The following is a 57671-nucleotide window of genomic DNA, read 5'->3' as shown; positions in this document are numbered from 1 at the left end:
TTGAATCTGAACCGATTACTGAAGGGGTTTATAGAACTTATTTTCTTTTGTTTTTGGGTTTGGTTTTTCTTCTGGTAGGGATTATTGTCCTATTTACTTTTTTCTTGAGAAATAGAATTAAATCCGAACGCCTACTGAGAAAACGATCAAAAGAAATTTCAGAACTTTTTGATCAGCAAAATTTATTATTGAAGGAGTTACGTGGATTCGTGTTTTTTCATGATAGCAAAGGCCAAATTATTCGAGTCAGCGATGAAGTAGGAGAGGTATTGGGGGTTTCAAAAGATCGTTTTATATCAGCTTTTAATGATAAAAAAGATCAAAAAGACGCAGGTAGAATTAGAGATTTGGTTAAAAAGGCACTTCATGATAAAGCCTCGTATATTGACTTTGAATATGACTATGTCAATAGAAATGGAAAAGTTATCTATTTACGAATTTTCGAAAAGTTAATCTTTGATAACGATGGAAAATTCACCGGAGGAATTGGAATTTGTACTGACATTACAAGAAATCATATTTCCAGGCAAGAATTGGTTCAAAGTGAAAAACGCTTAAGAACTTTAATTGAAAATATCCCGGATTTTATTTTCATATATGATAATCAGGGTATCATCATTGATTATCAAGTCCAACTAATAGATAATTTGGTAAAGCCGGGGTTCAATCTTTTGGGGAAAAAATTCACAGAATTAATTCCAAAAAATCAAATTGAGCATATTAAATCAGCTTTCAAAATTGCACGAAAGACTGGAATACTACAATCTGTAGACTTAAGAACAAGAGTCAATTCTGAGGAGAAATATTATGAAATAAAAATATTTCCTCTCGATGAAAACAAAATGATGTCTATATCCAGAGATATCACTAGTCAGCGGATATGGGAACAAGGGCTTTTGGATGCAATGAATTCAGCAGATCAGGCTAATCGAGCCAAATCAGATTTTTTGGCAAATATGAGTCATGAGATTAGAACTCCAATGAATGGTTTACTTGGTATTATTGACCTTCTGGAGCAAACGAAAATGGATGATACTCAAAATGAGTATCTGAAAATAATTAAAAACTCAGGGAATTCTCTTTTGAATATTATCCGTGATATTCTAGATTATTCAAAGATTGAATCTGGAAAAATTGAGATTCATAATTCGGTTTTTATTCCTAAAGATGAATTGGAAAAACAGGTTCAGATTTTATCCGGGCTTGCACAAAAGAAAAAAATAGAGGTTGTTCTTTCGTTTTCAGAAGGAACCGATATTGTATTGGAAGGCGATATTGAAAAAATCAAACAGGTCTTTTTGAATATTCTAGGAAATGCTTTGAAATTTACTCCGGGACAAGGGAAAGTGATAATTTCTGTATCCACTGAGGAAGTTTCCGAAGATCTTGTTTTTCTGAATGTATCTATAAAGGATACAGGTATTGGAATTCCTAAAGATTTGATTCCTCATCTCACAGACCCATTTTTTCAAGTTGATAGCTCAAAAACACGTTCTTTTCAGGGAACAGGTTTGGGACTTGCCATCTCCAAAAGAATTGTGGAATTGTTGGGGGGAGAGTTGAAAATAGTAAGCGAAGACCAAATAGGCTCAGAGTTTATTTTTAATGTTCTTTTAAAGATCTCAACAAATTCAGTTACTGACCACAGTTCAACCTTTGATCAAAATAGAAAAAGTTGGATTGGAATGGCAGGTGAATATCCCCTTAGAATTTTATTGGCAGAAGATAATGACTTGAATCTTCAATTGATGAATCTAATGTTGGAACAGTTGGGATATAATTTTGACATCGCAAAAAATGGAAAAGAAGCTGTCGACCTAGTGAATACCAATGACTATGATTTGATCTTAATGGATGTTCAAATGCCGATATTGAATGGTTTAGAGGCCTCAAAGTTGATTAAGTCCATGCCTTATTCTCATCATCCTTATATTATCGGGCTTTCTGCTAATGTTTTTGATGAAGATCGAAAGATGGCGTTTGAATCTGGAATGGATGATTACCTTACTAAACCGATTCGATTATTATCACTTGCAGAGAAACTAAAGTTGTTTTCGATCCGAATTCAACGGGACGAAAAGTAAAAAAGGGCTGATTTAAAAAATCAGCCCTTTGGTTTAAAGTAATGTGTTGATATCAAATGATTCCAGATAGTCTGCGACTCTTCTGACAAACATCCCTCCTAAAGACCCATCCACAACCCGGTGGTCATAGGAATGCGAAAGAAACATCTTATGCCGGATCGCAATCACGTCACCTGTAGGAGTCTCTACTACAGCAGGCTTTTTGACGATAGCTCCGACAGCCATAATAGCCACCTGAGGTTGGGGAATAATAGGAGTACCCATGATGTTACCAAATGATCCCACATTCGAGACTGTATAAGTTCCACCTGCAAGATCATCAGGACTAAGTTTATTTATTCTCGCTCGATTGGCTAAATCATTTACTTTCTTTGAAATCCCTACAAGGTTTAATTGATCCGCATTTCTGATGACAGGAACAATTAAATTTCCGGAAGGAAGTGCTACTGCCATCCCAACGTTTATATCTTTTTTACGAATAATTCGCTCGCCATCTACAGAGATATTAATCATAGGGAAATCCCGTATAGCTTTGGCTACTGCTTCAATGAAAAACGGGGTATAAGTGATTCCCTCACCATACTTTGCTTTGTATGCATCCTTGTTTTTATTTCGCCAAAGAACAATGTTCGTCATGTCTGCTTCCACAAATGAAGTCACATGAGCTGATATACGCTTGGATTCAACCATACGCTGTGCAATCATCTTGCGCATACGATCCATTTCGATGATTTCATCTGAAGCTGAAATACTAATCTGGACTTTTGGAGCAGAAATAGAAGGTGAAGCAATTGCAGCAGATTCAGAAACGTTTTTGCTTCTTTTATCCAAATAAGAAAGCATATCCTGTTTAGTGACGCGGCCTTCTTTTCCAGTTCCTGGAATCTTGGCTAGCTCACTTTTTGAAATATCTTCTGCTTTAGCGATGCTTTGCACAAGAGGAGAATAAAAGCGATCATCCTCTAAAGAATTGCTCTGGCCATCTGAATTTTCAATTATGGAATTAGTAAGCTCAGGAGCTACCTCCAAAATCTCTTCTTTTGGATCAGGTAATTGTGTAGGAGTTATTGCCTGTTCAGATACTTCACCACTAGTCTCAATAATTGCTATCGGAGCACCAACTGCCACAACATCACCTTCTTTGACAAGTATTTTTTTCAATACTCCTCCATGTATAGTTGGCACTTCCGTGTCTACTTTATCTGTTGCTACCTCTAAGACAGATTCGTCTTGTTCGATTACATCCCCTTCCTTCTTTAGCCAGGTGAGCACTGTACCTTCTGTGATACTTTCGCCCATTTTGGGCATCAGCATTTCTACACTTGCCATGATTTTGATTTTATAATTAAATTGGGTTTATATTCAATCTTTAAAATTAAATTTTATCAAATACTATCCCAAACCTTTCAGTTAAAATTTTATTTGCTATTTATTCGAAATACAAATTCTCAGTAAATTTAATACTGCCACTCCAGTCAATTGAATATTTAACGCTCGATCCTGCGTCAATTGAAGTTTTTTTGTTTCTATTTGGTCGCCATAGGCACATGCAATCCATACTGTTCCTACAGGTTTCTCATCTGATCCACCATCAGGACCGGCTATTCCACTACTCGATAGTCCGAAATCTGCATTAAACGTATCCCTAACTCCTGCTGCCATCTCCCTCACGGTCTCTTCACTGACTGCACCATATTGTGCCAGAGTCTCTTCTTTTACTCCAAGAAGCGCTGTTTTAAACTGATTGTGATAGGGGACGATTGCACCCTGGAAATAAGTGCTACTACCCGCAACACTGGTGATTAAATGGGATATATAGCCACCTGAGCAGCTTTCTGCTAAAGCTATGGTTTTCTTTTGATCCTTCAAAAGCTTTGCTATTGCAGTCTCCAATGTTTCTGAATCATAACCATAGACATACTTTTCTATTTTGGGCAAAACTAGTGTAATTTGGTCTTCCACTGCCTTTTCAAGTTCAGGCTTAGATGTTCCGAATCCAGTTAGTCGGAGCTTCACATGTCCAAGAGAGGGGAGATAAGCCAGTCGGATATTTTGAGGTAAAGCATTTTCCCAATCTGAAATTAAATCTGCTAACCAACTTTCCCCAATCCCTACAGTTTTTATGACTCTGTGAAAAATTACAGGCAATGGAAAGATTTTTGGCAACTGAGGCAAAACGAAGTCTTTCATGAGCTTTTTCATTTCATGAGGCACACCAGGCATGGACATCCAATAAGTACCATTACGTTCAAACCACATTCCTGGCGCAGTTCCTACTTCATTGGGAACATAAGTACAACAAGCCGGTAAATGTCCCTGAAGTATATTCAAAGGTGTCATTTCTCTACCTCTTCTTTGAAAAAAGTCAGAAACCGCTTTTACGGCTTCAGGAACTTCAATAATCGGACATGAAAAATATTCCGCAAGCAATGGCTTGGTCAGATCATCTCTGGTGGGGCCTAGTCCACCTGTGATTAGGATGAGATCTGCTCTTGATTCCGCCGCTGAAAATGCAGCGAGAATATCCTTTCTATCATCACCTATCGTTGTTTTGCGTACCACCTTTACACCCATCAAATCAAGCTCTTGACTTATCCAGTGACTGTTGGTATCGACGATTTGTCCATAGAGTAATTCATCTCCAATTGCTATAATTTCTGCTCTGACGACTTTCATTAATTGAGTATTATCGGACATTTGATTTTCTGAGAATTTTTGAAAAAATAGTAGGAAAAAAGCGCTTTAGATAAACAACATATGTTTCTTTTCCTCCTATGTAAACTTCCTCCTTTTTTGAATTCAAAGCTTTAAATATTGCTTTGGCACAATCTTCAGGACTCATGCCATTTGCCTGAGCATCGTCCATTTCATTGAGTGCGGATCCATCAGCAGTAAGTGCATTGATCGAAACATTGGTTTTAATAAATCCTGGACAAATCATCGTCACAGTGATGTTTTCCTTAAAAAGCTCCGCCCTTAAAGATTCAAAAAATCCATGAAGGGCGTGTTTTGATGCTGCATAACTAGATCTGAATTGTGTCCCAAACTTTCCTACAAGGGACGTGACTACTCCGAATTGACCGGATTTATTTTGGATGAAATGGGGGAGAAGCTCTTTTGTCAGTCCGACTGTTCCAAAAAAATTTACTTCCATCAATTTCCGGTCTACTTTCAGTGTTGTTTCGTGAATCAGAGATCGTTGACTGATTCCTCCATTATGGACCATGATATCTATCTTCCCAAACGCCTGGATCGCTTCCTTTGTTTTTGATGGAAAAGAATCCTGATCAATCAAGTCTAATGGCAATACATAGCATCGCTCTGGAAAAGCACAAGACTTTTTGACTTTTACTAATGCCTCTTCATTTCTGGCAGAAAGGATGACATTGTATCCTTTTGAATTGAATAATTTTGCAGCCCCTTCTCCGATTCCTGAGGATGCACCGGTGATCCAGATAGTTTGATTAGGCATTTTCTTTTTGGATTCTTTCGTAGTTTACAAATGAAAACGAATATTGATGGCGATCATCTTTTGGGTGAAATTCACGGAAAGTCTCCTTCCATTCCTCCCGATTAAATTGAGGGAAAAAGGTGTCACCTTCTGGAGAGACATCTACTTCGGTGAGCAGTAATTCATCCGCCAAGTCTATGGTTTGACTGTAAATCTCACCACCACCAATTACATAGAGTGTATCTATTTGTAGTTTGCTTGCAAAAATAAATGCCTCTTCTACAGTTTGAAAAACATAATGCCCCTCAGGTACGGTGTAATTTTTATTGCGGGTTACAATCAAATGGGTTCGGTTGGGAAGAGGGTTTCCAAGTGACTCAAAGGTTTTTCTCCCCATCAGGATGTAATGTCCTGAAGTAATTGATTTAAACCGTTTGAAATCAACTGGCAATCTCCACACTAATTCATTTTCTTTTCCTATGACGTTGTTTTTTGCCAAGGCAGCAATGAGTGAAATCTTCATTTTTTAATCTTATATGTCATGAAGATAACACCCCTGCCTGCTATAAAAAATAATTGAAGACAGAATTACTGTTGCTTCATACTCTGCATCATGTTTGGATAATCAGACATTTTGAAAGTCTTGGGCTGTGATGCTTGTATATCAATCACTTTCATCATTACCTCCGATCCATCTGTAGATGTGAAATCCATTTCCATAAAATTTCCTTTTGGCATATTGGCAAAATGGTCAGCGTATTTTTCCTGCATTTTGCTACTTGCAAATGGACTATTACTGCTCCAAAATGAATTTGATCCATTGATCAGATCTTCTGTAATCCAATAAGTACCCTGACCGTCTTCACTTTTTACAAAATATTCGTCACAGGTATAGCCAAGGATATCTTTGGTGTTGCCTGTTTTTTCAATTTTAAAATTTGACTCTTCTACCGAAACTGAAGTTTCATCTAGGACATCATCAAAATCCAATTTATAGGCAAAACTGTTTTTTGTCTCTTCGTTTTCCATTAAAAGGATGGAAGCTTTATTTTCCATGTCAAAGATCATGATGGTAATTGTATTTGGATTCTTTGGGTCTGAAATTTCCATACCTGTGTACTCCGAATTCTGACCTAAAAAAGATTTCATGGTTATAGGATCCATAGATTTACCTTTTTCATCCTTTGTCTCAAGTTCCATTGTCACGAATCCGGTGAACTCATAAGAATCCGCTGTAGGCACTTCTTCTCCTATTCCAGCTAAAATCTTGTTCATATCGAAATTGACTGGAGCCCCCTGAGCATCCTCACCATATAGCCCCGCCAATTGCTTTTCAAGTTGACGAGCCATCATTTTCTGGGCTTCCTCTTCGACCTTTTGTTCAATGGCATTTTCCATTCCTTGGGATGCCGCCTGCTTTAGTTTCTTGATAAATTGTGCCTCTGAGGTAGTTGAAAGCCCAAATAGTGTGGAAAAAAGCAATATTTTAATTCCAATAATCTTCATAGTGAATTGGTTTAAAAGTGAATTAAAAAACAATTCAAGTTCTATAAAATCAATTGAATATTGAAATAATTATGAATAAATCTTGAAACCTAAATGGTTTAAGTTAGGCTCCCTAATCGTTTGATTTATAGTTAAGCTCAGTTTGAGATTTAGTATTTAGAGAAGTATTGATTAAAAATTATACCCTCTCAAAAAATCACCAATCTTCATTCGCTTTTTGCCTTCCAATTGAAGCTCCAAAATTTCTAATACTCCATCTCCAGTTTGAAATTTTAAAAATGTCTTGCCATCAGAGCTGTAATTTCCAATTTCAACATTTGATAAATTTCCTTCAGCCACTGAAGTTTTAAAAACTTTGCAATTTTTCCCATCCAAACTGGTCCAGGCTGCCGGATAAGGAGAGAGTCCTCGTACCAAATTATGAATAGATTCTGCTGAATTCCCCCAAATGATTTCTCCGGTCTCTTTGAAGATTTTAGGAGCATGATGTATTGCTTTGGATTCATCCTGAGGAAGCGGAATCACCTTATTTTCAGCAATTGCTTCCACCGTTTTCAAGACTAGTTCTGCACCTTTTGACATCAATTTTTCATAAACCGAGCCCAGATCATCTTCAGGAAGAATGGCTACTTTTTCCTGAAAAATTATACTTCCGGTATCGATCTCATGCTTGAGGAAAAAAGTCGTCACACCCGTTTCTTTTTCGCCATTAATGATAGCCCAATTGATTGGGGCCGCACCTCGATAATCAGGTAGAAGGGAGGCATGTAGATTAAATGTGCCAATAGGAGGCATGTCCCAGACAGATTCAGGAAGCATACGAAAAGCCACCACTATTTGAAGGTCAGCATTCAAAGCTTTCAATTCAGCCTGGAATTCAGGAGATTTAAGATTTGTGGGTTGAAGTACCTTCAGACCTAGATTTTCGGCAGCTTCCTTGACAGGCGAAGGAATTAATTTCTGGCCTCTTCCTTTGGGTTTATCGGGTGCAGTGATCACTCCCACGACATTCCAGCCATTTTTTACTAAAATTTCAAGCGAAGGAACCGCAAACTCCGGAGTTCCCATATATACAATTCGTAAATCCTTTTTCATTTTAAAACTTATAACTCTTAATTGCTGCTTTTGATTACTTTCTTTTATAAAATAAATGCTTTCAATAATTGGTTAAAATAAATTGAAAATCAATTATTTATAGATTAGATATGTCTTTCTCAACGTTTTGTATTGGTCTAAGTCTGATTGCCAGGAAGCTTTAATTTCAGATTCAGTTTTTCCCTCTAAAATCATCTTTTTCAACTCATCAGTCCCTGCTAGGGTATTAAAGTAATTTGTAAAAAATGCCTTTCCTTTTCCTGATTTTTGAAAAGCATCCAAAAGGTATTTCAAGGTGAATTGATGACTGAGAGGTTCATTTCTCAAATCAACACCATAGCAAAGCTTGTCTTGAAGTGGGGGAGTTTTAGACATCCCATCAATAGATACTGGCGTAAAAGTGAATTCTCCAAAGGCAGGGTCTGGGTAGCCATAAACCTGGAATGGAAAGTAAGTTCCCCGGCCTAGCGAGACGATAGTTCCTTCAAAAAAGCAAGTGCTGGGATACAAGCGAATTGAAAGATCATTAGGAAGGTTAGGAGAGGGCTTTACGGGAAGATTATAGGTTTTGTCATGGGACCAATTTGCAACTGGGATGACCTTTAGGTTTGCGGTCAATCCGCCTTTAAGCCATTTTTCACCATTGATCATTTGCGCTAATTCACCAACCGTCAGCCCATGCACAACAGGAATAGGGTGCATTCCTACAAAGCTTTGAAATCCATCTTTTAATACTGGTCCATCAATGTAATTGCCATTTGGATTGGGTCTGTCAAAAATGATAACCTCCTTGCCGTTTTCGGCTGCAGTTTCCATGACATAGTGCATCGTAGAGATGTAGGTATAGAATCTAATCCCCACATCCTGCAAGTCAAAAATGATCACATCCAGATCTTTGACTTGTTCAGCGCTTGGCTTTTTATTATTTCCGTACAAAGAAATGATAGGCAAGCCGGTTTTTTCATCCACCGTATTATCGACTTTCTCTCCGGCATCGGCTTTACCTCGGAATCCGTGCTCTGGAACAAATACTTTTTTCACATCAACTCCTTCTTCCAAAAGGAAATCTACAACATGCTTCCCCGGCATATTTGTGAGGATACTGGTCTGATTAGCAACTATTCCAACCCTTTTTCCTTTCAATAAAGGAAGGTAAAGGGAAGGCTGATCAGCTGCTGGTAAAATGCTGTTTTGCTGAGCTTGACTTCCGGTAATTGAAAAAAATAAAGCGGTACAAAAACCGAAAATGGAAATAAAGGATGTTAGTTTCATTTGCTTCATGCTATTTTGCGTTCGGATTAAACAAATTAAAGCAGTCAATTGAACCTTTCCTATTTCATTGCCAAAAGAATCAGCTTTAAAGGTTCTGGAGGGTTTTCGGTGACTATCCATCGGATCGCTGTCGGAAGTCTTGCTTTGGGGCTTGCCGTATCCATTATCGCCTTTATGGTTCTTGGAGGTTTCCAAAATACCATTTCAGAGAAAGTTTATGGATTTACCGGGCATTTTCAGGTGCAGCGCTTTACCATGAGCAATGCCTTTGAGGAAGCTCCCTTTTCCCTCAATTCTGATTTTTCGAAGAATTATGCCACTTTACCTTTTATCAAAGGAGTTCAGTCTTTTGCTCATAAAGCTGCCTTGATCAAAGGAGAAGACGAGGTGGAAGGTGTACTGATGAAGGGGGTAGGAGCCGATTTTGACAGCTTACGTTTCAAGCCTTATTTGAAAGAAGGAAGATTGCTGCAAATTCCTGATTCCGGAACTTCCAATGAAGTGATGCTAAGTTCTTTTATTGCCAATAAGCTTAACCTGAAAGTAGGCGATAGAATCACGTTATATTTTGTGCAGGAACCACCAAGGTATAGACGAGTCGAGATCGTAGGAATTTTCCAAACCTATCTTGAAAACTTCGATGAAAAGATTATCATCGGCGAACTTCAGACGATTCGGAATTTGAATAATTGGCAATCAGATCAAGTGGGGGGATTGGAGGTTTTTGTGGATGATTTTAAAAATCGAAAATCTTATTTTGCTGATATTGAGTCTATCATGGATTTTGACTTAAAGTTGATTGATAGCCAAGATAAGTTTGTTGAGATTTTTGATTGGTTGATTTTATTGGATACTAACGTGTATGTGTTCATTAGCCTAATTGGCTTTGTCGCGATATTCAATATGGGGGCAGTACTCTTTATTTTGATCATGGAGCGTACACAGATGATAGGAATTTTGAAATCACTTGGTGCATCTAACCGCCAGATTCGTCGCATTTTCTTTTGGAATGGGATCAATATTTTACTCCGAGGTATTGTTATTGGAAATGTAATTGGATTAGGTCTAGGGTTTATTCAAGATCAGTTTCGGTTTATTCCCCTTGATCCAAATAGTTATTACATGAATTATGTACCGATTGATTGGAATTGGCCAGTTTTCTTACTGATCAATATCGGGATTGTGATTTTGACAGCTCTGGTTCTTTGGATTCCAGTAATGGTAATCTCAAAAGTAGATCCGATTAAATCGATTCGCTTTGATTAAGCTGATAGGGTGAAAAAAGGCTTTTTATTTTCATCCAAATTACTCCAAGAACAGCTTCTTTGAAGATTCCGCTGCTCATTTTGGAAGTGCCTTTGGTTCGGTCTGTAAAAATAATTGGCACTTCAGTGATTTTGAAACCAAGTTTCCAGGCAGTGAATTTCATTTCTATCTGAAACGCATAGCCTATAAACTTAACTTCTTTCAATTTGATACCTTTTAAGACGCTTCTATGGTAGCATTTGAATCCTGCTGTGGCGTCTTTTACTGGGAGACCTGTGATGAAATTAACATAGACGCTGGCAAAATAGGACATCAACACTCTTCCTATTGGCCAATTGACTACGTTCACGCCAGTTATATATCTTGACCCTATAGCCAAATCAAATCCTTTAATTGCGCATGCCTCATAGAGTCGGATTAAATCTTCTGGATTATGCGAAAAATCGGCATCCATCTCAAAAATGTAATCGTAACCTCGTGTCAATGCCCATTCAAAACCCGTGATATACGCAGTTCCTAGTCCCAGCTTTTTTTCGCGTTCGATTAGAAAAAGGCGGCTAGGGAACTCCTTCTGAAGTGATTTGACAATATTAGCTGTCCCATCAGGGCTTCCATCGTCTATGATCAGCAATTCAAATTCACCATCCAGATTCATCACTTTTTGGATCATGTCGCTGATGTTCTCCAGCTCATTAAAAGTGGGGATTATGACGAGTTTTTTGTGGTTCATAGGGTTGGGAAAGCCCAAAAGTAAGGTATAGCAATCATTTTTGAAGAACGGTCCGTATAAATTTTGGTTAAAGTTTAGCTTTGCCAAAAAATTGAACTATGCAAAAACCTGTTGCTATCGTCAGCTACTTCTCAGTAGGAGCCTATGATACGAATACGGTAGATGAGGATAAGATTCTTTCTCAGGTCCTTACCGATTTAGATATTCAAAATGAGATTATTCCTTGGTCTGCTCCGGATGAAGATTGGTCTCGGTTTTCTTTTTTGTTGATCAAATCAGTTTGGGATTATTTTGATTTTTATCCGGAATTTTTGGATTGGATCAAGCACATCAAAACCTTGGATATACCTGTACTGAATAACTTGGATTCTATATTATGGAATTCTTCTAAAACTTATTTGCTAGAAATCCAGGAAAAAGGTTTTCCTGTTATTGCTGGAAAATTGCTGGAAAAAGGCACGAAGTTCAATGGGGAAACGCTAAAGGAAACAATGGTGTCAGATACCTGGGTAATAAAGCCTTTGGTCAGTGGTGGGGCTAAAAACACCTTAAAAATCAAAGCGAATGATTGGAAATCCCAGGAGCAAAAAATAAATGATCTTCTTCAAAAAGAATCCTTTTTGATCCAACCTTTCATCAAAGAAGTAGCTGAGGTAGGAGAGTATTCCCTCATCTTTTTTAATGGTGAATTTTCCCATGCTGTGTTAAAAACTCCTGCTAAAGAAGATTTTAGGGTCCAACATTATTTCGGAGGAACCATCGCTACGATTCAGCCTACGGCAAAAATGCTCGATTCATGTCAAAAACTGGTCGATGAATTTGCCTCGGATAGCCTCTATGTAAGGGTTGATGGAGTAGAGGTGGATGGTGTTTTTCATCTTATGGAATTGGAGATGATTGAACCCTATTTATTTTTGGTTTTGGATGAAAAAGCCATTCCGAATTACAAAAAAGCCTTAAAAGCAAGATTGAAATAAGAATTTAAATACAAACTTCAGCTTGGTTTTTAGCATACTCGCTGCCTTTGGAGGCAGCGAGTTGTAGTATTTGGCACCCTTCAGTATCTCCCAGGATTGCCATGCAATATCCCTTTTTTGCAAGGGCTTCGATATGATTAGGATTAGTTTTTAAAACAGCTTCAAAATCATCCAGTGCCCATTCTATGTAACCGGCTTTCATGAGCGCAAATCCTCGATTATACTTTCCCACGGTATGATCCGGTTCTAATTGTACATAGGAATTAAACGAAGCAGCACAACCTAAGACATCTCCCCGAAGTGCTCTTGCCATACCTTGGTAATAATATACTTTTGCAAATTTTGGATTGAGATCTTTAGCCATTTCAAGGAAATTCTCCGCAGACTCATATTTTTCCAGCATCAGATGTGTTCTGCCAACTAGGTATAGAATATCAAAATCTTCATAATCTAAGGTTGCCGCTCGGAGCAAATACAATTCGGCTTCTTTGTATTTCTTTTCTTCAAATAGAATTTTTCCCAATCCGGCAAAAGCTTGGGCATATTCAGAATCCAAATCGATAATTCGCTCAAAATCTGATCTTGCTTTTTCGATATTACCAAGTTCCTCATAAGACCTAGCTCGAATGTGAAGAGCTTTTACATCTGTCACATGAAAAAACAGGTAAGCATTTAATTCTGAAATAGCTTCCTCATAGTTCCCCTTTTCATACATCTTTTCGATAGTACTTAATCCTTCCGAACAAGATGAAGCAGAAAGAAAGAATATTGATATAGTTATGGTCTGTAGAAGTCGTTTCATAACTAAATAAAGGCAAAAAAAAGACTCAGTAAAAATTATTAATGTTAAATTTTACTGAGTCTGTGAAAATTTAACCCGGATTATTCATTAGAGTTCGTCATGAAGGTTTAAATCGCAATAAATCAGGAAGTTTTATTTTGAAAGCATAGCACCGCTACGTTGAGAAATAAAACGAAGCGAAGCGATTGATTTGAAGCGATTTAAAGCTGTAATAGAAAGTCTAATGGATATTTCGGGTTTAAAGTACTCCCTTGGTACTAGGCAGTTGATTGATATTTCTAGGATCACGCATCACTGCCATTTTAATTGCCCGGGCAAGTGCCTTAAACATTGCCTCGATCTTATGATGTTCATTATCTCCTTCTGCTTTGATGTTGAGGTTACACTTTGCAGTATCAGAAAAAGACTTGAAGAAATGGTAAAACATTTCAGTAGGCATATCCCCAACTTTTTCACGGTTGAATTTGGCATCCCAAACAATCCAAGGTCTTCCTCCAAAATCTATTGCAACCTGTGCAAGGACATCGTCCATGGGCAGCAGAAAACCATAACGGTAGATGCCCTTTTTATCTCCCAATGCTTTCAAATATGCTTCACCAAGCGCTAGGGCAGTATCTTCAATCGTATGGTGCTCATCAATATGAAGGTCACCATTTACTTTAATTTCTAAATCTGTGCTTCCATGCTTGCCTAATTGTTCAAGCATATGATCGAAAAAATGAAGGCCTGTGGAAATATTACATTGCCCGCTACCATCAAGATTCAATTTGATTCGAATATCTGTTTCAGAGGTCTTTCGAATCACTTCAGCTGCACGAGGAGGCATCTTCAAGAATTCATAAATCGCATCCCAATCAGTAGTAATAAAGTCCGCTTCATCCGACTGCTCACCAATGAAGATGGCTTTTGAACCCAGATTTTTAGCAAGCTGAACGTCTGTCAACCGATCTCCGATTACATAGGAATTAGCTAGATCATATTCTTCAGAGAAATATTGGGTGAGCAATCCTGTCCTTGGTTTTCGGGTTGGCGCATTTTCATGCTCAAAGGTTTTATCTACGTGGATAGCTTTGAAGATTATGTTTTCTTGCTCCATCGTCTTGAGCATTTTGTATTGGGCTGGCCAAAAGTCTTTCTCTGGAAAAGACTCCGTGCCCAAACCATCCTGATTGGTCACCATGACTAACTCATAGTCCGTTTCCTCTGCTATTTTCCGCAGGTTCGAGATTGCTTTAGGTAAAAACTCCAATTTTTCCAGACTATCTACTTGAAAATCTGTCGGTGGCTCTTTTATAATAGTCCCGTCTCGGTCGATAAATAATACTTTCTTCTTCATCGATATTTTATTTTTTGGAGGAAAAGATTTTGGAAAGCGCTTCGATCAAATGCTCATTTTCAGCCCGAGTACCTACGGTGATTCTAAGACAATCTTCACAAAGAATCACTTTTGATCGATTTCTTACGATTACTTTTTGATCAATCAATTCATCATAAACCAAATTTGCATTAGGCATTTTGACCAATAGGAAATTGGCGTCTGAAGGATAGATTTTATTTACAAAGTCCAGGGACTCTAATTTTGTTTTCAAAAATTCCCGCTCTGTAAGAATGTCTTTGACCATCGCTTTTACTTTCTCATAATTTCCCATGGCTGCCAAAACCGTCTCCTGGGTCAATCCTGAAATATTATAAGGAGGCTTGATCCGGTTAAGGATCTTGATCAGATCTTTGGAAGCGAAAGCCATTCCCAATCGCAATGAAGCTAAGCCCCAAGCCTTGGAGAAGGTCTGCATCACGAGCAGGTTCTTGAAATTCTTCAATTCGGTCGTGAAGCTTGGCTCATCGCTGAAATCACTGTAAGCCTCATCCACCACGACCAACCCTTTGAACTTCTTCAATAGGTACAATATCTCTTCTCGATTGACCTTATTTCCGCTTGGATTATTGGGTGAGCAGATAAAGATGATCTTGGTATGCTTGTCAACTTCATTGAGGATTTTGTCAGTTCTAAGTTGAAAATCCGCCGTCAGCGGTACTTTTCGAACTTCCACATCGTTAATCGAAGCACTTACTTCATACATGCCGTAGGTAGGGGGAAGAAGGATCACGTTATCTTTTCCAGGATTACAAAACGCCCTGAATAATAAATCAATCGCTTCATCCGAGCCATTTCCCAAGAAAATCTGCGAAGGTTTTACTTCCTTGATTTCGGCTATTTTCTGTTTCAATTCCGCTTGATAAGGATCTGGATATCGGTTGAAATCCTGATCTGTAATCGAACCAAAAGGGTTTTCATTCGCGTCTAAGAAAGTGCCTTCCTTACCGGTATATTCATCACGGGCAGAAGTATAAGCCTGAAGCGTCGCGATGTGTGGTCTTAGTAATTTCTCTAATTTGAAGCTCATTTTTTCTTTGATTTCAAATAATTCAATCGAATGGTTACAGCATTTTTATGAGCATCCAAAAGCTCATTTTCAGCCATGATTTCTACAGTAGGCCCTAGGTTTTTAATTCCTTCTTCAGAAATTTTCTGATAGGTGATTTTCTTCAAAAAGCTATCCAAAGAGACTCCACTATAATTTCTTGCATAACCATAGGTTGGCAAGGTGTGGTTGGTGCCAGAGGCATAATCCCCTGCAGACTCCGGGGTGTAATTTCCAATGAAAACTGACCCTGCATTGTAAATTCCCTCTATCGCTTCGTCCTCATTTTCTACACTGATGATGAGGTGCTCAGGTGCATATTGATTTATGATTTCCAGAGCCTTTGCGGTAGAATCCAGTACTACTGCTACAGAGTTTGAAAGGGCTTTTTTCGCAATATCTTTTCTGGAAAGGGTTTTCAATTGTATCTCGACTTCTTTTAGTACTTTTTTGGCGAAGGATTCAGAGTTTGTAATCAAGACCACTTGAGAATCTACTCCATGCTCTGCCTGAGAAAGTAAATCAGATGCTACAAATGAAGGAATAGCCGAATCGTCTGCATATACTAAAACCTCGGAAGGTCCAGCCGGCATATCTATGGCTACCCCATATTTGGTTGATAACTGCTTTGCTGCAGTCACATACTGGTTTCCGGGACCAAAGATTTTATCAACCTGCGGTACTGATTCCGTCCCAAAAGTCATGGCAGCAATAGCTTGTGCTCCACCTGCTTTTACAATCTTGTCAATCCCAATCAGTTTTGCAGTATAAAGAATTGCCGGGTGAACTTTCCCCTCACGATTTGGAGGGGTACAAAGTACGATCTCTGAGCATCCCGCTAGTTTGGCAGGAACGCCCAACATCAATACGGTGCTGAATAGTGGAGCTGTTCCTCCCGGGATATATAGTCCCACTCGTTGGATAGGAACACTTTTTCTTCTACAAACTACCCCTGGCATTACTTCCTGAATAAGTTCAGGAGTAGCCTGTGCAGCATGAAAGCGTTCTATGTTGGCCTTTGCCACTTGGATTGCTTCTTTCAATTCAGGGGAGACAAGGGCTTCACCTTCATTGATCTCTTCAGTGGAAACCAAAAGGGATTTTAACTGAATGTGATCATATTCTAAAGCAAATTTGAATAGTGCTTTATCTCCATTTTGCTCCACTTTTTTTAGAATGGGCTTGACAATTTTATTGATAGCTTTGGTTTTGAAGGTTGGCCTGGCCAGTTCCTTTTTCCAAGTGTTCTTTACCGGATTAAGTAGAATTTTCATACTTGATTTATTCTGGTTGAATTTTTTCTGAAAACTGAAATCAAATGATCATTTTTTCAATAGGAACTACTAAGATTCCTTCTGCACCTGCCGCACGCAATTCCTCGATATTTTCCCAAAATTGATCTTCCTGGAGCACAGAGTGTACTGAAGACCATCCGGGCTGTGCCAGAGGGAGAATAGTTGGACTACGCATTCCCGGGATCAGGCTGATAATCTTCTCCAAGGATTCATTTGGTGCATTCAGCAAGACATACTTATTGCTTTTGCCTTTCTGCACGGCATTCATTCGGAATAGAAGCTTATCTACGATCGCCTTTTTCCAATCTACCAAGTCTTTGTTCGCAATCAGTACGGCTTCAGATTTGAAGATTTCCTCGACTTCTTTCAAGCCGTTCATCATCAAGGTAGATCCTGAGCTGACGATATCACAGATGCCTTCTGCCAGTCCGATGCTAGGTGCGATTTCCACCGAACCACTGATCTCATGAATAGCAGCAGAAATGTTTACTTTTTTCAGATAGTCACCTAATATTTTTGGGTAGGAGGTGGCAATATTTTTTCCTTCGAAATAAGAAACGCCGGTATATTCTTGTCCTTTGGGAATGGCCAATGAAAGTCGGCATTTGGAAAATCCTAGTTTCTTTAAGGTTACAACTTCCTTGTCTTTTTCCACGAGTTCATTTTCGCCTACTATACCTAAGTCTGCCACTCCATCGGCTACATAGCCTGGAATATCATCATCTCGAAGGAATAAGAATTCGATTGGAAAATTGGTGGAAGTGGACTTAAGTTTCCCGGTCCCATTGTAAAATTTGATGCCACATTCTTTGATGAGGCTAAGTGAATCGTCGGATAGTCTGCCGCTTTTCTGCACGGCAATACGGATTATTTGTTCCATGTTGGCAAGTTACGCTAAGAATTAAAAGAGGTGTAGTAAATTATGGCGAACCGCAGAATCCCTGTCATCGACGGCGCCGGGTAGTAAAAAACATTCCTTATGCGGAATGATGGAAATGATGCAACAAATGCGATTGCTGACAGTCAGATAAAAATGCACTATTTCTAGTTGAGTTTTCCATTTATACTTGCAAAGATAGGGATGGAGAGAAAAGATACAAATCCATTCATCCTTTAATTTGGAGGATTTAAGGCTATTGTGTACTGCTATCAAATTTAATTTTCATTAGTATATTGATTGTTGATCTAGCCTTGGGCGGCTTAAAGAACCCAATACTAAACCATGCAAACATCAAAACGAGGTCCAGTGTTATTAGGAACAATCATTTCTTGGATGCTTTTTGCCTTCCTTGGCTTTGGAATGTGGGGATGTCCTACCTATAATGTCTGGCAACAGGAAATGAGTGGCCGAGCTGAATTTGCCAAAGCGGAGCAAAACCGTCGGATCCTCATCGAGGAGGCTGCTGCTAATCTGGAAGCAGAGAAACTCAATGCACAAGCTGAAATCGAACGTGCAAAAGGAGCTGCCGAAGCGATCAAAATCGAGAATGGATCCATCTCCGAAAAGTATATTCAATACCTCTGGGTAAGACAGCAGAAAAATCTCGGGGATAAGACGGTAATCTATATCCCTACAGAAGCGAATCTTCCAATTCTGGAAGCAGGAAGGCTACCAAAGATCCCGAACTATTCCGATCCGGAAAATTAATTTATTCAATCATAATAAGCTCAGATCTTCGGATTTGAGCTTTTTTTCATTAACCACAAAGGTCGCTAAGGTTTACTCAAAGACCACAAAGGTTTTTTGAACCACATAGCGAACATAGTTTTTATTTACCACGAAGGGCAGGGAGGTTTTCACGGAGGAAATAATTCTAATATTGAAAGATTTGAAAATTGAAAAATTATTCCAAATCACCGGCTCGGTTAGTGGCTTCACAAATCGAAAAATTGATGCGTTGAAATCATATCCTATGGCGGGAATTTTTGGATTTCAATCGTTAAGCTACCCTACAGATAGGAGGTAGGACCTCAGAAAGTTCCATCCTTGAATTATTTTCCATATTTTAAGTTTTTGGAAAAGCTTTGCCACAGGAGCAATTCAAAATTAGCCACTTAATTTTCTGCCTAGTTCAATTAACCTTTAGCTAAAAACCCAAAGATGACTAAAGCAAATTACATCGTGATGACCGCCCTAATTGTAGCGCTAGGAGGTCTCCTGATGGGCTTTGACGCCTCTGTAATCTCAGGGGTGGTCAAGTTTATCGAACCTGAATTCAACCTTACTTCTCTTGAAATAGGCTGGTCGGTAAGTTCACTCACTTTGACTGCCACGCTCGCCATGCTGCTGGCTGGTCCCTTAAGTGATCGATATGGTCGACGTTTGGTTTTGAGGTATGCAGCAATACTTTATGCCGTTTCTGCCATTGCCTCTGCCTTTGCACCTACGTTTTGGTTTTTGGTAGTAGCTCGAATGATTGGGGGTTTTGGTGTCGGGGCTTCCTTGATTTTAGCTCCCATGTATATAGCTGAAATTGCCCCGCCAAAGATTCGTGGCAGAATGGTTTCCTTCAATCAATTGAATATTGTGATAGGAATTTCCCTAGCCTTCTTCACTAATTATCTGATTTTAAAATATGGTGCTTCAGATGCTGGCTGGGCAAAAACATTGAAGTTGGGGGAATACCAATGGCGATGGATGCTAGGTTTGGAAACCTTACCTGCAGTGCTTTATTTTCTGGGTTTATTCTTCGTTCCTAAAAGTCCAAGGTGGCTCATTATGAAGGGGGAACTGGATCAGGCCAGAAAAGTAATGAGCCAATTTAATTCTGATGAGCAGGTAAAACAAGATTTGGAAGCGATACAGCAAAGTATTGAGAAGGATAAATCCAAAAAGAAGGAATCTTTTGCCGAACTGTTAAATCCCACACTCAGGCTCGTTCTCACTATAGGAATAGTAGTGTCCGTGCTTCAGCAAATCACCGGGATCAACTCGGTCTTTTTTTATGCACCTATGATCTTTGAGCAATCAGGAATAGGTACAGACGCTTCCTTTGTTCAGGCGATTTTGGTGGGTTTGGTCAATCTGGCTTTTACCGTTTTAGCGATTCTTTTTATTGACAAACTGGGACGGAAACCGCTACTGATTTTTGGAGTGGCCGGGATTGTCATTTGTATGTTTATACTAGCCTATGGGTTTAATTCGGCTACTTACACCTTGCCAAAGGATTCGCTGAATGAGCAGATCGATACTGAAAGTCTATTAAAACTGGAAAGTGTTTCAGGGATTACCTTTACCGACGATACCAGCTTCAAAGCGGCCATCGTCGATGCGATCGGTAAGGAGAAAGCCACGGAGTATTCGGCAGCATTGATTACCGCAGCGATTAAGATGAACCCAACCTTAATTCTTGTTGGAATCATTGGCTTTGTCGCCTCTTTTGCGATTTCTATCGGGCCTGTAATGTGGGTGCTATTTAGTGAGTTGTTTCCGAATTGGATCAGAGGCATTGCCATTTCATTTGTAGGACTGATCAATTCAGCTGTGAGCTTTATTGTTCAGTTGGTATTCCCATGGGAATTGGAGGTGTTGGGAAGTGCGACCACATTCTTGATTTATGGGGTTTTTGCACTACTTGGACTGGTTTTTATTATCAAAGTGGTTCCAGAAACTAAAGGGAAATCTTTGGAAGAACTAGAGGAGATGTTGGTGTCTAAGTGATGATATGATGTTTTTTTAACCACGGAGTTCGCGAAGGTTTTCACGGAGGACGCAAAGGATATAATTCGAAAATTGAATAATTCAAATAAACATCATCTTCATAGAAGCTTCAAAGGAGCGCTCTGTTTGTAGCCCCGGCCCCGATAGTTATTGGGGTCAACCAGGGGTAATCGAAATGCCAAATCTCCCCGGCTCACGCGCAGGATTCGTTTTATTATGAGCTACTCCCATGGTCATGATTGATTCAGTTCCTTCTGCACCGAGTACAAATTAGTTTTCAGTTGATTTTTCAATTTTCAAATCTTTCAATTTTTAAATTAAAAACCTTTGCGGTTAAAAAGACCTATTTCTTCCCCTCCAAATACCCCTTTATTCCCTCAAAAGTGAACTCTGCAATCTTTTGGTAGCCGAGGTCTGAAGGGTGGATACCGTCAGCGGAAAAAAAGTCAGGGACTAGATCCAAAGATATTTCCTGGAAAATCAAGCGTTTGTTTTTTAGGGCGAGCTTTTTCATTTCTGTTCTTAAAAACTCCCGCTGTCGGTACAAATAGCTTTTCATCAAGGATGAAAATGCAGGGAAGAGATGAACTGGAGGAATATCAGCCAGGTAGATCCAGTTAGGGTCAAATTGAGTTTGAAGGCTTTCTATCAGACTTTGGAGCGATGAATTAAAAGCACTGGGATTTGTCAGTTTGAAGCAATCATTGGCTCCTAAAAAAAGGAGAATTCCCTCTTTGGTAGAATTTAGTTCTTCCAAATCTGACTTGAAATGTAGTAAAACTTCGGCCACTCTTATCCCATTCTTACCGAAATTGTAGAAGCTATATTCTTCTTGGAATAACTGATGAAGGTAGCTTGCAATGGTAAACTCCATACTGCTTGCCCCTACACCTGCTGCAGTTGATTCTCCGATTATCATGATCCTTTGATCTTGGCCCGCCAGAAACAACTTTTCAGATTGCGGGGGAAGTTTAGGGCCAGATTTACTGATCTTATCCGCTTCTTAGATCAGGTAGGGTAAAAGTGGGAAAAGTCGAGATTGAAAAAGTAAGTAGGAGGGGTTGATATTAGCCATCAACCACCTGCTTTTTTGGCTTTGTACCCTTCTGCCTGAAGAATCTCGACCACCTTATCCCGATGATCGCCTTGGATAAGAATTTCTCCATCTTTGGCAGAGCCACCTACGCCACATTTGTTTTTTAGGAGTTTGCCGAGGATCGCTAATTCTACCTCGTTCCCAATAAAGCCCTCGACCAAGGTCACTTTCTTTCCAGCTCTAGCTTTCTTGTCCAGCATGACCTTGAGGTGTTGCTGATTTGGTGCTAAAGTTTCCTCTTCTTCTGAAGAAGGAGTTTGGAATTCGAACTCATCGCTCGTCGAATAGACCACTCCATCTCGCTTTTTCCAGTCGTTACTTTTCTTTGCCATAGTTGATTGTTTGATGCCCTTTGCGGTTGTCGATTATTAGTTTTCGGTTGTTCGTTGACTTTATTAACTATAACCTTTCAACTTTACACTTCCAACTTCCTGCTTCCAACCTCCTTATTTCGTCTTAAATGTCCAAACAGGTCGTTGGGAATGGTTGACTACATCTTCAGCAATACTTCCGGTAATCAGATGGAGAAATCCTGTTCGACCATGTGTAGCCATAGCAATCAGATCAGCATTTACATCTTCAGCAAATTCGATAATGCCGCTTTCTTCCGAATCTGAATTATATATCTCTGCCGTCACATCATTGAAGCCATATTTATGGGCAAAGGATCTGATCCTTTTAATGGAATCTCTGCTGGTTTCGAAATTTCCAGGTGTATTTACAATAACAAAATAAAGTTGCGCATCCAGAAGATCCTGAAGTCGCTTCATCCTGGCCGCAACCTCATCATTATCTTCTCTAAAATCACTCGCAAAAACGATTTTATTTATATTATCAGGATCTTGAGCTGATTTTATGGTGACGACGGGACAGGAGGCAGTGCGGACAATTTTTTCTGTGTTGCTTCCTACCAGGACTTCTTCCATTCCACTAGTTCCTTTTGAACCCATCACGACCAGATCCGGATTTTCTTCATTGATTGATTCTGAAATGTTTTTGAAAGCATTTCCGAGTTTAATTTTTGCCGAAAAGGTATAAGATTCAGATAAATGCTTTTCTTTTAATTCATCAATTTGAGATTTCCTTTTGTTCATCAGTTCTATAAAGAAAATCTGATTTTCCATATCTGGCAGCATTTCACCTCCTCCCATTGTACCTACTGTGGTTGAGGTCGGGATCTCCATGACATGTACTACTTCAAGATGTACGTTATTGAATTTCTTGGCGATGGCTACGGAAAAGTCTAACGCATAATTTGCCTGCTCAGAAAAGTCGAAAGGAATAAGAATCTTGGTCATAATTCTGGATTTTTAGTTTCTCCAAATTACCTGAAAAAGGAGAACAAAAAAAGGATTTTTATCAGGTTTTCGGGGCAAAGTTATTTTGTTGGAGAGGGAATGTGGCAGATTCGTTTAAAGTAAATCTTGGCTAGGAATGTAAGCTGTTTTGAAAATCAAAACTAAGTGTTAGTATGATCTGACTTAATCATTCAATTTTTAAATCCTTCAATTTTGGAATTATAGCCTTTGTACCTTCCGTGAAAACCTCAATAAATTTGTTGGTTAAAATCAAATTCCATTATTATCCTCTTGCTTTTGGAACCGTTTTCCAAATGGTATTTGTAACCTGAGGCCCTAAAGTAGGCCTTTCTGCGATTTGCATCCATTTGTTCTGTACGCTTTGCATATGACTTTTATAAATCTCTTCGATAGGCTATTTTTTGATTTCTTACTTAAACTTGCTGATTAAAATTCGGTTCAGGCAGATTTAAGTGAGCAAAAACTTCGAAAACTATGAATCTTTGCGTCCTTGGTTTTGCCTCCGCGTCCTTGGTGGTTATGGAAAAAAACTAGAGAAATATCAACCCTATTCCGAACAGGATTGTCCATAAAAGTGTGCTCAAAGCCATCTTTTTCAAATATGGATCAATGCTTTTGGAGTCTTCCCCTTTCTGAACTCCCAATCCTACAGCGATCATTATTGGTAAGGCCAGCAATGCTAAAAATGAACTCCAGGACCCACTGATAATTACAAATAGTACAAGAGAAATATTTCCTCCCAGGATTAAAAACCAATTGTATCGAATGGCCGCTTTCTTTCCAATTCTGACTGGGATCGATTTTTTGCCTGCAGTAGAATCAGACTCTATATCCCTGATATTATTTATGTTGAGTACGGCAGTGCTAAATAATCCCAATGCGATGGCAATCCAAAGTGCAGAAAAATCTATTGTCAGGCTATGAAGAAAGAAGGTTCCAAATACACCTAAAAGTCCAAAGAAAATGAAAACAGAGATATCACCCAATCCGGCATATCCGTATGGATTAGTTCCAGAAGTGTAAGTAATAGCAGCCCAAATGGCAGCTATACCCAGGCCTAGAAATATTCCAAAAAGGATTAAGCTCTGCACTGCAAAGAAAAGCAACAGTAAACCAGAAACCAGGGACAAAGCCCCGAAGAGATACATTGCTTTCTTCATTTCAGAAAGCGAAATCAAACCCGACTGGACGGCTCTAACGGGACCTTGGCGCTCTGCATGGTCGGCACCATTTATTGTATCTCCGTAATCATTGGAGAGATTGGAAAGGATTTGGAGAAAAATGGTGGTCAATGAAGCTAATACCAGAATCTCCCAACGAAAGACATCGAGATTTGCTGCCAAAAAAGAACCGGCAAAAATACTAGCCAGAGCAAGTGGTAAAGTACGAAGCCTGATTGCGTGCAACCAGGCTTCTTTTTTGGTATGAATAATAGCTTTCACTCAGTCGAACCGATCAATCAAACACCTACAAATTCAAGGATTTCTTCGTCCAAAGGAGCAACAGAAGAAGGCAAGAATTTGATTAACTCACCTTTCTCATCAATCAAATATTTACAGAAATTCCACCCTGGCTCTTTGTCATTCCAGCCATTCAGTTGGGGATCAGAAAGCCAACGGTAAAGCGGATGCTTGTCAAAGCCTTTCACAGAGATCTTTTCAAACATTGGAAAAGTAACTCCATATTCTGTGGAACAAAATTCTTTGATCTCATCATTGCTGCCTGGTTCTTGGCCACCAAAATTATTTGCTGGAAAACCTAAAACGACAATATCATCACCATGCGCAGCATACAATTCTTGTAAGGCTGCATATTGATTGGTGTAGCCACATTTGGAGGCCACATTGACAATCATGATCTTCTTTCCTTTGAATGAGCTGAAATCAACTTCTTTGCCGTTGATATCCTTCATTTTAAAATCGTAAAAAGAACTTTCCATTGAATTTTCGGAATTTGATGTAAGTATTGAATCCATACCTTCAGGACGAGTAGCAGGTTGCTGACAGGCAAATAGTATTATTGAAATGATACTGAGAAGACTTTTCATATTCTAATATGCTTATTTATTTTACATTCTTTCCGGTACGGAGATACCGAGTAAACTCATTCCTTTTTTTATTGTTTGAGCGGTAAGGTCGGAAAGTGCAACTCGAAAAGCTACAATGGCCGGATCGTTTTCTAGAAAAATCGGAACATCTGCATAGAATCGATTGTATTCTTTTGCCAAATCAAACAGATACTGCGCAATAATGGAAGGAGAATAAGACTCTCCAGCTTGGGCAATCTTCTTTTCAAAATCGTTCAAAAGGAAAATAAGAGCAGCTTCAGAATCTTCCACCTTATTTACCTTAGAAAAATCTACCTGATGGTATTCAATTCCAATTTGCTTTGCTTTTCTTAAAATAGAAGCGATTCGAGCATGGGAATATTGTATAAAAGGACCTGTGTTTCCCTGAAACTCTATAGACTCTTGAGGATTGAAAAGCATTCGCTTTTTAGGGTCCACTTTGAGTAAGAAATATTTCAAAGCTCCTAAACCTAACATTTCGTAAAGTTCAGTCGCTTGGTCAGGATTGAAGCCTTCGATTTTGCCAAGTTCCTTGGTGTGGCTCTCTGCTGTATCCACCATTTCCTGCATCAATTCATCTGCATCCACCACTGTTCCCTCACGGGATTTCATTTTTCCTGTAGGCAGATCCACCATTCCATAAGAAAGATGAAACAATCCATCTCCATAAGGACGGCCTAATTTCCGCATGATCTTATACAATACATCGAAATGGTAATCTTGTTCATTACCAACGACATAAACAGATTTGTCGATCTTGAAATCTTCGTATTTCAAATCCGCTGTTCCCATATCCTGAGTAATGTAGACTGAAGTACCATCCCCCCGAAGTACAAGCTTCTCATCCAGTCCTTCGGCTGTCAAGTCTACCCATACGGAGCCATTTTCTTTTTTGAAGAAAACTCCTTTTTCAAGTCCTTCCTCTACGATGTCTTTCCCTAAAAGATAGGTGTCAGATTCGTAATAAAACTTATCAAAATCCACTCCCATGCGCTTGTAGGTTTCATCAAAACCAGCATAAACCCATTCGTTCATCAATTTCCAAAGTGAAACGACTTCTTCATCATGAGCTTCCCATTTTCGAAGCATCTCCTGTGCTTCGAGTAGGATTGGAGCATTCTTTTTGGCTTCATCCTGGGTTTGCCCCGAGGCTACCAGTTCGGCGATTTGCTTTTTATATTCCTGATCAAAAATCACGTAATATTTTCCAGCCAAATGATCTCCTTTTAAACCTGAACTTTTAGGAGTTTCTCCATTACCAAAGTGCTGGTAGGCCACCATAGACTTGCAAATGTGGATACCACGATCATTCACCAGATTGGCTTTGATCACCTCATATCCGTTTGCTTTCAAGATTTGGGAAACAGAATATCCAAGAAAGTTATTTCGCAGGTGGCCAAGGTGAAGTGGCTTATTGGTATTGGGAGAGGAATACTCTACCATTACCTTTTGCCCGTTAGGAGGCAGTTGCCCAAGATTTTTATTTAAAAGCAATTGTTGAAAAACTCCAATCCAGATTTGATTATTCAATTCCAGATTTAGAAATCCTTTCACCACATTGAAACCTGCAACCTCGGGAACATTTTCCTGAAGGTAGGAGCCGATTTGATTTGCTGTATTCTCAGGAGTCGTTTGAGAAATTTTCAAAAAAGGAAAGACTACAAAAGTATAAGTTCCTTCAAACTCTTTCCGAGTAGGCGCAAGTGCCAATTGATCCAAAGGAACATCAGCATTGAATATATTCTGAAATGCCAGTTGTACCCCAGCTAGTATTGATTCTTGTATGTTCATATTTGATTTTACTACAATAGGTTTTTATACCGCAAAGGGCGCAAAGTTACACAAAGTATGATTTTAGAACTGCCTTGGGCCTTTTGATAATATCACTCTTTTGATTCCGGTTTTCATTTGCAATACATTAAAATTTAGGATTAGACCCAATTTAAAATTCCCCATTTTCAAATAATTTAATGCTTGAGCTACATGGACATTGGTAATCTCTTTTACAGATTTCAATTCCAAGACTAGCTTTTTCTCAACCAAGAGATCGATTTTATATCCTAAGTCAAGATAGATTTCGTCAATTTGGATAGGCATTGATTTTTCTATTTCCACTAAAAGACCTTCCTTTAAAAGTTTATGATGAAGAACTTGCTTGTAAACATTTTCTAATAATCCAGGCCCCAATTGATTGTGAACATCAATAGCAACTCCAATAACTTTATTGCTAAGTTCATCTTCTGATAAAAAACTGAAATCTTCCATTCCCTTTGTGCTCCTTAGCGTGCTTTGTGGTTTGAAATTTTTTTAATTAAAGATGCTAAAATTAGAAATTTTCAACCAATGAATTCGTAGTGATCTCGAGGACTTCGAAGGCGGCTTCTGCCATGGTGTTTTCTGAATCGAGCGTTGGATTTACTTCTACGATTTCCCAACAGCATACACGCTTATCTTTTATTAATTCGGCGTTCAACTGAATTGCTTCTTCCACTGTCAACCCATTTGGTACTGGAGTACCTGTTCCCATAGAAATAGAACTATCCAAACTATCGACGTCGAAAGAAATATAAACTTGATCGCAATCTTTCAGGATTTCTAAAGTCTCTTTAGCAATCTGCGTTATTCCCTTTGTTCTGACCTCGCTCGTTTTGAAATTTTTGATTCCATATTTGTTGATCAGGAAATTCTCAGGCTCTTCGGTATCTCTCACTGAAATAAAAACGATATCGCTAGGAAGAATTTTCGGAAAGTCTCCTCCGATGGTTTTGATCTTTTCCCAATAGGTAATGGTATCCTCTGTTGGCTCATTTACTTTACATTCCAGATTATCCAACTGGCAGACCATTGCCAATGGCATTCCGTGCATATTACCTGATGGCGTGGTGTAGGGCGTATGTAAATCTGCGTGTGCATCTATCCAAATGACTCCAAGTCGTTTTTTTGGCTCTGCTGCTTTGATTCCCATGATGGTGCCGGCCGCAGTGCTATGATCACCTGCCAGAATGATAGGAAATTTTTTTTCCATGCGAAGTGATTCTACAGTGGAGTAGACATTTTTTAGAACTTGGTAGACTCCATCTATATATTTCGCATTTGGAAATTTATTTCCTTTCCAAAGGTAATTATTAGCGTCCTGTACATTGATTGGGTCAAACTGAGTGAAGAAGTTTGACTTTTTATCTAGGCTTGCAATCTTCAATGCATCTATTCCTAAGCTAGCTCCTCTGGTGCCTGCAGCGATTTCGGATCTTACTTCTACTAATTTAATATCACGCATTTTGGATAAATAGTTAAGTTATATCTGGGTGTATTGACCGCGCAAAAGTAGGGAAATTTGACTGAAAAGTTAGATTGCTTTCCAAACTGGATTTAGGGTATATCTAATCCAGAATCTCAATTTTTATATCAAAAGCTAAGATTTGAAGGAATTCAGACTATTTTTAATCTGTATTTTTCCAATAGACCCAAAAACACTACTCATGTTGATTGAATCAAAGTTGCCTGATGTTGAAACCACCATTTTCACGATTATGTCAAAGCTTGCTGCTGATCATCATGCAATAAATCTTTCACAGGGTTATCCTGGATTTAATGCTGATCAAGGCTTGCTGGACTTGGTGACTACCCATATGCGGTTAGGAAACAATCAATATGCTCCTATGAGCGGGGTGCCTATTTTAAGACAGCGAATTGCCGAAAAGGTTCGACTTGAAACAGGGATTCGCTACGATGTTGAAGATGAAATCACCGTAGTTTCCGGTGCTACAGAAGCCATTTTTGCAGCGATCACAGCTACGGTTCTACCTGGTGACGAAGTCATTGTATTGGAGCCTGCCTATGATTTATATGTGCCTGTTATAAAGCTTGCTGGAGGGACTCCAGTTTTTGTTTCGTTGAATATGCCTGATTTTTCAGTGGATTGGGAAAAGCTAAAATCTGCTGTGACTAAGAAAACCAGATTGATTATGGTCAACACCCCTCATAATCCAGGTGGATATGTCTGGACGCAGGAGGATTTGGATAATTTGGCAGATCTTGTCAAAGACAAGAATATCTTAGTAATCTCTGATGAAGTCTATGAACATATTACGTTCGATGGGCGGCCACATTTATCCCTGATGACGCATCCTGTTTTGCGCGAGCGAACTTTTGTGTGTTGTTCCTTTGGAAAGACGTTTCATGTGACGGGTTGGAAAATAGGGTATTGCCTAGCTCCTAAAGAACTAACGGTGGAATTTCGTAAAATTCATCAATTCGTCACCTTTTCAACGCCGACACCTTTTCAGTATGCTATATCGGATTTTATCCAAGATCCAGATACTTATTTGTCACTTCCAAAATTCTACCAAAAGAAGCGGGATTTATTTTGTGAGGGCCTGGAGACCACTGATTTTAAATTTACACCAGCACAGGGAAGTTTTTTTCAATTGGTATCCTATAAGAATTTGTCCGATGAATCGGATTTGGTTCTGGCTAAGCGGCTAACAACCGATTATGGAGTAGCCTGCATTCCTATTTCAGTTTTTTTCCAGGATAAAACCGATCATAAGATTCTGAGATTTTGCTTCGCGAAAAATGATTCAGACCTATTTGAGGCGTTAAACCGATTGTTGAAGGATCCGATTTTTTGAGGTGATTAAGAAATTCAAAATTGAAACATTGGAAATAATATCAGCCCAAAACACTAAAATTCAGGTTCAATGATTGGGACTTAAAACATAAAACAATCAAAATAAAAGCTGATGAACTTTAGGGATTTATTTCGATTCATTTGAATAAACCTAATAAATAAGCAATTTTTGCACAGCGTTAATTTTACACAAAACTACCTGAATGAATTCTTACAAAGACCTGATTGAGCAGACTTTTGATTTTCCTACCAAAGAATTTCATGTTGAGAATAATGAATTGTTCTTCAATGGAGTCAATCTAAAGGAGATAATTGATACCTATGGTACTCCTTTGAAGTTGACTTATCTCCCAAAAATATCGGAAAGCATTCAAAATGCGAAGACTTACTTCAATACCGCAATTGCCGCTCATGATTATAAAGGAAAGTACACTTACTGCTATTGTACCAAATCTTCCCATTTCAGCTTTGTGTTGGATGAGGCTTTGAAAAATGACATTCACATTGAGACTTCCTCGACTTTTGATATTCCATTAGTGAGAAGTCTCTATGAAAAAGGTAAAATCACCAAGGATAATTATATTATCTGTAACGGTTTCAAAAGGGATTTGTATAAGCAGTATATCTCTGAATTGTTGAATGACGGTTTTGTCAATTGTATTCCCATTTTGGATAATATTTCAGAGATCGATTATTATTTGGAGCATGTCAAAGTTCCTTTTCAGGTAGGGATCAGAATTGCAGCGGATGAAGAGCCTAAGTTTGGTTTTTACACATCGAGATTGGGTGTGCGATATAACGATATCATCCAGCTTTACGAGGACAAAATCAAAGACCATCCTTTGGTAAGCCTTAAAATGCTTCACTTCTTTATCAACTCGGGTATTCGTGATACCGCCTATTATTGGTCTGAATTAACTCGATTTATTCAGAAATATGTGGATTTGAAAAAGGTAGCTCCTTCACTGGATACCATGGACATCGGAGGAGGTTGGCCCATTAAGACCAATTTGTTTTTCGATTATGATTACCAATACATGGCTGATCAAATCGTGAAAAACATTAAATGGATGTGTGCTAAAAACAACACCATTGAACCTCATATTTTCACGGAATTCGGTAGCTATACGGTAGGAGAGAGTGGGGCAGTGCTTTATTCTATCTTGGATGAAAAGCTTCAAAATGACAAAGAGCTTTGGTATATGATCGATGGTTCCTTTATCACTCAACTGCCTGATAGCTGGGGATTAAATCAGAAATATATCATGTTGGCCATCAATAATTGGGATGAACCTTATCATAATATCTCACTGGGAGGATTGACTTGCGATAGCATGGATTATTACAACTCAGAGGCCAATCAATACAATATTTATTTGCCTAAAATTGAACCTGGAAGGACACAATACATCGGTTTCTTTCATACTGGAGCTTATCAGGAATCACTTGGAGGTTATGGAGGAATACAGCATTGCCTTGTCCCAGCTCCAAAGCATGTCTTAATTGATCGAGATGAGAATGGAAATGTAACTCACCGCCTTTTTGCCAAAGATCAAACTCAAGAAAGTATGTTGAAAACTTTGGGTTATTAATTCAGAGAGGATTGCTAAATAAAAAAAGGTTTGAATTTCAGAATGAGATTCAAACCTTTTTTATTTTCTGTTTTTGGGTTTTGATCAATGGTGAAACTTTTTGAATTCAATGGAGTAACTTTTAAAGCAAAAGCACTTAATCTAAATTTTCCTGAAGAAGCTATCATTTGCTCTTATTCTCTACTTTTTCACTTTCGCACTTGTCTTTTCACAAGTACTGCGAGGTAAAATCACTGATGCCAAAACTGGCGAAGCTTTGCCTTTTACCAATGTGTTTATCAATAACACAACAATTGGGGCGATATCCGATCTGGAAGGAAATTATGAAATCAAAGGCCAAATTCCTTCAAATTTAGAACTCGTTGCATCTTTTGTGGGGTATGTGACCAAAGTGGAAGAAGTCATCATAGGAAATAGAAATTCTGTCACAGTTGATTTTTCTCTGGAACCCCAACAATCAGTGCTTTCTGAAGTGGAGTTGAAGTCTCGTAGAGATCGGGTTTGGGAGCGGAATTTCAATCGTTTTGAGGATGTTTTTATTGCCGTTCCTGATGATCCAATAGGTTCCAAACTAGTGGAGATCTTAAATCCATGGGTAATTGATTTTGAGCAAGTCAAAGTAGATAAGGGGGCGAATTATGTGAAAGCAACGGCTCAGGAACCAATAATCATAGACAATAATGCCTTGGGGTATAAGATTGAGTTTTATCTCCAAGATTACCGCTGGTCAAAATCCAGTTCCCGGTATTTTGGGCAGGTTTTTTATACGGAGAAAACACCCAAAGATGAGAAACAAGCTCAGTTATGGAGGGAGAATCGTGAAAGTAGTTATCAAGGCTCCAGTAGACATTTGATTCAATCTATCATTGTCAATCAGGCTGATGCGCAAGGATTCCGAATGTACGAGTCAGTAGAGGCTCCCTTAGGCAGAGAACGGACCAACAGCTATGATGTGGAAATGGGACAGACTATCATTCCATTTCCGGTCGATTCTGTTCTAAGGATTCCGTTACAAAATGGAAATTTTCGAATTTTCTGGCCTCAACGGGTCGAGATTCATTACTTGAAGAAATATGCACTTAATGAATATTACCTAGATTTTTATCATCCGATTAGTTGGATCATTGCTCCAAGTGGTTTTTTCGATGTTTATAGAGATGGAATACCTGCAAACCCAACGCAGCTCATCCTTTCCGGAAGAATGGGAAGACAGCGTGTCGCAAGATCATTACCCTATGATTTTGTGCCAGATCTGGAATTTGAAGATTTTGTAGCGGAGGTTGATAGCTCAAAGCGAGCTTTTGACCAATGGAATAAACTTCGCGAGCAACCCTATCTCAGTACAAATAAAGATTTCTACTATGCAGGAGAGGGAGTTTGGCTTGGTGGTCGAATGATTTATCAGAATCAACTTTTGGCAGACTCCTTAAGCAGAGTTTTATATGTGGACTTAATGAATGAAAAATCAGAAGTCCTTCAGCAAGAAATTTTCCCAATTGATTCTGGTCGAATTGCTGGAGGATTTACGCTTCCTGAAAATCTTAAAGCTGGAAATTATTTCCTTCGGGCTTATACGAGATGGATGCTGAACTATCCCGAGCAGGATATTTTTCTCAGACCGATTCCTGTTTTGGAAAAGGGAACTGAAATCAGTATTCAAGCGCCTGAGGAGATCGATTATTTCGGAGATCTCGAGATCAAAATGGAAAAGGAAATCAAGACCGTGGCTAAGGGAATTGAACTTCAGATTGATCTTTCGATTCTGGACGAGTTGGAACAAGCCACAGGTGCGGAGTTTACAGTTTCTATAACTGATGGAGATTTGGTTAGCCCCATTACAAAAAGGCCAACGATACTGAAGGCTTTGGAATGGTTGGACAATGAAGAAAGAGAGGATCAAAAGTTAATCCTAAATCAACAAATCGAATATGGCATTACCGTTCAGGGACGCTTCTTATCTACTCGAAAACGTGATCCGATCATTAACCCCATCACCCTTGTATTGGATGATTTGGCAGATTATGGCTTGGTTTATACAGATTCCTCCGGCTATTTCAGAGCTACTGGATTGAATTTCTCAGACTCAGCCACAATTTCTGCTGCAGCTTTAGACTCAAAGAAAAAATCCTACGGTTCTATTGACTTGATCCAGAAATCAAGCCCTGTTCATCGAGGTTCCTTTCCAAAATTAAGCTACCAACTGGCTCAAACTAAAGTCGGAAATCAGACTTATGACATCAAGGGGGAATTTATCCAAATGGAGGAATTCGTGAAAGAAGATGAGAAAATCGAGCGATTGCAGGATTCAAATTATGGTTATGGTGAGCCAGATCGCCAAGTGACTCAAGAGATGCTGCAAAACTGGCCGGGTTCATCATTAGCATCTATTGTGGGGATGCAGTTTGGGAATGGGAAACTTGGAAATTTCAATTACGGAATTAATGCGGGAAATCCTTTGATTATCATCGATGGCTCGAGATACTTATATGCTGAGGGTGAATCTTATATTGATGTGTTGGATCGCTATATCACAGATGAAATCACTTCACTTTCTATTTATACTTTCAATGCCCCTGTGTTCGGAATGGCGGGATTTGCCGGAGTGATTATGTTTGAAACGATACGAGGGGAGCGATTTGATCCAGTAAATGAGACTAAGTTTGATAATACTGGCTTCCAAAGCTTTCGGATCCGTGGCTATTCTCCAGTTTCAGAATTTGAAAATTCAATCGCCGAAGATGCACCAGTTCAAGTCCGACCAACTATTTATTGGGATCCAAAAGGAAAAGTGACGGCCGAAAACGGGGTTTATTCAATCAAAACGTTACTTTCTCGCGAGGTGGAAAAAGTGAATCTAGTGATCGAAGGTATTACTCAGGATGGACTGGGATTTGTGAAGACTTTTCAGATAAAAGTGAAAAATTAAGATTTGTATTTTCTTCTTAAGCTGAGGATTTGAAAAACAGGTCTAGTCCAGAGAAGTAGGAACTGCTTTTTTCATCTCTTGAATATTTAAAAAGGCAAGACTCAATTTTCTTCAAAACCGGGCCCTTTGACTGCTCTGCCAGGAAAAGCACCTGTGTGTTCTCCATCTTTCAGGACCTGAGTGCCATTCACAAAAACATGAGAAATACCGGTAGCGTATGCGTGAGGCTTTTCAAAAGTGGCATTATCCTGTACTTTCTCCGGATCAAAGATGACAAGGTCTGCAAAATAGCCAGTTTGGAGTAAGCCTCTCTTTTTGATTTTGAGATTACTTGCTGGAAGGCCGGAAAGTTTATGAATTGCTTCTTCTAAAGAGATGACTTTTTCTTCTCGGACATATTTGGCCAAAAGTCTAGAGAAATTCCCATATGCTCTTGGGTGGGTGCTACTTTTCAAGAATACTCCGGAAGTTGCCATTGAGGCCCCGTCTGATCCAAAACTCATGTATGGTAAGGCGATTTGCTTTTTCACATTCTCTTCAGTCATTAAAAAGTAAACTGTTCCCACCCGGCTTCCATCTTGAATCACCAAATCCATTGCGGTTTCCTCCGGGCTTTTTCCGCGTATTTTGGAGACTTCAGTTAGTGTTTTCCCAGTTAAATATTTCAGGGAATCATTATTGAAACCGACTAAAAGTATGTTATCTGTTGTTCCTGCAGCTTGCATCAAGCTTTCCCACTTGACATTGGGATCTTTCATCTCAGCAGCTACTTCCTTCCGGATTGCAGGATCCTGAAGTCTTTTACTCCAAGCTTCAAATCCACCTTCCTGAACCCATGGGGGCATGGCGGCATCTAATCCGGTTGCTCCCGCCACATAATTGTACATGTCTGTGGTGATGTGTAGACCAGCTTTTCTCGCGGAATCAATCTTTTGCACCACTTGATCATACTTTGACCAATTTTTTTGACCACTCATTTTGAGATGATAAACTTCAGCCCTGATATCCGCCTCAGCTGCAATACGGATAAGTTCATCCAGACTTTCCAAAAGTCGATCTCCTTCGCTTCGCATATGAGAGATATACATGCCATCGTATTTAGAAGCAACTTTACAAAGTTCGATCAGTTCCTCAGTACTGGAATAAAATGCCGGTGCGTAAATTAAGGAGGAGCCAATTCCTAAAGCACCTTCTTTCATTCCCTTTTCAACCATGGCACGCATAGCATCCAACTCAGTAGGGGTGGCTTGCCGATCTTCAAAGCCAATCGTATTGATTCGAAGAGTAGTTGCGCCAAGAAAAGAAGCCACATTCGTGGAAACACCTTTTTGTTCCAGGAAATCCAGGTATTCAGCTAAGCTTTCCCAGGTGATATCATATTTAATATCTCCTTGAGAAGCAAGCAAAGCCTGTTTACTCGCTTCCGTGAGCGGTCCCCATGATTCACCTTCGCCAAAAACCTCCAAAGTCACACCTTGTCGAATGTCACCTTCGGACTTTCCATCCTCGATTAATGATTCCACCGCCCAGCTAAGCATATTGATAAATCCCGGTGAAACTACCATTCCCTCAGCATCGATTTCTTCATTGCCTTTTGCTTTGCTCAAATCACCAATAGCAGCAATGGTATCTGCCCGTATACCTACATCACCCAAATAAGAGGCATCACCCGAACCATCTATTATTCTGGCATTTCGGATTAATACATCGTAATTCTCTGGACTGGAGCAGGATAAAAGGTGAAATGAAAGAAAAGTTAGGCTAAGAAAAATTTGAGTATTCATAGAAATGTTGTTTTTGAATTAAAGAAAAAAGAATCCTTTAAAGTCCTTCAGCGTGATCGATCCACTTTCCGTCTAGACCGAGATAAGCTCCCATGCAGTCGGCAGTCATGCAGGAGTGAATAGGTAGAATACCAAGGAGATCTCCAACTTTAACTGTGGCCAATAATTCATCTGAAGCCTTGATAATCCCATGTTCTTGTGAAATGCTTTTTAAGTAGGAGCGATGTTCTGGAATAGTCCAGCCAGTTTCATTGAGCAAGACTACTTCGCCAAAATTTTTATTTCCATCTTCATCGATCAAAACGTCCTTCGCAAAGTGTACTCCACCGCCGTGAATCAGAATTTCTTTTCGGTCTTTTTTGATATCCACCACTGGTACCGCCATGGCAACGGCAATATCTGTTTTATCACAACCACCCAAAGTGGACTGCATCAAGTCATAAAAGACAAAATTACCGGGCCCCATCTCATCGATATCGCCAAAATCCTCCATCACTGCACAGCCTGGGGTATCTCCTGTTCTTGTTACTAAGTTTGGATATTCTGAAATGTACTTGTGTTTAAGCATGGAAAGTGCATTCCGGGTTTGCTCGTAAAGTGCTGGTATATCAGGCATGTAATAGGAGTGGCCAGCATGGAGGTAAAAGCCCTTGAAGTAGAGTTTATCCGAATGACTGGCAATTCGCAAGATCTCTTCAATTAATCCAAAATCAGTTACTTCGACACCTGTTCTTCCATAACCAGCATCAATTTCGATGAAGAAACCAACTTTATGTTCCAACTGATCCACTAGCATTTGGGCTGTGGTTGCATTGATCAATTGAACAGAAATAGACTGATGAGCAGCGATTTTATTTAGTCTTGGAATTTCGAGTGGGTTAAATGGAAAAGCGATGTGAATATTCTCCCAGCCTTGGCCACATAGATATTCCGCCATTTTTATCGAGGAAGCTGTGACCTCAGTGATCCCATATTCCTTGGCCCATTCTCCAATCTGATGGCTTTGAGCGGTTTTAAAATGCGGAACAAGTTTCATGTCATGTCGAGCAGCTTTGTCTGCCATTCTTTTCAGATTCGCTCTACAGATTTTTTCGTCGAGAAGTAAAGTTGGGGAAGTGATTTTATTAAGGTAACTCATTAGTCCAATTTGAGGGTTTAATACTTTTTTGAAATTACGAATTTTGATTTACGATTCATGGAATTTCGCCAAAGTTGAGCCTGCCATTGAATTCGAAGTCTTTTAGAATTTTTTATTGCGTAGCTATTTGAGGTGAATCTAAATTTCCACCCACCCAAAACCTTTCTTTGCAACCGTTTTTATTTTGTTAATTTTGTCCCCCAGAAAAAAAGGCATATTTCTGCCCCAATAGCAACTTAATTGCGCATCAAACCTTCATGGAAGCAAAGAAAATCCGGAGCACTTTTATTGAGTTTTTCCAATCAAAGCAACATCACTACGTCCCTTCTTCACCAATTGTAGTTAAAAACGATCCTACATTGATGTTTACCAATGCAGGGATGAATCAATTCAAAGATGCATTTCTAGGCAATGAGGTCGCCAAATTCCCAAGGGTGGCAAATAGTCAAAAATGTCTTCGGGTAAGTGGAAAGCACAATGATCTGGAAGAGGTCGGAGTAGATACCTATCACCATACCATGTTTGAGATGCTGGGCAATTGGTCTTTTGGTGATTATTTCAAAAAAGAGGCAATTGCTTGGGCTTGGGAACTTTTGACTGAAGTCTATGGACTTTCCAAGGATAGACTATACGTTTCTGTCTTCGAAGGTGATCAAGAGGATCATCTTGAAATGGATAAAGAGGCTTTTGAGCTTTGGAAAGCAATAGTACCTGAGGATAGGATTATCATGGGTTCCAAGAAAGATAATTTCTGGGAAATGGGCGATACAGGACCTTGTGGACCTTGTTCAGAGATACATATTGATCTCAGATCTGACACTGAGCGGCAGGCTATTCCAGGAAGAGATTTGGTGAATAACGATCATCCTCAGGTCATCGAAATTTGGAATCTTGTTTTCATGCAGTTCAATCGCGTTTCAGATGGAAGTTTAAAACCGCTTCCGGCGACCCATGTGGATACCGGGATGGGATTTGAAAGATTGGTACGTGCAATCCAGCATAAATCATCAAACTATGACACCGATTTATTTACCCCATTCATCGCTGAATTGGAGAAGAAATCAGGAAAGAGCTACGGTAAAAATGAGCAAACAGATATTGCTTTTAGAGTGATCGTAGATCACATTCGGGCGATCAGTTTTACAATCGCCGATGGTCAGATTCCTTCCAATAATAAAGCAGGTTATGTTATTCGAAGAATTTTGAGAAGAGCAGTTCGTTATGGATATACCTTCTTAGGATTCAATGAGCCATTTTTATATGAATTGACTCCAATGATTGCCACTAATTTTGGGGATATTTTCCCAGAGGTGAGGCAGCAGCAAGAATTCATTTCTAGGGTGATTTTTGAGGAAGAGACTTCTTTTCTCCGAACCTTATCTAATGGTCTCAAAATGCTAGACCAAATCAAAACTGAACTGAAAGCGAAGAATGAGACTGTAATTCCAGGGAAAACTGCTTTTGAATTATATGATACTTTTGGATTTCCTCTTGACTTGACCTCACTGATTGCCAGAGAAAATGGGTTGTCGTTGGATGAGCAAGGCTTTGCTGCTGAAATGGAAGCGCAAAAAAATCGATCTCGTGCTGCTTCCGAATCTGAAACCGGAGATTGGGTGATGGTTCATCAAGATGAAGGAGTTGAATTCATTGGTTATGATTTTCTTAAGGCGGATTCCAACATTATCAAATACCGAGTGATTTCCGATAAGAAAGGCGATCGCTATCAGGTAGTTTTAGATAAAACACCTTTTTATGCAGAGAGCGGTGGACAAGTAGGTGATACAGGTTGGTTAGTCTCAGAAGTTGAAAAAATCCGTGTAGTCGATACAAAGAAAGAGAATGATCTTATTGTTCATTTTGTAGAAAAGCTGCCAGAACATCCGGAGAAGCAGTTTTCTGCTGAAGTAGATCAGGAAAAGCGTTCGCTTACAATGAATAATCATACAGCAACGCATTTGCTCCAATCAGCACTTAAGGCAGTCCTCGGAGATCATATTCAGCAGCGTGGTTCTCTAGTGAATGATCAGTTACTTCGTTTTGATTTCTCTCATTTTGGGAAAATGACTGAAGAAGAAATCGAGCAGGTTGAAAATATTGTCAACGCTAAAGTTCGCGAGAATATTCCTCTTTTGGAACGTAGAAATGTGCCCATCGAAGAAGCAAAAGCGCAAGGAGCAACTGCTCTTTTTGGAGAGAAATATGGAGAATTTGTTCGTGTAATCACCTTCGATCCAGAATATTCAGTTGAACTTTGCGGTGGTACACACGTGCCTTCTACGAGCCAGATCGGTTTAGTGAAAATCGTTTCTGAAGGTTCTATTTCCACTGGAGTTCGTCGAATCGAGGCAATTACTTCAAAAGCAGCTGAGTCCTATTTGCGGGAGCAAGAAAACGTATTGAAAGAAATTCAAGAGCTACTTAAGAACCCAAAGGATGTGAAGAAAGCCATTGAGGCATTGCTTGAAGAACGAAATACCCTGAAAAAGGAAATTGAAAGCTTGCATCTTGAAAAATTCGCCGGAGTAAAAACAAGCCTTTTAACTAAGTTTATTAAAGGTGAAGGAATAAACACTCTTATCGCTAAAGTAGAACTGCCAAATGCGGATTCGCTAAAGAAACTTGCTTACGAGTTGAAAAATGAAGTTGAAAATGCATTCGTGATTTTAGCTGCTTCTATTGATGGTAAACCTCAGATCGCTGTGATTCTGGAGGAGTCTCTCATCAATTCTAAAAATCTAAATGCCGGTCAAATCGTTAGAGAACTTGCAAAGGAAATCCAAGGAGGGGGAGGAGGGCAACCTTTCTTCGCGACAGCTGGAGGTAAAGATCTCGCGGGCTTAGATCGAGTGATAGCTAAGGCTAAAGAATTGTACCTATAAATAAGAGGGGATAAGAACGAATGTTAAGCGAAGAATTAAAAAATAAATATCAGTTGGTTATTGGTTTGGAGGTGCATGCTCAACTGCAAACTGTAAGTAAAATATTTGCTGCTGATTCGACAGCTTACGGTAATTCTCCTAATACACAGATTTCTGTAATCACGCTGGGGCATCCTGGTACACTTCCAAAGGTTAACAAGAAAGCAATTGAGTACGCAGTTAAAATGGGATTAGCCTGTGATTGTGAGATTACAAGAAACACAAGCTTTGACCGTAAAAATTATTTCTATCCAGATCTTCCAAAAGGATACCAAATCACTCAAGACAAGGCGCCGATATGCGTGGGCGGTTTTGTGCCAATTATTCTTCCTGATGGAAAAGCCAAAAGTGTTAAACTTAATAGGATCCATTTAGAGGAAGATGCGGGGAAATCCATTCACCTCGCTGAGGAATCAGATACTTTAGTGGATTTTAATAGAGCAGGAACAGCTTTGATTGAAATCGTATCAGAACCTGATTTGCAAAGTCCGGAAGAGGCTTACTCATTTTTAGCTGAAATCAAAAAGCTTGTCAGATACCTTGAAATATGTGATGGAAACATGGAAGAAGGGTCTCTTCGATGTGATGCCAATGTTTCAGTTATGCTTAAAGGTGCTGCTGAATTAGGAAAGAAAGTTGAGGTTAAAAATATGAATTCCTTTCGCAATGTTTTTCGGGCAATTGAGCATGAGCATGAGCGTCTGATTAACTTGATTGAAGGAGGAGAATCGATAATTTCAGAGACAAGAACTTTTGATGCCAATACAGGTACTACCTCCAGTATGCGTACCAAAGAGGATTTGAATGATTATAGATATTTTCCTGAACCAGATTTGAGTCCTGTTGTTATTTCTGAGGAATGGTTGAAGTCAATCAAGTCGACGATGCCAGAATTACCACGTGAACTTCATTACAAATTTGTGAATGAATATGGTTTGCCGGATTATGATGCGAGTTTTCTTACCGAGACGAGAGAGATAGCCTTGTGGTTTGACGGACTTTGTGCAAAAACTAAAAACTATAAATCAGCTTCAAACTGGATGATGGGACCAATTAAGTCTTATCTGAATGAGATGAATTTAGAGATTAATAATTTTCCTATAAGTACCGATTCAATGGCTGATTTGATTGCCTTGATTGATGCTGGAAAGGTAAGTTTCTCTATAGCTTCCCAAAAAGTATATCCTGAAATGTTGAAATCCACTGAGGAGACACCATTTCAAATTGCCAGTCGGTTGAATTTGATTCAGGAATCAGATGAGTCCTCGTTGAAACCAATTGTAGAAAGCGTAATTGCTGAAAACTCAGCTAAAGTGAAAGAGTATCGATCTGGAAAGAAAGGTCTTATGGCTATGTTTATGGGGCAAGTGATGAAAAAATCTCAGGGAAAAGCTGATCCAAAAGTTGCTACTAAATTATTGATAGAATTATTAGAAAATTAATACATGAAATCGAGCTTGACTCAAGAGTCATACACTGTGATGTCCCGATGGCCATCGGGATCAACCAAGTGAGATTCCATATGACCTATAAAATGAAATTATAAACAGATGAAAAAATATATGTTCGGAATCTTATTTCTTTCTGCTTTTGGGGTTTTCTCATGCGGAGAAGTTGAAAATCAAGCAGACGGGAAAGTTCAATTGACCGGAAAAGTTGAAAATGCCCCTGAAGGATTTATAATTCTTTCACAATTTACTGATGCTCGTCCTAAGGTGTTGGATACGCTCGAAGTAAATGCAAACGGTGAGTTTTCTTATCAAATAGAAGTGGATACTCCCACGTTTTATGACTTAAATCTATATGGTAGTAAGTCAGTTCGGTTAGCCTTGCTCAAAGAGGATGTGGAAGTGAATTATGACTTTTCGAATGAGGGAAGCCTGGATATCAAAGGATCGAAGGATACCCAAGAAATGTTAAAGATTGAAACTTTAATGTCAAACTATCAAGCAGAAGTGAATAAGTTGAATGAGGCATACTACGCCGCGATGAGCGCCAATGATACTGATGCAATCAAGCAGATTCAGGTGCAGGCTATGCAACTAGAGAGTAATCAGGCAAATGCCGTGAAAGAAACCATAAATAGCATGGGTTCAAGTTTCGCGACTTTAGCAGCTGTAGGATTATTAAATCCTAAAAATGAGTTTCAGTTTTTAGATAGTCTGGTGGCTAAACTAAATGAAAACTATCCAGACACTAAGATGGTCATTCAGATGAAGCAGCAATTGGATGAGATGAGAGCACTTTCTATGGGACAAATTGCTCCTGACTTTGAACTACCAACCCCAGATGGGAAGATGGTGAAATTGTCAGATTTGAGAGGGAAATATGTGATGATCGATTTTTGGGCAGCCTGGTGTAAGCCATGTAGAGAAGAAAATCCAAATGTGATAAGACTTTATGATCAGTATAAAGATAAGGGTTTTGATATTTTGGGAGTTTCGCTGGATAGAACAAAAGACGCATGGGTAGAAGCCATTAGTCAGGATGGTTTGAAGTGGACCCAAGTATCTGATCTCGAATATTTTAATTCAAAAGCAGCTACCCTATACCAAATAGAGGCGATACCTGCTACCTACTTACTTGATCCAGAAGGAAAGATTATTGGTAAAGATCTTAGAGGCCCAAGCTTGGAAAGTAAATTAGCAGAGATTTTTGATAAATAAAAAACCCAAACTCAAACTCATAAAAAAGCCTTCTGATATGTTCAGAAGGCTTTTTTGTTTAAAACACTTTGCAGATTGAGAAATAAGAAGGAATAAAAAATACCAAACTTTCCTTCTTTTAAAAATCGTGTTCTTTGAAAAAGAGATAGTAAAAGTTGTTTATCACCCGGGACAAATCTAGTAAATTATTCAAAAGAAAAACAACCCTTTCCTAATTCTTTTTTAACTTAATATAAACTTAACAAAATAATATTGGATTAAAATAAGACTTAATCAATCCTGAGTTCTATGACTACTTAGCAATTTTATCATAGCTGGCTATTACACCACGAACCATAGCTGAACTAAAGCCTTGATGTTCCATTTCATTCAATCCAACAATTGTGCATCCCTTTGGTGTGGTTACCTTATCAATAGCAGCCTCCGGATGGATATTTTTTTGGATCATGAGCTCCGCAGCTCCTTTGACAGTTTGATTCACTATTTTACTTGCCGTGACCGAATCAAAGCCTATCTGAATTCCACCTTGGATCATAGCTCTCATAAAGCGTAATACATAAGCAATTCCACAAGCCCCAAGGACCGTTGCAGCCTCCATCAGGTTTTCATCTATAGGAATCGTAAATCCTATAGAATTAAAAAGTGACGTGACTAATTCCACTTGCTCCTTGTTTGCATTTTGGCTACAGATGCAAGTAACTGACTCCTGTATGTCTGCAGCAATATTTGGCATAGCGCGGAAGGCGATAGTCTCAGGCTTTAGAACCTGATACATTTCAGAAAGAGTGATTCCGGTCGCTAAGGAAATAATAGAATGTCTCTCAGGGTCAATTCCCGGAAGGATTTCATTTAAGATAGGAGTGACGTTATAAGGTTTCACACCTAGAATTACCAAATCCGCCATTTGTACTGCTTGAAGATTGTCACTCAATATGATAGCCCCTCTTTGTTGGTATTCAGAAAGGCTGGATGTATTACGTTTGGTTAGGATGAGATTTTCTGGGTCAAAACCAGGTATGGTTAATAGTCCATTCGCTATGGAAGCACCAAGATTCCCACAACCGATAATTGCGATTTTCACATTTGTAATCATAGAAATTATAATTTTTTAATCACTTTATTGATTAAAGGTAAACAAAAGCGACCTTTTATTGCCAAGTATTCAATTTAATAACGAGGGCTTCGATTATTTCAAATTGTTCATTCTGGAAAATATGTTAAAAATAATTGACAAAATGTAAATTCTGTTTTACATTTGGTAAAAACTACTTGACTTATGAAAGAGAAATCAATTTTAACAGTGCCGCTGCTTTCTCCAGCATGGAAGAAAATAGCTTTTTTGTTTTTTCCTCTGCCAGTGATCTTGGTAATAGGAATGGCCATTGCCCAAATGGATATCGATCCAAACGAAGGAGCCGAAATTATTTATGGTTTTTGGGCGATTGGTTTTGCAATGCTTAACCTGACTAAAGAAAAGGATGAAGATGAGATGATAAAATCGTTTCGACTTCAAGCTTTTCAAACAGGTTTCTATTGGTTGATTTGGGGCTTGGGTGCAATTATGCTGATCAATTACTATAGGTTTGGAAATATTAGTTCCGAAATCTTCTCAGCTTATCTAGTCTTATTTCTGTTAAATGCATACATCTATGGTGCTTTTCAGTATCAAAAATACATGGCCGCAAAAGATATAAAATAGAACCCTATGCTAACCAAAATCCTTTTGCCACATCGCTTTCAGAAAATTGGATGGATTATGATTCTTCCATTTTCAGTTTTATTGTTTGCTGTAAACTATTTGACTTTCGAACTCTCATGGCTTTCAATTTCTAATTCCCAACCTTCGAATGATGGACTATCGGGTTTCTTTGATCCGGATAAAACCAACTATTCTTTAGAATTTGCTTTGATAGGTGTCTTTTTAGCTCTGTTCTTGATTGCTTTTTCCAAAGAAAAACAAGAGGATGAATACATTCAAAAACTTCGATTGGATTCACTTTTGGTAGCTTTTTATGCAAATACTTTCATTTTAATTATTGGGACCTTATTGTTTTATGGTTTTGGTTACCTAGAATTTATGGGTTACAACATGTTCACGATTCAGATAATTTTTATAGCAAGATTTAAATGGATTCTATATCAACAGCGAAAATCCATTTTGGCAATTTGAGAGACTTGATATGAAAAATTCAATAAAAGTGGAACGAGCAAAGCTAAACCTAACCCAACAGGATCTTGCGGATTTAATTTCAGTCTCGAGACAAACGATCAATAGTATAGAGGCGGGGAAATATGTGCCTTCCACAGTTTTAGCACTGAAAATTGCACAAGTATTTAAAGTTCCGATGGAAGAGATTTTTGAATTGGAGGAAAGTGATTGACTTTGAAAAAAATTAAAAGAGAAATTTTGGGTAGGATTGGCAAGATTCTAAGGGCAAAAACGTAATTAAGAGTATCTTTGCTTTTTTAAGAAACACCACTTAATGCCTAAACTAATTCGAATTACAACTGTCCCACTTTCTTTGAAGTTACTTTTGGCTGGTCAGATGAAGTTTATGAAAGAGCATGGCTGGGATGTTCTTATGGTCAGTTCAGATGGAAGAGAGGTGCAGCAAGTTATTCGTGCTGAAGGAGTTCGACATGAAGTGGTGCCTTTTACAAGACAGATTACACCTTTTCAGGACTTGGTTTGTATATGGAAACTTATCCAACTTTTCAAAAGGGAAAAGCCAGATATAGTCCATACCCATACTCCAAAAGCAGGACTTTTGGGAATGATTGCAGCAAAATTTTCAGGTTTGAATATTCGTATTCATACGATTGCAGGTATTCCTTACATGGCAGCTGAAGGTAGAAAAAGAGGTTTACTAGAGAATGTTGAGAAATGGACCTACGATTATGCAACAGAAGTTTGGCCAAATTCGGAGGGATTGAAATCCTTTGTACTTGAGCAAAACCTTTGTCCTGAATCCAAGCTTCGAATCATTGGAAAGGGATCCTCAAATGGAATAGACCTAAATAAATTCAATCGTGAAGTATTAAAAGAAAATCATTTGGTTGCCGCTACGATGCGAATTCTTCCAGGTGAAGATGATTTTATAATACTCGCAGTAGGGAGATTGGTTAAGGATAAGGGAATTCAGGAATTGGTAGAGGCATTTCTGGAAAGTAAAATCGCACCGATGTCCAAATTGGTTTTATTAGGCAGCTTTGAGCAAGACCTTGATCCGTTATCTCCGGAATTAATTCAGACGATTGAATCTAACCCGAGGATTGTTCAGATTGATTGGTCGGATCATGTAGCACATTACATGGCACTTTCGGATTTGCTAGTTCATGCATCCCACAGAGAGGGTTTCCCAAATGTTTTGTTGGAAGCTGGAGCTATGCAATTGCCAATTATTTGTTCGGATATTATAGGAAATCGAGATATAATTACGCAGCAAAAGACTGGATTGATTTTTCCGGTAAAAGATAAAGAAGTTTTAAAAGAAGCGATGGAGTTTGCCTTTGTTAAGCGGGAAAAAATGGCAAAAATGGCAGCGTTGCTTTTTAATGAAATAATTGAAAACTATGACCGAAAGAAAATTCATGAAGAACTTCTTTCGAATTATAACCGTCTACTCTCCTCAGGTAAAGAAGACGCATCCAAGAATTGAAATTTAATTTGAATAAAAATTTATGAAGTATCTGGTAACAGGAACAGCTGGGTTTATTGGATTTCATGTAGCAAAAAAATTGCTTGAAAGAGGGGATACCGTAGTGGGCCTAGATGTGATCAATTCATATTATGATGTAAATCTGAAATATGATAGACTGGAGTTTATGGGAATCGATAGAAGTGAAGTTTCTTTAGGTAAAAAGATCGCTTCTTCCAAAAATTCAAATTACAGTTTCATTCAGTTGGATTTAGCTAAAAAGGAACCTTTGATTTCTCTTTTTGAACAAGAGAAATTTGACGTTGTGATTCATTTAGCAGCCCAAGCTGGCGTAAGATATTCGCTTACTCACCCTGAGGTGTATATGGAAAGCAATATCATGGCATTTATGAATATCTTGGAATGTTGCCGGTTTTATCCAGTGAAACACTTGGTTTATGCTTCCTCAAGCTCGGTATATGGGTCAAATGAAAAAATGCCTTTTTCTACTTCAGACTCTGTAGATCATCCGATTAGTTTGTATGCAGCAAGCAAAAAAACCAACGAATTGATGGCGCATACCTACAGTCACTTATTTGGAATTCCTACAACTGGGCTTAGGTTTTTTACGGTTTATGGACCATGGGGAAGGCCTGATATGGCACTCTTTCTTTTTACAGAAGCTATTTTGGAAGGTAAACCTATTCAGGTTTTTAATCATGGAAAAATGAAACGCGATTTCACCTATGTAGATGATATAGTGACAGGAGTTTTGAAAGTAGCTGATTTGCCTGCCAAGCCAAATCCTGACTTTGATGGACAAAATCCTGATCCCGGCAGTTCAAAAGCGCCTTATAAGATATATAACATTGGAAATTCAGAACCCGTTTTGCTAATGGATTATATCAAGGCTGTTGAAAAGGGGTTGGGAAAAAGTGCAATAATGGATATGCTTCCACTTCAACCAGGTGATGTACCTGCTTCGCATGCAGATGTGACCGATTTGGTAAGAGATACTGGATATAAACCACAGACAAAAATCGAGGATGGGGTAAAAGCATTTACCGATTGGTATCTTAATTATTATAATAAGAAAAAATGAAAAAATCGATTCTTATAACCGGAGGCGCGGGATTTATTGGTAGTCACGTTGTAAAACTTTTTGTTTCCAAGTATCCTGATTATCAGATTATCAATTTGGATGCCTTGACTTATGCAGGCAACCTTGAAAATCTTAAGGAAGTGGAAGGAGCTCCAAATTATAAATTTGTAAAAGCAGATATTAAGGATGCAGAAGCTCTGAAAACTATCTTCGAATCCCACAAGATTACAGATGTGATTCACTTGGCTGCAGAATCTCATGTTGATCGTTCGATATCTGATCCTCTGGCTTTCGTAATGACCAATGTAATTGGTACAGTAAATCTCTTGAATGTCGCCAAAGAATTCTGGAAGGGTGAATTAGATCAGCATTTGTTTTATCATGTTTCCACGGATGAGGTTTATGGTTCGCTCCATGATGGAAGTTTCTTTTTGGAGACCACTCCGTACGATCCTCAATCACCATATTCAGCATCAAAGGCCTCTTCTGATCACTTCGTTAGAGCGTACGCGAATACCTATAAGATGCGAACTGTAGTTTCTAATTGCTCTAATAACTATGGACCGAACCATTTTCCGGAGAAGCTAATCCCACTTTGTATTCATAATATCAAAAACAATAAACCACTTCCAGTTTATGGAAAGGGTGAGAATGTACGTGATTGGCTTTTTGTAAAAGATCATGCACGAGCGATTGATACAGTTTTTCATCAAGGAAAACCAGGAGAAACTTACAATATCGGTGGTTTCAATGAATGGAAGAATATAGACATTGTCAGATTGCTTTGTCAGAAAATGGATGAGAAACTCGGCAGGGAAGAAGGTTCTTCCGAGAAGTTAATCACCTACGTTACGGATCGTGCTGGGCATGACTTGCGCTATGCAATAGATGCTACTAAAATTCAACAAGAATTGGGTTGGGAGCCAAGCCTTCAATTTGAAGAAGGGATTGAATTGACTATTGATTGGTATCTTGCTAATCAAGACTGGCTGGATCATGTCACCTCAGGTGCGTATCAGGATTATTATTCTGAACTGTATGGAAATAGATAAAAAAATTTGAGTCAAATATGGATTCTATATAAACCACGATTTATTCGTGGTTTATTTTTTTGACTTGCTTTCCTGATATTCTGCCGGAGTCATGGAGTATGTCTCTTTGAAAGTCTTTATGAAGTAGGATGGGGAACTGAACCCAACGGCATAGGCTATTTCGGAAATGTTTTCTCCTGATTTTTCAAGTCGCTGAAGAGCCATTCTCAACCGCTGGTCTCTGACATAGGCAGTCGTCGAAAGTCCCGTTAATGCGGTCAATTTCCGATGTAGCTGCATTCTACTCATCCCTAGTTTTTTACTGAATTCATCCACAGTAAAACTACTATCGGAGAGATCATTGTCGACGATTTCCTGAATTTTTTCCAAGAATCGTTCGTCTGTCGAAGTGATTGCGATGTCTTTTGGAGAAATAGAGTTTCTGTTGGAATACCTTATTCTCAATTGTGCTCTAAGCTCAATCAGCTTTTCCATTCTTGCCACCAATTGATTGGTTTTAAATGGTTTAAGGATGAAGTCATCCGCACCAGCTCGAATGCCTTCCAGTTGGCTTTCTTCGTCCGCTTTCGCAGTTAATAGAATTACTGGGATGTGAGAGGTTAATTCGTCGGACTTCAATTTCTTACAAAATTCAAAACCGTCCATTTCTGGCATCATGACATCAGAAATGATCAAGTCTGGAATTTTCTTAAGTGCTACAAAAAGGCCTTCTTTCCCATTTGTAGCTTCCAAGGTTTGAAAATAAGGGCTCAATTCTCTTACAATAAATTCCCTGACTTTGGTATTATCTTCCACAATTAGAACAAAAGGAAGTTTGTCCCTTTTTTCTAGATCAGCCACGGGCAATCTTGGCAAGTCAAATTCTTCACTTTCCTCATCGATAACTTCATCCGGATGGAAAGCATATTTGTCGACAGATAGAAGAATTGAAACATCAAACCATCGGGATTCTTTAAAGTTGACAGTGATTTCACCATGATAGAGATGAATCATTTCTTTGATTAGAGATAAGCCGAGTCCAAATCCTTTATTGTTCCCTTTGGATTTTTGCATTTTGTGAAAAAGTTTAACCAATTCCTCTTTGTTGTATTGTTCTAGACTTTCATTTCGTATAGCTAAGTGAAAATTTCCTTCAGAAATAAAGCAATCTAACTTTATCTCGGAGTCTTTTTTGGCGTATTTGATCGCGTTTTGGATCAGGTTTTTCACAATTTTCTCCACCTTGTCTGAATCAAACCAAACTTCGGTCATCAGCGGGATATCAGTGGTAAGTCTTACTCCTTTTTCTGATGCTTGATAGAAATAATTGGCAACGATGGATTGGAGCAGTAATCCCAAATTTCCTTTTCGGATAGTCAACTGGTTTTTGCCAGCCTTGATCTTTGCTACTTCCAAAAGTTGATCAACAAGCGTAAGCAATCTTTGGGAATTGGTTTTAACCAGATTCAGTTGAGATTTTATAATCGGATTGTCAGATTGACTTATTACCCGATCGATAGGTCCTGAGATAAGTGTCAAAGGAGTCCTGAACTCATGGGAGATATTGGTAAATAGCTGGGTTTTAAAATCGTCAATCTCCTTGAGGGTTTGAGTTTCCTGATCCTTCATTTGGAGAGAAAACTGAATATGCCATTTCCACTTAAGGTATTGATAAATCCATAATACTATGAGCCCTAGAATTATCAGGTATACTATTTTGGCTATGTGGCTAAAATACCAAGGAGACAAAATGCTGAACTCCATAGCGACTGGATCTTCTGCCCAAATACCGTCATAATTACTTGCTTTGACCAAAAAGCGATAGTTCCCTGGAGCAAGATTGGTGTATCGGGCCTGATGATTATACCCATTTGAAACCCAGTTTTCATCGTGGTTTTCGAGCATGTATTCAAATTGATTCTTGCCTGGAGAAGAAAAAACCAAACTCGCCATATTGAAGGTGAGTGTATTTTGGTTATGATTCAATTCGAGATTTTGACCAAGTTTTACTTTTTGATCAAAAATGGAAAGTTGTGTAATCGCAATTTTAGGGGGAATTTCATTTAGGGCAATATCTTCTGGATTGAACCAATAAAACCCATCTAGACTACCAAAATAAAGTGTTCCGTCATTGTTCTTGAAATAGGCTCCGGTATTGAATTCAGTGGCAAGCCCATCGTAATTGGAATAATTTGTGATCTTAAATTTCCCATCCAATTCTTCATTGAGATTTACCTTAGTGATTCCTTTATTGGAACTGAGCCATAGATTTCCGTTCTGATCATCTAAAATGGAATAGATGACATTATTAGAAAGTCCAGTTTCTACATTCAGGATTTTTACCTCACCAGTGTTAAGATCCATTCGGTTTAACCCGCCTCCGTTTGTTCCTATCCAAAGCCGGTTGTTCTCTAGATGCAAGGATTTGATTCCATTACTACTGATTGAATTCTGTTCTTCAGGGATATTGACTTTTGTTTCAAAATTTTCAGTAGTCAAATCCAATTTAGAAATCCCGTGATTTTCAGTTCCGATCCAAAAGTTTCCCGATGGGTCTTCCAGCATCGTACGAATGTTGTTGTCCGGTATACTATTATTTCGGAGTGGATCATGAACAAATTGCTTCAAGGCTCCCTTAACAGGATCAAACCAGATTAAACCATTATTTCTGGTGCAAAGCCAAAATCTAGTCTTGCTGTCTTGAAAGATTTTCCATACCGTGGCTCCCGGCTGCTTTACTTTGCTATTGGTATTAAAATGCAGGAACTGCTCTGAGTCAATATCAAGAATGCTCAATCCCTCATCTTGATAGCCAATCCAAAGCTTTCCATTTTTATCGCCTGTGAGGCTCATCACCCGATTGCTAGACAAGCTTTGTGAGTTGTTTGGATCGTGGTTAAAAGTTTTCCAGGTTTTTGTTTTTGGATTGTAGCGGGTCAGTCCTTTACCGGAGGTTCCCAGCCAGACATTTTCGTTTTCATCCACATAAATTGATCTGATCACATCAATATTGATGTTTTCAGGAACTTCTTGATTATGGAAAAAATTAAATTTCTCTAAATAGGCATCATAAAAGCTCAATCCTGCTCCGTCAGATCCAAACCAAAGTGTGCCAGTGTAATCTTCGAAAATGGAAAGGATGTCATTGTAGTGGATGGATCTTTGGTTCTGTTTGGTATAATAGAACCGCTTTAGGCTATTATTTGCTAGGTTAATCTGCTTGACTCCTTTGCCATAGGTGGCCACCCAAAGTCTTTGTTTGGAATCAACCAACAAATCCAAAATCATTGACTCCTCATCAGCATCCTGTTTTTGATTTAAATAGGTATACATGGAAGTTGCCTTCGCGCTCACATTTGGACTCGTCCAAAGTCCCTGATTCAATGTTCCAAACCAAAACCTACCCGATGGATCTATTGTAGTGACTGAAAGAATTGTCCCTGATTCAGGTCTCCATACTTGGCTAGAAATTCCGGAGCTTTTATTCCATAAAACCACCTCATCACTTAGCGTTAAAATGAGGCTTTGTTCATCAAAAATACTGAGATTAACGATCTCCCTGCTTGGGTCAGACCAAGCCATTTCGGCTTTTTCTATTTCCTCATTCCAGAAATACAGCTGCCCAGAAAGTGTCCCGAACCAGATTTTTCCTTGGGAGTCTTCAACTATACTTGTTGCTGAAGTAATTCCTTGGATCGGAAGGAATAATTCTTTTTCCCGATCAAATAGCTCAGGTATTGAACTCTCAGGAATGATCCAAATTCGATTTTTACTATCGGCATATACTTTTCCAAGCAAAAGACGAGTCGACTCGGTGATGTCAAGAAATTTTTTGTCAAAAATCACAAAATCACGTCCGTCGTAGCGATTCAATCCTTCCTGAGTAGCGATCCAAAGGAATCCATCCTGATCCTGAGTAACTGAAATTGCGCTGTTTTGGGAAAGTCCATCATTGACTGAAAGTTGACGGAAGGAAAGATTATCCTGTGAAAATGCAGCTCCCTTCGCAAAAACAATAATGGCCAAGGAGAATGAAAACCGGATTAAACGGAATTTAATTGAAAAGGACATGGAAAAAGTTTTATATGCTTGCTTCAAGTAACTTATAAATTAAGCTAGACCTGACAGATGTACCTTTTATTTCATAACTGGTAAAAATATCAATGAATGAAATCTTCTATTTATAGAATTTTCAATTGAATATAGATTCTATTTTAGGCTAATATTCTGGATTATATTCGAAAATCGAAATCTATTCAATATTTTAAGTCATTGTTAGAAAAGAAAAGAGGTTATTCACTCAACCAAACCTTGGAGGATTCATGATTCGAGTTGTGATTATAGATGATGAACCGAAAGCCATCACTTCCCTTGAATGGGAATTACAAAACTCCGGGAAATCAGTAGAGATAGTCGGGAAGTTTATAGAAGGAGAATTAGCCCTGAAAGAATTGATAAATCTTCAGCCAGACTGTATTTTTTTGGATATTGAGATGCCAGGTTTGGATGGATTCAAATTTTTGGGGCATTTTCCCAATCGTAATTTTGAAGTGATTTTTGTAACAGCTCATGCCGAACATGCCATTCAAGCCATTCGAGAAAGGGCTTTTGATTATTTGCTTAAACCGGTCGATCGCTCCGATTTGGAAAGTTTATTGGATAGAGTAAATGACAACCTGCTTAAAGAATCAATCAATTTGGCTACAGGTAATTCATCCGTTAAAAGAGAAAAAATAGCAATCAATATGGATGATCAATTGATTTTACTTGATCCTGATGAGGTGATTTATTGTGAAAGTGAGGGGAGTTATTCTTATATCCATACCATGAATGGTGGGAAATTTTTGGTTTCTAAGAGATTAAAATTGTTAGACAATCTATTTTCTAAGTTCCGGTTTTATAGAATTCACCATTCTTTTTTGATTAACCTTGAAAAGGTCAAATCTTATGAGAAATCTTCAGGGAAAGTAAAGCTTATCGATGGAATTTCACTTCCTGTCTCAAGGCTGAAAAAGGCTGGATTTACTGATTCTCTGAAATAAGCACTAATGGATTTTTTTGAAAAATATTCTTTTCTTGAAGTTCTTGAAAACAGCAATTTTAACGGCTTAGGCTGGGCAGTTACCAGTGTGCTTTTTTACTTGTCATTGTACCATTTTGTGCTATTTATCAAAAGCAAGGAGCGATTCTATCTATTCTATAGTCTATATGCATTTATCAATGCTGTAAACCTTATCAAGCGAGTTAAGAGTGTTTTTACAGAGGCTGTTTATACTGAATTTTCTGAGCTCTTTATTCATCTAAATTTCCCCATTCAATTTGCTAGTTATCTGATCTTCTCCTTTTTCTTGATCGAAATCCTCAATTTCAGAAAGCATTTTCCAAAGTTTACTACCTTTTTTTCTTACTATGCCTTGATTACCAGTTCGATCTTCGGGGTCTTGGTTTTAGGGAGATATATTTGGGACGGATATGATATGATGCGGGGATATTATATCGTCGTGTTCATGCCTTGTACCCTGATTTTTTTGATTTATGGGATATACCTTACAATCAAAACAGGGGAGAAGGTAAGGTTTTTCATTCTCGCAGGCTACTTGATCTTGGGGATCAGTTCCTTCATTTTCGCTTTTTTGACTTTTGGGAAAGACGTTGCTATTACCAATCAATACTATTATATCTATTATTTGGCAGTTTTGGCAGAGAACTTTCTATATACTTATGCTCTTGCGATCAAGCAGCGAGAGGTTTACGAAGGGAAAATAGATATACAGAATATTTTGGTTGAAAAGCTTCAGGAAAATGAAGATCTCCGCGATAAATTGAATGAAAAATTGAAAGAGGATCTAAAATTAAAGGATACTCAAATTTTATACTTGGAAGCTGATGCAGAAGAGCGACGGGTCGCTATGCTTCGCGCAGACTATGAAAAACAAATCACATTGCTTCATCTTCAGTCGCTGAGGAGTCAGATGAATCCCCACTTCATTTTCAATGCACTGAATTCGATCAAGGTATTCCTGATCGAAAGCGACAAGGAAAATGCGATACTTTACCTCAATCGATTTGCAAAGTTAATCCGAATGGTTTTGGAAAGTTCGAGAGAATTCAAAATTTCACTAGGTGAAGAGCTAGACGTTGCTAAGCTTTACCTCAGCTTAGAGGGAATCAGGTTTGAAGATGGCATTGATTTTACAGTTGACGTTCAACGAGGTATAAATCTCAGAGACACAAAAGTTCCACCATTGGTTTTTCAGCCCTTTTTGGAGAATGCTGTTTGGCATGGATTGATGCCAAAAAAAGGTCCTAAATCTATATTGATTCGTGTTTTCAGTGAGGAAGAGGGAGTGGTTGTTTCTATACGCGACAATGGTATTGGAAGAGCCGCATCAGGTAAAATGAAAGTAAATCAAACCATTCAAAAACAATCCATAGGTATATCACTATCCTCAGACCGACTCAATTTTTTTAATCAAAGCGAAAAATTCAACTACTATTTTGAAATCTTGGATCACGAAGGTAATTCTGTTGAAAGAGGGACTGAAGTTTTATTTCACCTTAGAAAATAATTGTTTATAGGCGAGATTTTTTTGAAATGTTACCCGGGTGTTACTTTTTGGTACATGTGATAGATTCAATAAAAATTCATTGAAATAGCTTTGCTTCAATATATTAATTACGCTGTTTTTACGGACTGCAGTTTTTAAAAGCTATTTATTAATGGTCGCTTTCAGAAATCTCCTCCCCAAAACTGCCAGGATTGTAAGTCAATGAAACGAATCAGCTCAATAATCTTTTGTTTACTTCTCTTGTTTTCATGCGGGAAAGGAAAAAATACGAGTCAATTGACTGATTCTAATCCTTACCGAACTGGAATATCAGATCCTTCTGATAGCACACTTAATAATCCATCTGAAGCTTTGGAAGTACAGATCCCCATGAGTAATGAACAGCTCAAAGAATGGATTCCGGAAAAAATTGGTGAAATGGAGCAGCGAAAATTGATTGTAGGCCATAAGCAAGGGATGGAAATGAGTGGGGCAGTTGCTACTTATGAAGATAAGGGGCACAAAGAAAAACAGATTTCCATGGAGGTGCTGGATGGGGCAGGAGCAATTGGAGCCGTTATGCTAAAGTCGATTTCTCAAAAATTGATTTTAGACTATGAAGAGAAAATGCCCAATGGCTATTCCAAAATTTATGAGCGAGATGGGGTTCGTGTTTGGGAAAGGTTTAATTCTTTAGATCATTCAGCAGACATTGAATATGTCACCAGAGGGAGATTCCATTTTATTTTCAAAGGCCATCAAATTGAGATGGAGGAACTTTGGGGTTTTGTTAGGGAAGTACAGGAGGCGATGAATTAAGGGGAGTTTCAAAATAAATCTATCTAAAACTATGAAAATACAATTCACTTTCTTCGGTTCGTTTTTGTTCGTTTTGTTTCAAATACAATCGGTTAATGCCCAACAAGTGCTTCATGGTAAAATCTCCAATTATACTAGTGGCCCTTCACAAATTGAATCATTTGATCGTTTTTCAGCTATCAGCCAAACGTGGGGTGAGGTCGATAAAGAAGGGGATTTCTCCATAATTCTTGAAGATAATTTTCTTGAAAAAGCGAGAAAAATGGCAGAGGAATCACAGGAAAATACTCCTAAAGGATTTACAATCAGCTTTAAGAAAGTATCAGAGACATTTGCCTGTCCTTTTGAGGAAGTGGAAACTGAAGGCGGAGATTTAGCAGTTTCAGGACTTCCTGAATTAACGCTAATGGACGAAATGGGAAATCCTACCAATGGGATTTTGTATGCTGCTAGCAGTTTGGAAATAGCAAGGTGGCTTTTCACCTATCGTGATGAAAATGTCAGTCCAGGGTATTATTTAGAGTTTTATTATTTAGAAGGTCCTGCAACCGCTAAGGGAAAATGTCTATTGGAAACCTATACCGGAGCTGGAGAAGAAGTCTTTGAGGAAAGCACAACTATAGCTTTGGACCTTCAGGCAGGATGGAATATTATTCGGTATGGGATAGACGAAGTGTTTACTTCTTCCAATGGAAAAGTTTTCCCTTTAAAATTGACTGTATCAAGACTTGATAATCTGCCTGAAGATTTATTATGGTTTGCGGTGAATGAGTAAACACCTTTTTAATCACCCTCCAAAAACCCTGAACTGATCATTAAGGCTTTTTTTGAGATTGTTACATCTGTGATACTCTTTGATACAAAGCTGATATTCTTTGGAGCAGTTGTTTTTGATTTTTGCTTTGAGGACTCTTTTCCTTTCCAAGTCGGAAAAATGGAAAAGGTTCTTTCAAGACAAAAAAATCAAAACATTCAAAGCCATGAGAAATTTTTATACGCTGAAAAGGAGATTTTTTATTCCGGTATTTGCAGCTTTATTTTTTCAGTTCCTGGTTGGAGGCTACCAAGCCAAAGCCCAGGGACTTACCGGAACTTACACAATCGGAGCCTCCGGTGATTACTTGAGCTTTAATGGCGCAGTTTCAGCCTTGAATACAAATGGAGTATCAGGTCCAGTGATTTTCAATGTGGCAGATGGGACCTATAGTGAGCAGATCGTTTTGGGTCCTATTACGGGATCTTCTGCTACTAATACGATTACTTTTCAGTCCCTGTCAGGGAATGCAGCAAATGTTGTTTTAAGTCATACTGCTATTGGGGTAAGTGATAATTATGTAATCCTCCTTGAAAATGCATCTAATCTTTTATTTAAAGATTTGACTTTGTCAGCTTCAGGAACTACCTATGCTCGGACAATACGTGGTCAAGTAGAACTTCACAATATTGCATTTGAAGGGTGTGTACTAAATTCTCCAATTACCAATAGTACAAGTAGTGACCGAGGGAATGTGATCATTTCAGCATCTACCTCTTCGGGTATTCGCTTTACAAATAATAGTATTGTTGGAGGTTCTTATGGATTCTTTTATCAGGGCACTAATGGTTCTGGAGGGTCAAGAGCTCTCGGGTTTGTATTTGAGCAAAACCAAATAAGAGATCAGTTTTATCGTGGGCTTCAATTAAGTAATTTATTTGAGGCCCAAGTCACTGACAACAGAATCGCTTTGTTAAGTTCTTCCTCGTCGAGTTCGGATGGATTTTTTATAGACGAAGTAGAGGGGGCATTCCGCTTTACTGGCAACCGGATTGAGGGAGCGAATCAATATGGTCT

General features: G+C 38.7%; 47 protein-coding genes (1 of these 47 running past the window's edge). 22 read left to right on the top strand and 25 right to left on the bottom strand.

The window, feature by feature from the left end; genetic code table 11:
* Window positions 1-2084, top strand: partial view of a PAS domain-containing hybrid sensor histidine kinase/response regulator gene (locus BVC88_RS19030; RefSeq protein ID WP_075352320.1) — the 3' portion only. 778 nt of this gene lie to the left of the window's left edge; the window shows 2084 of its 2862 coding nt (coding positions 779-2862); the start codon falls outside the window, past its left edge; it ends in the stop codon at window positions 2082-2084.
* A 33-nt stretch (window positions 2085-2117) separates the two neighbouring features.
* On the opposite strand, the gene BVC88_RS19025 is transcribed toward BVC88_RS19030, so the two are convergent.
* The 7 genes from BVC88_RS19025 to BVC88_RS18995 form a co-directional block, all read right to left on the bottom strand.
* Window positions 2118-3413: a dihydrolipoamide acetyltransferase family protein gene (locus tag BVC88_RS19025; RefSeq protein WP_075352319.1), complete on the bottom strand. Its 1296-nt coding sequence runs from the start codon at window positions 3411-3413 to the stop codon at window positions 2118-2120.
* A gap of 96 nt (window positions 3414-3509) precedes the next feature.
* Entirely contained in the window at window positions 3510-4760 is a 1251-nt protein-coding gene (locus BVC88_RS19020) for a competence/damage-inducible protein A (protein WP_075352371.1), read from the bottom strand.
* Window positions 4761-4770: 10 nt separating this feature from the next.
* Window positions 4771-5556 (bottom strand): SDR family oxidoreductase, encoded by a 786-nt coding sequence (locus BVC88_RS19015; RefSeq protein ID WP_075352318.1) that lies wholly within the window; start codon window positions 5554-5556, stop codon window positions 4771-4773.
* Entirely contained in the window at window positions 5549-6058 is a 510-nt protein-coding gene (locus BVC88_RS19010) for a dihydrofolate reductase (RefSeq protein ID WP_075352317.1), read from the bottom strand. The genes BVC88_RS19015 and BVC88_RS19010 overlap by 8 nt, the downstream gene beginning before the upstream one ends.
* Before the next feature lie 65 nt (window positions 6059-6123).
* Window positions 6124-7041: a DUF4412 domain-containing protein gene (locus BVC88_RS19005; RefSeq protein ID WP_075352316.1), complete on the bottom strand. Its 918-nt coding sequence runs from the start codon at window positions 7039-7041 to the stop codon at window positions 6124-6126.
* 171 nt (window positions 7042-7212) lie between these two features.
* A complete protein-coding gene (gene fmt / locus BVC88_RS19000; protein WP_075352315.1) occupies window positions 7213-8136 on the bottom strand; it encodes a methionyl-tRNA formyltransferase in 924 nt (307 codons plus the stop codon).
* A 93-nt stretch (window positions 8137-8229) separates the two neighbouring features.
* Window positions 8230-9408 carry an exo-beta-N-acetylmuramidase NamZ family protein gene (locus BVC88_RS18995; RefSeq protein ID WP_075352370.1) on the bottom strand — a complete coding sequence of 393 codons (1179 nt, stop codon included), beginning with the start codon at window positions 9406-9408 and terminating at the stop codon, window positions 8230-8232.
* 48 nt (window positions 9409-9456) lie between these two features.
* On the opposite strand from BVC88_RS18995, the gene BVC88_RS18990 reads away from it, so the two are divergent.
* A complete protein-coding gene (locus BVC88_RS18990) occupies window positions 9457-10674 on the top strand; it encodes an ABC transporter permease (RefSeq protein WP_075352314.1) in 1218 nt (405 codons plus the stop codon).
* On the opposite strand, the gene BVC88_RS18985 is transcribed toward BVC88_RS18990, so the two are convergent.
* Window positions 10652-11404, bottom strand: a complete 753-nt coding sequence (locus BVC88_RS18985; protein ID WP_075352313.1) for a polyprenol monophosphomannose synthase — start codon at window positions 11402-11404, stop codon at window positions 10652-10654. The genes BVC88_RS18990 and BVC88_RS18985 overlap by 23 nt on opposite strands.
* Before the next feature lie 98 nt (window positions 11405-11502).
* Between BVC88_RS18985 and BVC88_RS18980 the strand changes: the two genes are divergently transcribed.
* The gene (locus BVC88_RS18980) at window positions 11503-12381 is read left to right on the top strand and encodes an ATP-grasp domain-containing protein (protein ID WP_075352312.1); all 879 of its coding nucleotides are present in this window, start codon (window positions 11503-11505) and stop codon (window positions 12379-12381) included.
* A gap of 4 nt (window positions 12382-12385) precedes the next feature.
* On the opposite strand, the gene BVC88_RS18975 is transcribed toward BVC88_RS18980, so the two are convergent.
* The 5 genes from BVC88_RS18975 to hisG form a co-directional block, all read right to left on the bottom strand.
* Window positions 12386-13183: a tetratricopeptide repeat protein gene (locus BVC88_RS18975; RefSeq protein ID WP_075352311.1), complete on the bottom strand. Its 798-nt coding sequence runs from the start codon at window positions 13181-13183 to the stop codon at window positions 12386-12388.
* 238 nt (window positions 13184-13421) lie between these two features.
* Window positions 13422-14519, bottom strand: coding sequence for a bifunctional histidinol-phosphatase/imidazoleglycerol-phosphate dehydratase HisB (gene hisB, locus BVC88_RS18970; protein WP_075352310.1), 1098 nt, complete (start codon window positions 14517-14519; stop codon window positions 13422-13424).
* A 7-nt stretch (window positions 14520-14526) separates the two neighbouring features.
* Complete coding sequence (gene hisC / locus BVC88_RS18965; RefSeq protein ID WP_075352309.1) at window positions 14527-15588, bottom strand: histidinol-phosphate transaminase; 1062 nt, start codon at window positions 15586-15588, stop codon at window positions 14527-14529.
* Window positions 15585-16880, bottom strand: a complete 1296-nt coding sequence (gene hisD, locus BVC88_RS18960; RefSeq protein ID WP_075352308.1) for a histidinol dehydrogenase — start codon at window positions 16878-16880, stop codon at window positions 15585-15587. Before hisD ends, hisC begins: the two co-directional genes overlap by 4 nt.
* A gap of 40 nt (window positions 16881-16920) precedes the next feature.
* Window positions 16921-17781, bottom strand: a complete 861-nt coding sequence (gene hisG / locus BVC88_RS18955) for an ATP phosphoribosyltransferase (RefSeq protein ID WP_075352307.1) — start codon at window positions 17779-17781, stop codon at window positions 16921-16923.
* A 342-nt stretch (window positions 17782-18123) separates the two neighbouring features.
* Here hisG and BVC88_RS18950 point away from each other — a divergent pair, with 342 nt between their 5' ends.
* Both BVC88_RS18950 and BVC88_RS18945 read left to right on the top strand, forming a co-directional pair.
* A complete protein-coding gene (locus BVC88_RS18950; protein ID WP_075352306.1) occupies window positions 18124-18549 on the top strand; it encodes a hypothetical protein in 426 nt (141 codons plus the stop codon).
* A 453-nt stretch (window positions 18550-19002) separates the two neighbouring features.
* A complete protein-coding gene (locus BVC88_RS18945; RefSeq protein WP_075352305.1) occupies window positions 19003-20562 on the top strand; it encodes a sugar porter family MFS transporter in 1560 nt (519 codons plus the stop codon).
* Window positions 20563-20905: 343 nt separating this feature from the next.
* Here BVC88_RS18945 and BVC88_RS18940 read toward each other — a convergent pair whose 3' ends face one another.
* The 8 genes from BVC88_RS18940 to BVC88_RS18905 form a co-directional block, all read right to left on the bottom strand.
* Entirely contained in the window at window positions 20906-21481 is a 576-nt protein-coding gene (locus BVC88_RS18940; RefSeq protein ID WP_075352304.1) for an SGNH/GDSL hydrolase family protein, read from the bottom strand.
* 155 nt (window positions 21482-21636) lie between these two features.
* Window positions 21637-21990: a translation initiation factor gene (locus tag BVC88_RS18935; protein ID WP_075352303.1), complete on the bottom strand. Its 354-nt coding sequence runs from the start codon at window positions 21988-21990 to the stop codon at window positions 21637-21639.
* 114 nt (window positions 21991-22104) lie between these two features.
* Entirely contained in the window at window positions 22105-22956 is an 852-nt protein-coding gene (locus tag BVC88_RS18930) for a universal stress protein (RefSeq protein WP_075352302.1), read from the bottom strand.
* Between the two features lie 551 nt (window positions 22957-23507).
* The gene (locus tag BVC88_RS18925) at window positions 23508-24419 is read right to left on the bottom strand and encodes a 1,4-dihydroxy-2-naphthoate polyprenyltransferase (protein ID WP_075352301.1); all 912 of its coding nucleotides are present in this window, start codon (window positions 24417-24419) and stop codon (window positions 23508-23510) included.
* A gap of 17 nt (window positions 24420-24436) precedes the next feature.
* The gene (locus BVC88_RS18920) at window positions 24437-25024 is read right to left on the bottom strand and encodes a glutathione peroxidase (RefSeq protein ID WP_075352300.1); all 588 of its coding nucleotides are present in this window, start codon (window positions 25022-25024) and stop codon (window positions 24437-24439) included.
* Window positions 25025-25045: 21 nt separating this feature from the next.
* Window positions 25046-26836, bottom strand: a complete 1791-nt coding sequence (argS, locus tag BVC88_RS18915) for an arginine--tRNA ligase (protein ID WP_075352299.1) — start codon at window positions 26834-26836, stop codon at window positions 25046-25048.
* Window positions 26837-26899: 63 nt separating this feature from the next.
* Window positions 26900-27310, bottom strand: coding sequence for a GxxExxY protein (locus tag BVC88_RS18910; RefSeq protein WP_075352298.1), 411 nt, complete (start codon window positions 27308-27310; stop codon window positions 26900-26902).
* Between the two features lie 61 nt (window positions 27311-27371).
* Window positions 27372-28322 carry an arginase gene (locus BVC88_RS18905; RefSeq protein ID WP_075352297.1) on the bottom strand — a complete coding sequence of 317 codons (951 nt, stop codon included), beginning with the start codon at window positions 28320-28322 and terminating at the stop codon, window positions 27372-27374.
* A gap of 202 nt (window positions 28323-28524) precedes the next feature.
* Here BVC88_RS18905 and BVC88_RS18900 point away from each other — a divergent pair, with 202 nt between their 5' ends.
* From BVC88_RS18900 to BVC88_RS18890, 3 genes are all read left to right on the top strand, one after another.
* Window positions 28525-29676: a methionine aminotransferase gene (locus tag BVC88_RS18900; RefSeq protein WP_075352296.1), complete on the top strand. Its 1152-nt coding sequence runs from the start codon at window positions 28525-28527 to the stop codon at window positions 29674-29676.
* A gap of 202 nt (window positions 29677-29878) precedes the next feature.
* Window positions 29879-31267 (top strand): arginine decarboxylase, encoded by a 1389-nt coding sequence (locus BVC88_RS18895; protein ID WP_075352295.1) that lies wholly within the window; start codon window positions 29879-29881, stop codon window positions 31265-31267.
* Between the two features lie 145 nt (window positions 31268-31412).
* Entirely contained in the window at window positions 31413-34193 is a 2781-nt protein-coding gene (locus BVC88_RS18890) for a carboxypeptidase-like regulatory domain-containing protein (RefSeq protein WP_083639167.1), read from the top strand.
* Window positions 34194-34294: 101 nt separating this feature from the next.
* On the opposite strand, the gene BVC88_RS18885 is transcribed toward BVC88_RS18890, so the two are convergent.
* Both BVC88_RS18885 and BVC88_RS18880 read right to left on the bottom strand, forming a co-directional pair.
* The gene (locus tag BVC88_RS18885) at window positions 34295-35977 is read right to left on the bottom strand and encodes an N-acyl-D-amino-acid deacylase family protein (RefSeq protein WP_075352293.1); all 1683 of its coding nucleotides are present in this window, start codon (window positions 35975-35977) and stop codon (window positions 34295-34297) included.
* Window positions 35978-36014: 37 nt separating this feature from the next.
* Window positions 36015-37115, bottom strand: a complete 1101-nt coding sequence (locus BVC88_RS18880; protein ID WP_075352292.1) for an alanine racemase — start codon at window positions 37113-37115, stop codon at window positions 36015-36017.
* 257 nt (window positions 37116-37372) lie between these two features.
* Between BVC88_RS18880 and alaS the strand changes: the two genes are divergently transcribed.
* The 3 genes from alaS to BVC88_RS18865 all read left to right on the top strand — a co-directional run bounded on the left by alaS (window position 37373) and on the right by BVC88_RS18865 (window position 42702).
* On the top strand, window positions 37373-39997 hold the full coding sequence (gene alaS / locus BVC88_RS18875) for an alanine--tRNA ligase (protein WP_075352291.1): 2625 nt from the start codon (window positions 37373-37375) through the stop codon (window positions 39995-39997).
* A 20-nt stretch (window positions 39998-40017) separates the two neighbouring features.
* Window positions 40018-41478, top strand: a complete 1461-nt coding sequence (gene gatB, locus BVC88_RS18870) for an Asp-tRNA(Asn)/Glu-tRNA(Gln) amidotransferase subunit GatB (RefSeq protein WP_075352290.1) — start codon at window positions 40018-40020, stop codon at window positions 41476-41478.
* A 108-nt stretch (window positions 41479-41586) separates the two neighbouring features.
* Entirely contained in the window at window positions 41587-42702 is a 1116-nt protein-coding gene (locus tag BVC88_RS18865) for a TlpA disulfide reductase family protein (protein WP_075352289.1), read from the top strand.
* 292 nt (window positions 42703-42994) lie between these two features.
* On the opposite strand, the gene proC is transcribed toward BVC88_RS18865, so the two are convergent.
* Window positions 42995-43795 carry a pyrroline-5-carboxylate reductase gene (gene proC, locus BVC88_RS18860; protein ID WP_075352288.1) on the bottom strand — a complete coding sequence of 267 codons (801 nt, stop codon included), beginning with the start codon at window positions 43793-43795 and terminating at the stop codon, window positions 42995-42997.
* A 183-nt stretch (window positions 43796-43978) separates the two neighbouring features.
* On the opposite strand from proC, the gene BVC88_RS18855 reads away from it, so the two are divergent.
* The 6 genes from BVC88_RS18855 to rfbB all read left to right on the top strand — a co-directional run bounded on the left by BVC88_RS18855 (window position 43979) and on the right by rfbB (window position 48494).
* Entirely contained in the window at window positions 43979-44401 is a 423-nt protein-coding gene (locus tag BVC88_RS18855; RefSeq protein ID WP_075352287.1) for a hypothetical protein, read from the top strand.
* Between the two features lie 6 nt (window positions 44402-44407).
* Window positions 44408-44872, top strand: a complete 465-nt coding sequence (locus BVC88_RS18850) for a hypothetical protein (protein ID WP_075352286.1) — start codon at window positions 44408-44410, stop codon at window positions 44870-44872.
* A gap of 10 nt (window positions 44873-44882) precedes the next feature.
* Window positions 44883-45083, top strand: a complete 201-nt coding sequence (locus BVC88_RS18845) for a helix-turn-helix transcriptional regulator (protein ID WP_075352285.1) — start codon at window positions 44883-44885, stop codon at window positions 45081-45083.
* Between the two features lie 102 nt (window positions 45084-45185).
* Window positions 45186-46361, top strand: coding sequence for a glycosyltransferase family 4 protein (locus BVC88_RS18840; RefSeq protein WP_075352284.1), 1176 nt, complete (start codon window positions 45186-45188; stop codon window positions 46359-46361).
* A gap of 22 nt (window positions 46362-46383) precedes the next feature.
* The gene (locus BVC88_RS18835; protein WP_075352283.1) at window positions 46384-47442 is read left to right on the top strand and encodes an NAD-dependent epimerase; all 1059 of its coding nucleotides are present in this window, start codon (window positions 46384-46386) and stop codon (window positions 47440-47442) included.
* Window positions 47439-48494, top strand: a complete 1056-nt coding sequence (gene rfbB / locus BVC88_RS18830; RefSeq protein ID WP_075352282.1) for a dTDP-glucose 4,6-dehydratase — start codon at window positions 47439-47441, stop codon at window positions 48492-48494. The genes BVC88_RS18835 and rfbB overlap by 4 nt, the downstream gene beginning before the upstream one ends.
* A 51-nt stretch (window positions 48495-48545) precedes the next feature.
* On the opposite strand, the gene BVC88_RS18825 is transcribed toward rfbB, so the two are convergent.
* Window positions 48546-52544 carry a hybrid sensor histidine kinase/response regulator transcription factor gene (locus BVC88_RS18825; protein ID WP_083639162.1) on the bottom strand — a complete coding sequence of 1333 codons (3999 nt, stop codon included), beginning with the start codon at window positions 52542-52544 and terminating at the stop codon, window positions 48546-48548.
* Window positions 52545-52795: 251 nt separating this feature from the next.
* Between BVC88_RS18825 and BVC88_RS18820 the strand changes: the two genes are divergently transcribed.
* From BVC88_RS18820 to BVC88_RS18800, 5 genes are all read left to right on the top strand, one after another.
* Entirely contained in the window at window positions 52796-53515 is a 720-nt protein-coding gene (locus BVC88_RS18820) for a LytR/AlgR family response regulator transcription factor (protein WP_075352281.1), read from the top strand.
* Window positions 53516-53521: 6 nt separating this feature from the next.
* Entirely contained in the window at window positions 53522-55042 is a 1521-nt protein-coding gene (locus tag BVC88_RS18815; RefSeq protein WP_075352280.1) for a histidine kinase, read from the top strand.
* Window positions 55043-55318: 276 nt separating this feature from the next.
* Window positions 55319-55840, top strand: coding sequence for a hypothetical protein (locus tag BVC88_RS18810; RefSeq protein ID WP_175574450.1), 522 nt, complete (start codon window positions 55319-55321; stop codon window positions 55838-55840).
* Between the two features lie 31 nt (window positions 55841-55871).
* Entirely contained in the window at window positions 55872-56615 is a 744-nt protein-coding gene (locus tag BVC88_RS18805; protein WP_075352278.1) for a hypothetical protein, read from the top strand.
* Window positions 56616-56820: 205 nt separating this feature from the next.
* The coding region (locus BVC88_RS18800; RefSeq protein WP_139316609.1) for a right-handed parallel beta-helix repeat-containing protein at window positions 56821-57671 on the top strand (851 nt) is incomplete at its 3' end.

Origin of the sequence: Algoriphagus marinus (assembly GCF_001936475.1) — a bacterium.
Classification (GTDB): Bacteria; Bacteroidota; Bacteroidia; order Cytophagales; family Cyclobacteriaceae; genus Algoriphagus; species Algoriphagus marinus.
This window is presented reverse-complemented; position numbering and strand designations above follow the sequence as displayed.

Coding starts and splice junctions, on each gene's coding strand:
- hisB (WP_075352310.1), bottom strand. CDS start 14,519: ATGAAGAAGAAAGTATTATTTATCGACCGAGACGGGACTATTATAAAA.
- BVC88_RS18995 (WP_075352370.1), bottom strand. CDS start 9,408: ATGAAACTAACATCCTTTATTTCCATTTTCGGTTTTTGTACCGCTTTA.
- BVC88_RS18980 (WP_075352312.1), top strand. CDS start 11,503: ATGCAAAAACCTGTTGCTATCGTCAGCTACTTCTCAGTAGGAGCCTAT.
- BVC88_RS18950 (WP_075352306.1), top strand. CDS start 18,124: ATGCAAACATCAAAACGAGGTCCAGTGTTATTAGGAACAATCATTTCT.
- BVC88_RS18820 (WP_075352281.1), top strand. CDS start 52,796: ATGATTCGAGTTGTGATTATAGATGATGAACCGAAAGCCATCACTTCC.
- BVC88_RS19010 (WP_075352317.1), bottom strand. CDS start 6,058: ATGAAGATTTCACTCATTGCTGCCTTGGCAAAAAACAACGTCATAGGA.
- BVC88_RS18895 (WP_075352295.1), top strand. CDS start 29,879: ATGAATTCTTACAAAGACCTGATTGAGCAGACTTTTGATTTTCCTACC.
- BVC88_RS18845 (WP_075352285.1), top strand. CDS start 44,883: ATGAAAAATTCAATAAAAGTGGAACGAGCAAAGCTAAACCTAACCCAA.
- BVC88_RS18985 (WP_075352313.1), bottom strand. CDS start 11,404: ATGAACCACAAAAAACTCGTCATAATCCCCACTTTTAATGAGCTGGAG.
- BVC88_RS18940 (WP_075352304.1), bottom strand. CDS start 21,481: ATGATAATCGGAGAATCAACTGCAGCAGGTGTAGGGGCAAGCAGTATG.
- alaS (WP_075352291.1), top strand. CDS start 37,373: ATGGAAGCAAAGAAAATCCGGAGCACTTTTATTGAGTTTTTCCAATCA.
- BVC88_RS18920 (WP_075352300.1), bottom strand. CDS start 25,024: ATGAAAAGTCTTCTCAGTATCATTTCAATAATACTATTTGCCTGTCAG.
- BVC88_RS18880 (WP_075352292.1), bottom strand. CDS start 37,115: ATGAGTTACCTTAATAAAATCACTTCCCCAACTTTACTTCTCGACGAA.
- argS (WP_075352299.1), bottom strand. CDS start 26,836: ATGAACATACAAGAATCAATACTAGCTGGGGTACAACTGGCATTTCAG.
- BVC88_RS19015 (WP_075352318.1), bottom strand. CDS start 5,556: ATGCCTAATCAAACTATCTGGATCACCGGTGCATCCTCAGGAATCGGA.
- BVC88_RS18840 (WP_075352284.1), top strand. CDS start 45,186: ATGCCTAAACTAATTCGAATTACAACTGTCCCACTTTCTTTGAAGTTA.
- BVC88_RS18930 (WP_075352302.1), bottom strand. CDS start 22,956: ATGACCAAGATTCTTATTCCTTTCGACTTTTCTGAGCAGGCAAATTAT.
- BVC88_RS18885 (WP_075352293.1), bottom strand. CDS start 35,977: ATGAATACTCAAATTTTTCTTAGCCTAACTTTTCTTTCATTTCACCTT.
- BVC88_RS18900 (WP_075352296.1), top strand. CDS start 28,525: ATGTTGATTGAATCAAAGTTGCCTGATGTTGAAACCACCATTTTCACG.
- BVC88_RS19005 (WP_075352316.1), bottom strand. CDS start 7,041: ATGAAGATTATTGGAATTAAAATATTGCTTTTTTCCACACTATTTGGG.
- BVC88_RS18805 (WP_075352278.1), top strand. CDS start 55,872: ATGAAAATACAATTCACTTTCTTCGGTTCGTTTTTGTTCGTTTTGTTT.
- BVC88_RS18855 (WP_075352287.1), top strand. CDS start 43,979: ATGAAAGAGAAATCAATTTTAACAGTGCCGCTGCTTTCTCCAGCATGG.
- BVC88_RS18945 (WP_075352305.1), top strand. CDS start 19,003: ATGACTAAAGCAAATTACATCGTGATGACCGCCCTAATTGTAGCGCTA.
- BVC88_RS18975 (WP_075352311.1), bottom strand. CDS start 13,183: ATGAAACGACTTCTACAGACCATAACTATATCAATATTCTTTCTTTCT.
- BVC88_RS18850 (WP_075352286.1), top strand. CDS start 44,408: ATGCTAACCAAAATCCTTTTGCCACATCGCTTTCAGAAAATTGGATGG.
- BVC88_RS18865 (WP_075352289.1), top strand. CDS start 41,587: ATGAAAAAATATATGTTCGGAATCTTATTTCTTTCTGCTTTTGGGGTT.
- proC (WP_075352288.1), bottom strand. CDS start 43,795: ATGATTACAAATGTGAAAATCGCAATTATCGGTTGTGGGAATCTTGGT.
- BVC88_RS19025 (WP_075352319.1), bottom strand. CDS start 3,413: ATGGCAAGTGTAGAAATGCTGATGCCCAAAATGGGCGAAAGTATCACA.
- BVC88_RS18905 (WP_075352297.1), bottom strand. CDS start 28,322: ATGCGTGATATTAAATTAGTAGAAGTAAGATCCGAAATCGCTGCAGGC.
- hisC (WP_075352309.1), bottom strand. CDS start 15,588: ATGAGCTTCAAATTAGAGAAATTACTAAGACCACACATCGCGACGCTT.
- rfbB (WP_075352282.1), top strand. CDS start 47,439: ATGAAAAAATCGATTCTTATAACCGGAGGCGCGGGATTTATTGGTAGT.
- BVC88_RS19020 (WP_075352371.1), bottom strand. CDS start 4,760: ATGAAAGTCGTCAGAGCAGAAATTATAGCAATTGGAGATGAATTACTC.
- BVC88_RS18835 (WP_075352283.1), top strand. CDS start 46,384: ATGAAGTATCTGGTAACAGGAACAGCTGGGTTTATTGGATTTCATGTA.
- hisG (WP_075352307.1), bottom strand. CDS start 17,781: ATGGAACAAATAATCCGTATTGCCGTGCAGAAAAGCGGCAGACTATCC.
- BVC88_RS18910 (WP_075352298.1), bottom strand. CDS start 27,310: ATGGAAGATTTCAGTTTTTTATCAGAAGATGAACTTAGCAATAAAGTT.
- BVC88_RS18825 (WP_083639162.1), bottom strand. CDS start 52,544: ATGTCCTTTTCAATTAAATTCCGTTTAATCCGGTTTTCATTCTCCTTG.
- fmt (WP_075352315.1), bottom strand. CDS start 8,136: ATGAAAAAGGATTTACGAATTGTATATATGGGAACTCCGGAGTTTGCG.
- gatB (WP_075352290.1), top strand. CDS start 40,018: ATGTTAAGCGAAGAATTAAAAAATAAATATCAGTTGGTTATTGGTTTG.
- BVC88_RS18815 (WP_075352280.1), top strand. CDS start 53,522: ATGGATTTTTTTGAAAAATATTCTTTTCTTGAAGTTCTTGAAAACAGC.
- BVC88_RS18935 (WP_075352303.1), bottom strand. CDS start 21,990: ATGGCAAAGAAAAGTAACGACTGGAAAAAGCGAGATGGAGTGGTCTAT.
- hisD (WP_075352308.1), bottom strand. CDS start 16,880: ATGAAAATTCTACTTAATCCGGTAAAGAACACTTGGAAAAAGGAACTG.